Origin of the sequence: Longitalea luteola, assembly GCF_017356035.1 — a bacterium.
Taxonomy (GTDB): Bacteria; Bacteroidota; Bacteroidia; order Chitinophagales; family Chitinophagaceae; genus Niastella; species Niastella luteola.
In genome coordinates this window covers 115343-173013 of record NZ_JAFIQX010000009.1, presented here as the reverse complement: position 1 = coordinate 173013, position 57671 = coordinate 115343, and the positions used below count along the sequence as shown (strand labels likewise).

The 57671-nt window shown below is 47.0% G+C and carries 35 protein-coding genes (2 of these 35 running past the window's edge); 30 read left to right on the top strand and 5 right to left on the bottom strand.

What is annotated here, in order from left to right; translation table 11 throughout:
• The 10 genes from ppk1 to JUB15_RS28650 all read left to right on the top strand — a co-directional run.
• On the top strand, positions 1-1670 hold the 3' portion of the coding sequence (gene ppk1, locus JUB15_RS20500; protein ID WP_207514518.1) for a polyphosphate kinase 1. 382 nt of this gene lie to the left of the window's left edge; only the last 1670 of its 2052 coding nucleotides appear in the window; its start codon lies beyond the left edge, outside the window; it ends in the stop codon at positions 1668-1670.
• Between the two features lie 10 nt (positions 1671-1680).
• Positions 1681-2550, top strand: coding sequence for an SdiA-regulated domain-containing protein (locus JUB15_RS20495; protein WP_207514517.1), 870 nt, complete (start codon positions 1681-1683; stop codon positions 2548-2550).
• 12 nt (positions 2551-2562) lie between these two features.
• On the top strand, positions 2563-5100 hold the full coding sequence (locus tag JUB15_RS20490) for a BamA/TamA family outer membrane protein (protein ID WP_207514516.1): 2538 nt from the start codon (positions 2563-2565) through the stop codon (positions 5098-5100).
• A gap of 162 nt (positions 5101-5262) precedes the next feature.
• Complete coding sequence (locus JUB15_RS20485; protein WP_207514515.1) at positions 5263-7626, top strand: GAF domain-containing protein; 2364 nt, start codon at positions 5263-5265, stop codon at positions 7624-7626.
• A 192-nt stretch (positions 7627-7818) separates the two neighbouring features.
• Positions 7819-8841, top strand: coding sequence for a lipid A deacylase LpxR family protein (locus tag JUB15_RS20480; RefSeq protein WP_207514514.1), 1023 nt, complete (start codon positions 7819-7821; stop codon positions 8839-8841).
• 276 nt (positions 8842-9117) lie between these two features.
• A complete protein-coding gene (locus tag JUB15_RS20475) occupies positions 9118-10341 on the top strand; it encodes an ROK family protein (RefSeq protein ID WP_207514513.1) in 1224 nt (407 codons plus the stop codon).
• A 132-nt stretch (positions 10342-10473) separates the two neighbouring features.
• Entirely contained in the window at positions 10474-13806 is a 3333-nt protein-coding gene (locus JUB15_RS20470) for a SusC/RagA family TonB-linked outer membrane protein (RefSeq protein ID WP_242696444.1), read from the top strand.
• A gap of 25 nt (positions 13807-13831) precedes the next feature.
• A complete protein-coding gene (locus tag JUB15_RS20465; protein ID WP_207514512.1) occupies positions 13832-15397 on the top strand; it encodes a SusD/RagB family nutrient-binding outer membrane lipoprotein in 1566 nt (521 codons plus the stop codon).
• 242 nt (positions 15398-15639) lie between these two features.
• Complete coding sequence (locus JUB15_RS20460; protein WP_207514511.1) at positions 15640-17004, top strand: DNA recombination protein RmuC; 1365 nt, start codon at positions 15640-15642, stop codon at positions 17002-17004.
• The gene (locus JUB15_RS28650) at positions 16994-17125 is read left to right on the top strand and encodes a hypothetical protein (protein ID WP_255539657.1); all 132 of its coding nucleotides are present in this window, start codon (positions 16994-16996) and stop codon (positions 17123-17125) included. The genes JUB15_RS20460 and JUB15_RS28650 overlap by 11 nt, the downstream gene beginning before the upstream one ends.
• On the opposite strand, the gene JUB15_RS20455 is transcribed toward JUB15_RS28650, so the two are convergent.
• Positions 17112-17894, bottom strand: coding sequence for a DeoR/GlpR family DNA-binding transcription regulator (locus tag JUB15_RS20455; RefSeq protein ID WP_207514510.1), 783 nt, complete (start codon positions 17892-17894; stop codon positions 17112-17114). The genes JUB15_RS28650 and JUB15_RS20455 overlap by 14 nt on opposite strands.
• Before the next feature lie 457 nt (positions 17895-18351).
• Here JUB15_RS20455 and JUB15_RS20450 point away from each other — a divergent pair, with 457 nt between their 5' ends.
• From JUB15_RS20450 to JUB15_RS20435, 4 genes are all read left to right on the top strand, one after another.
• Positions 18352-18813, top strand: coding sequence for a RidA family protein (locus JUB15_RS20450; RefSeq protein ID WP_207514509.1), 462 nt, complete (start codon positions 18352-18354; stop codon positions 18811-18813).
• 54 nt (positions 18814-18867) lie between these two features.
• Positions 18868-19935 carry a dipeptidase gene (locus JUB15_RS20445; protein ID WP_207514508.1) on the top strand — a complete coding sequence of 356 codons (1068 nt, stop codon included), beginning with the start codon at positions 18868-18870 and terminating at the stop codon, positions 19933-19935.
• 531 nt (positions 19936-20466) lie between these two features.
• The gene (locus JUB15_RS20440; RefSeq protein ID WP_207514507.1) at positions 20467-21552 is read left to right on the top strand and encodes a glycosyltransferase; all 1086 of its coding nucleotides are present in this window, start codon (positions 20467-20469) and stop codon (positions 21550-21552) included.
• Between the two features lie 28 nt (positions 21553-21580).
• A complete protein-coding gene (locus JUB15_RS20435; RefSeq protein WP_207514506.1) occupies positions 21581-21991 on the top strand; it encodes a hypothetical protein in 411 nt (136 codons plus the stop codon).
• 3 nt (positions 21992-21994) lie between these two features.
• On the opposite strand, the gene JUB15_RS20430 is transcribed toward JUB15_RS20435, so the two are convergent.
• Positions 21995-22564 carry an RNA polymerase sigma factor gene (locus JUB15_RS20430; protein WP_207514505.1) on the bottom strand — a complete coding sequence of 190 codons (570 nt, stop codon included), beginning with the start codon at positions 22562-22564 and terminating at the stop codon, positions 21995-21997.
• A gap of 149 nt (positions 22565-22713) precedes the next feature.
• Here JUB15_RS20430 and JUB15_RS20425 point away from each other — a divergent pair, with 149 nt between their 5' ends.
• The 15 genes from JUB15_RS20425 (at position 22714) to JUB15_RS20355 (ending at position 53327) form a co-directional block, all read left to right on the top strand.
• Positions 22714-23709 (top strand): FecR family protein, encoded by a 996-nt coding sequence (locus JUB15_RS20425; RefSeq protein ID WP_207514504.1) that lies wholly within the window; start codon positions 22714-22716, stop codon positions 23707-23709.
• A 33-nt stretch (positions 23710-23742) separates the two neighbouring features.
• On the top strand, positions 23743-27438 hold the full coding sequence (locus JUB15_RS20420) for a SusC/RagA family TonB-linked outer membrane protein (RefSeq protein ID WP_207514503.1): 3696 nt from the start codon (positions 23743-23745) through the stop codon (positions 27436-27438).
• A 36-nt stretch (positions 27439-27474) separates the two neighbouring features.
• The gene (locus tag JUB15_RS20415; protein WP_207514502.1) at positions 27475-29058 is read left to right on the top strand and encodes a SusD/RagB family nutrient-binding outer membrane lipoprotein; all 1584 of its coding nucleotides are present in this window, start codon (positions 27475-27477) and stop codon (positions 29056-29058) included.
• Positions 29059-29258: 200 nt separating this feature from the next.
• Entirely contained in the window at positions 29259-30749 is a 1491-nt protein-coding gene (locus JUB15_RS20410; protein WP_207514501.1) for an alpha-L-fucosidase, read from the top strand.
• Between the two features lie 261 nt (positions 30750-31010).
• The gene (locus tag JUB15_RS20405; protein ID WP_207514500.1) at positions 31011-32474 is read left to right on the top strand and encodes an alpha-L-fucosidase; all 1464 of its coding nucleotides are present in this window, start codon (positions 31011-31013) and stop codon (positions 32472-32474) included.
• Between the two features lie 32 nt (positions 32475-32506).
• Complete coding sequence (locus tag JUB15_RS20400; protein ID WP_207514499.1) at positions 32507-34417, top strand: beta-galactosidase; 1911 nt, start codon at positions 32507-32509, stop codon at positions 34415-34417.
• Between the two features lie 32 nt (positions 34418-34449).
• On the top strand, positions 34450-36612 hold the full coding sequence (locus JUB15_RS20395) for a glycoside hydrolase family 3 N-terminal domain-containing protein (protein WP_207514498.1): 2163 nt from the start codon (positions 34450-34452) through the stop codon (positions 36610-36612).
• 103 nt (positions 36613-36715) lie between these two features.
• Positions 36716-39328 (top strand): glycoside hydrolase family 2 protein, encoded by a 2613-nt coding sequence (locus JUB15_RS20390; protein WP_207514497.1) that lies wholly within the window; start codon positions 36716-36718, stop codon positions 39326-39328.
• A gap of 277 nt (positions 39329-39605) precedes the next feature.
• On the top strand, positions 39606-41513 hold the full coding sequence (locus tag JUB15_RS20385; RefSeq protein ID WP_242696443.1) for an SUMF1/EgtB/PvdO family nonheme iron enzyme: 1908 nt from the start codon (positions 39606-39608) through the stop codon (positions 41511-41513).
• A 653-nt stretch (positions 41514-42166) separates the two neighbouring features.
• A complete protein-coding gene (locus JUB15_RS20380) occupies positions 42167-45247 on the top strand; it encodes a SusC/RagA family TonB-linked outer membrane protein (RefSeq protein ID WP_207514495.1) in 3081 nt (1026 codons plus the stop codon).
• Between the two features lie 33 nt (positions 45248-45280).
• Positions 45281-46897 (top strand): SusD/RagB family nutrient-binding outer membrane lipoprotein, encoded by a 1617-nt coding sequence (locus JUB15_RS20375; RefSeq protein ID WP_207514494.1) that lies wholly within the window; start codon positions 45281-45283, stop codon positions 46895-46897.
• 195 nt (positions 46898-47092) lie between these two features.
• Positions 47093-50452: a VCBS repeat-containing protein gene (locus JUB15_RS20370; protein ID WP_207514493.1), complete on the top strand. Its 3360-nt coding sequence runs from the start codon at positions 47093-47095 to the stop codon at positions 50450-50452.
• 1 nt (position 50453) lies between these two features.
• Positions 50454-51899, top strand: coding sequence for a vanadium-dependent haloperoxidase (locus JUB15_RS20365; protein ID WP_207514492.1), 1446 nt, complete (start codon positions 50454-50456; stop codon positions 51897-51899).
• Between the two features lie 73 nt (positions 51900-51972).
• Positions 51973-52848 (top strand): AraC family transcriptional regulator, encoded by an 876-nt coding sequence (locus JUB15_RS20360; protein WP_207514491.1) that lies wholly within the window; start codon positions 51973-51975, stop codon positions 52846-52848.
• Between the two features lie 71 nt (positions 52849-52919).
• Positions 52920-53327, top strand: coding sequence for a DinB family protein (locus tag JUB15_RS20355; protein ID WP_207514490.1), 408 nt, complete (start codon positions 52920-52922; stop codon positions 53325-53327).
• Between the two features lie 125 nt (positions 53328-53452).
• On the opposite strand, the gene JUB15_RS20350 is transcribed toward JUB15_RS20355, so the two are convergent.
• The 3 genes from JUB15_RS20350 to JUB15_RS20340 all read right to left on the bottom strand — a co-directional run bounded on the left by JUB15_RS20350 (position 53453) and on the right by JUB15_RS20340 (position 56673).
• Positions 53453-53635, bottom strand: coding sequence for a hypothetical protein (locus JUB15_RS20350; RefSeq protein ID WP_207514489.1), 183 nt, complete (start codon positions 53633-53635; stop codon positions 53453-53455).
• Between the two features lie 14 nt (positions 53636-53649).
• Positions 53650-55311, bottom strand: coding sequence for a sodium:solute symporter family protein (locus JUB15_RS20345; protein ID WP_207514488.1), 1662 nt, complete (start codon positions 55309-55311; stop codon positions 53650-53652).
• A 354-nt stretch (positions 55312-55665) separates the two neighbouring features.
• Positions 55666-56673 carry a LacI family DNA-binding transcriptional regulator gene (locus JUB15_RS20340; RefSeq protein WP_207514487.1) on the bottom strand — a complete coding sequence of 336 codons (1008 nt, stop codon included), beginning with the start codon at positions 56671-56673 and terminating at the stop codon, positions 55666-55668.
• Positions 56674-56850: 177 nt separating this feature from the next.
• Between JUB15_RS20340 and JUB15_RS20335 the strand changes: the two genes are divergently transcribed.
• Positions 56851-57671, top strand: the 5' portion of a protein-coding gene (locus JUB15_RS20335) for an inositol oxygenase family protein (protein ID WP_207514486.1). 67 nt of this gene lie beyond the right edge of the window; the window shows 821 of its 888 coding nt (coding positions 1-821); its start codon is at positions 56851-56853; the stop codon falls past the right edge of the window.

The window sequence follows — 57671 nt, the reverse complement described above, 5'->3', positions numbered from 1 at the left end:
ATTACTTCTACACCCAGGTAATGGCTTTTCTGCAGCCGGTGTATCTTTCCATCTCAGGTATCAAATTCTTTCCGGAGAATAATAAATTATACCTGCTCACGGTGATCGGGGGCGTGCGGGGATTCAATGAGCTGGTCGTTATCAATATTCCCTCCGATAACCTGCCCCGGTTTTATACGGTTAAAAGAGATAATGAACAGTACGTTGTTTTTCTGGATGATATTATTAAGGACAATCTTTCTGCCATTTTCAAACATAGCGTCATTAAGGGATGTTATAGTTTCAAAATAACCCGCGATGCGGAACTGGAAGTGGAAGACGACTATGAGGGCGATTTGGCTCGTAAAATTGAAGATCAGCTAACCAAGCGTGACTTTGGGCTGGCTACCCGCCTGTTGCATGAGCCCGGCCTCGAGGATGGCCACCTGCAATTACTCGTTATGGCATTGAAGCTGCAGCATGCCAGCATTATCCAGGGCGGCTGTTATCACAACCTGAAAGACCTGGGTTCTTTTCCCGTGAAAGAGGCGGCCATGAGCTATGAAAAATGGCCGGCGATTGCCGTGAAAGCCGGCGATGGGTCCTTGTCATTATTTGAAGAAGTTGAAAAGAAAGACATCATCCTGCATCCGCCTTACCATTCGTATGGTATGGTATTGCGGTTCTTTAATGAAGCGGCCGTTGACCCGGCCGTTACCGAAATATATGTGACACTGTATCGTATTGCCAGCGATTCAAGGATCGGCAATGCGCTGGTGAGCGCTGCGCACAATGGTAAAAAAGTGTCGGTACTGGTTGAATTAAAAGCCAGGTTCGATGAAGCTAATAATATCCGGTGGGCAAAGAAGATGAAGGCCGCCGGCGTTAAAATAATCTACAGTGCACCTTCGCTGAAGGTGCATGCGAAAATAGCCCTGGTAAAACGGAAGAAGGAAAAACGTATTTCCTATGTAGGCCTGCTGGCAACGGGTAACATGAACGAAACTACCGCCCGGTTTTACACCGACCATATCCTGTTTACCGGCCATCCTGAGATCCTGCGGGAAATGGAATTGTTGTTCATTTTCCTCGGGCACCGGAAGAAAGCAGGCAACCCCGGTCTTATCAATTTCAAACAGATCCTGGTGGCGCAGTTCAACCTGCAGCAGCGGTTCCTGCAACTGATCGACCGGGAAATAGCCAATGCCCGGGAGGGTAAAGAAGCGGTGATCACCATCAAAATGAATAACCTGGAAGAAAAGGTTTTGATCAACAAATTATACGAGGCGTCGCAGGCAGGTGTGAAGATCCGGATGATCGTACGAAGCATTTGTTGTTTGAAACCCGGTGTGCCCGGCTTAAGTGAAAATATCACCGTGAAGCGGATCGTTGACAGGTACCTGGAGCATGGGCGGATCTTTGTTTTTCACAATAACGGTGCTGCCGAATTATATATGGGCTCAGCCGACTGGATGAACAGGAACATTTACCGCCGCATTGAGGTTTGTTTCCCGGTATATGATGAAGCCATCAAAGAGCAGCTGCTGCAATTGTTGCAATTGCAGCTGGACGATAACGGACAGGCTGTAACCATTGATCAGCAGCTGAACAATGTGCCCTTACCAAAGGACGGAAAGGTAGTGTATTCTCAACAGGCTATTTATAATGTCTTAGCAGGCAAACAGGTATAAAACAACGGATATGTTTACGATAAAAATAGATCAGAGCTGGCTGGTCGTCCTGGGCCTTGCCCTTACCATCACGGCCTGCAAACCAAAACGAAAATTTGAAGGACCGCCAGGTTATAATGTAAATGCCCCAAAAAAATTTGTAATGCCGCCCAGCCTGCAGGAGATCTCGGGTATTGCTTTTTACCAGGGCAACAGTGATACCGTGTACGCCCAGGAAGATGAGAATGGCAAACTGTATTTCCTGCATCCGGGCGATAAAAAGTCATCCACCTTTAAATTTGCCAGGCACGGCGATTATGAAGATGTAGCTATTTGCAATAATAACGTCATCATGTTGCGCAGCAACGGCATCTTGTACACCTTTCCTTTTGCCGACATTCACCTGGTAGAAGAGAAAGGCAATGTAACAGAGTGGAAAGATTTGTTGCCCAAAGGAGAGTATGAGGGTATGTATGCCGACGAAGCCAGCAGGCGGGTATATATTATTTGCAAGGATTGTGCGGGTGAAAAAGGCGGTAAAATTGCAAAAGGATATATCTTGCAGTTGTCTAACGATGGAAAGCTAAGCCAACACGGTAGCTTTGCAGTAGATGTGAAGGAAATAGAAGAAGTGATGGGCGTCAATAAAATCAACTTTAAACCATCTGCCCTTGCGCTCAACCCGATCACCAAAGAATGGTACATTATATCATCAATAGGTAAGTTGCTGGTAGTAGCAGATAGCAACTGGAAAGTACAAGCCACCTATAATTTAAATCCAGCCCTGTATTATCAGCCCGAGGGAATTGCATTTGATAAAACCGGCAATCTGTATATATCCAATGAAGGCGGAGATCTGCACTCCGGAAATATTTTAAAAACCACCTGGACTGGAAAGTAAACCTGCGAGCCTATGCCAAAGCGAATTCTACCTATTGCGCTGCTTATTGTATTAACTGCCCCGGTTGCCAACGCGCAAACAGACAGTGCTGTCATAAAAGCGCATCCTGCTTATGATAGCGTAACGCCCATGCATCGAAGGCTGTTCGGTGAAAACTTCCGCAAGGAATGGGCCGCCCCGGTAAAGTTGCCGGTCATCAAATTATCAGAGCGGGGCCTTACTGTATTACAACGCGGTGGCGGCAAACAAACCCGTTCGCTGCGCCTGAAAGATGCCAGTGGCAGGGAATGGGTCTTACGCAGTATCGAAAAAAATCCCGAGATCATCTTGCCCGAACCATTGCGGGTAACATTTGCGGCCGACTGGTTCAAGGATGCCATGAGTGCCCAGCATCCTTACGCACCATTGATAATGCCCGTATTGGCAGAGGTGGCGCAGGTGCCCCATGCCAGCCCCGTTATTGGTTATGTGGCGCCGGATAAGAACCTGGGCGAATTTGAAAAGGAGTTCGCCAATACCATGTGTTTGCTGGAAGAAAGAGAGCCTTTTGGCGATTCTGACAATACGCCTAAAATGCTGCAGCGGCTGAATGAAGACAATGATAATGTGCTTGACACCGTTGGCTTTTTCAGGGCCCGGCTGCTCGATCTGTTTGTGGGCGACTGGGACCGGCATGAAGACCAGTGGCGTTGGATTGATGAGCAGGAAGGCAGCGGCAAAAGATATGTAGCGGTACCCCGCGATCGTGACCAGGTATTCCGCAGGAGTGAAGGCGTGTTTCCCAAGATAGCCATCCGCAAATGGATCGCTCCATTTTTAACGGGATTCGACGATGACATCAAACGCGTAAATTACGCTTTCTTCAATGGCCGCAAGCTTAATGCCCGCTTTCTTATACAGCTGGACCATGACCGCTGGATGGCATTGACCAATGACTTTGTAGCAAAGATGACAGATGAGGTGCTGGAGCAAGCGCTGCAGCGGCTGCCCCGGGAAGTATATGTAATGAAACACGATGAGCTGCTACAGAAAATGAAAGCGCGGCGGGCTAATATGGCCAGGGCCATGGAGCATTACTATTATTTTTTGAACCGGATCGTTGACATACAGGTATCAGACAAAAATGAACTGCTTGAAATAACCGATGGCCCCAATAACGGATTGAGGGTAGTGATCCATAAACTGTCGAAAAAGGGAAAGCAGGAAAATCAGCTGTTCGCCCGCACCTTTCTTCCCAAAGAAACCAAAGAACTGCGGATATTTATTGGCGATGGCAACGATAGTGTAGTGCTGAATAATTCCCATAAGAAGATAAAAGTTCGTATTGTAGGTGGAGATGGCGCAAAAGTGTATGACGTACAGGCGTCAGGAAAAAAAGTATGCGTGTATGAAAAAGAAACAGGCGCCACTTTTACCGGAAATACCCGCCGGTTGAAAAAGCATTTGTCGAACGATACGGCCAATACGGCTTTTGTACCCACCAATGCTTACGGTGTCGTACGGCCGGTGGTTGTTGCGGGGTTCAATCTGGATGATGGTATCCTGCTGGGAGGCGGTGTTAAAATAATCAGGCAGGGATTTAGAAAGCTGCCTTATGCCAGTATGCAACAGATAAGCCTGGCCCATTCGTTTTCAACCAGTGCTTTTCGCATCCGGTACAAAGGCGAGTGGTTACAGGCTGTTGGCAAAGCCGATATAACCATGCAGGCCGATATCTTTGCGCCCAACAACACCCGCAACTTTTTCGGCCGCGGTAATGAGACCGATTACATCAAGGTAGGCGATTTCAGAAGGTTCTATCGTACCCGTTATAATGTTTTCCAGGCCAATCCATCCCTGCGCTTTCATATAGGAAAAGGCACTACTTTGAGCGCTGGCCCGGCCATTCAGTATTACCAGTCAGACAGCCTTGAGAACGAAGGACGGTTTATCAACAATAAATCCCTGATCAATTCTTATGACAGTAACATGGTGCATGTAGATAAACTGCATGGAGGTGTAATATTTGGCCTGGTGGGCGACAAACGTAATAACATTCTTTTACCAACGGATGGACATTACTTCAGCCTGATGACGCATGCCTATGCCGGGTTGAATGATGAATCGGAATCATATGTACAGGTGATGCCGGAGATCGCCGTGTACAAGAACCTGAGCAAAAAAGGCGCGGTGGTTATCGCTGAACGTTTAGGCGGTGCTGTTACTTTCGGTAAATCAGCCTTTTATCAATCGGCTTTTTTGGGTGGACATGAAAACCTGTGGGGATACCGTCAGTTCCGTTTTGCCGGTGAACATATGTTATATAACAATCTGGAGATTCGTATAAAGCTTGGTAACTTTGTAAATTATATACTGCCCGGGCAGTATGGCGTTACCGGTTTCTATGATGTTGGCCGGGTATGGGAAAAGGATGAATCGTCCCGCATCTGGCACCAGGGAGTTGGGGGAGGCATTTACTTCGCACCTGCTCAAATGGCAGTGTTCCAATTCACGGCCGGCTACTCAAAAGAAGGCTGGTTCCCTTACGTTATCATGGGTTTCAGGTTTTAACAACGGCTGCTTTCATATGTTATTATAACCGGGTAACCGGTGCAGCGGGTGACAAACCTGCTGCTTTTCAGTTGTGGCATTCTATTGGCGATAAAGTGTAATTGGCCACACCTGTTTATTGCAAAAAAAGGTGGGGCACACCTTGTAACAAAGGCTCTGTGTATGCAAACGATGACGATCAATATTAATGAGAAGTTCAAGCTGGATCACGTGGATACAGCTTTTTCGCTGCGCCCGTTCATTAACTTTTTAAGGAAGACGCTAAAGAATGATTCGTCATTAAAAGACAAACTCACCGCATTTTTGCTGGAAAAGATGGAGCAGTTTCCGGAACTGGAAGGAGATGTGCCCATCGAGAATATAGACAAATACCGCGACATCCTGGAGCTGATATTTGTAAGCATGTCAAATGTTACCGAAGATGAAACCCGTTTGCCCTGGGCGCTGGGTATGCCCTTGAGGCCCCAGTTTGTGTATGGTACCAGCGCTTTCTATAATTTGATGGTCGATGGCAAACACAAGAGGCTGAAGAAAGCAGTAACGCAGGGCGATGACAAAATGATGCGCACCCGCAACCTGCGCATAGCGTATTCGTTTATTCTCGAACGCCTGTATAATTTTTCGCCATTTCATAAAAATGAGATCATTCATACGTTTGTCGATGAAGATACCGGCCTGCTGAGGCATTTAAAGATCAATATCGACACCCGGTTCATTGAAGTTACGCCTGTTGGCGAACTGCCCAGTTTTGCTGCCATTTCCAACCATGGCCACCTCGATGAAGAACATGGCTTCGAGAAGCTGGAAAAGGTTTTGCCGTTAAGCATGTTCAGATTCAGGGGTATGTCGGTAGTGACCATAACCGACGAAACCGCAAAATACGCTGTAGAAACCATCAAGAATACGATCGTTACACGTCACCATCTATCGGAAAATGACTGCTATTGTGATGTTACCAAATCATTGAAAACACTGGTGCAAAACAATGCGATCGATTTTAATGTAACGCCCCTGTTCCGCATTAATGATAAACTGGTGCTGCCGCATATGCACGAGATCAAAAGCGTGTTGATAAAAGAAGATTGTGAGAGTGAAGCAGCACACAGCGCATACCGATCGTTTGCAGAGGAGTATATCCTCAATCCCCGGCCGCTTATTTATAAAACGATATCCAGCAAGGAAGCGAAGTTATACCCGTTTTTATCTACCTGTACCAGGAGCGGCATACAGTCGTTCATGGTGCTGCCGCTTTTCACCAATAATAAGATCTCGGGCATCCTGGAAATATACACGAAGGTGCCGGGAATACTCGATGAAAAAATACTGGCCATGCTGGAACCGGCTTTCCCGGTGCTGGAGCAACTGGTGCAGGTTTCCATCGACGATTTCAATGCGGCCATTGACAATGTGATAAAAGAAAAGTTCACTTCGTTGCAACCTGCCGTACAATGGAAATTCAACGAAGCGGCCTGGCATTACGTGCAGGAGATCGAAAGTAAAGGCAAAGGAAAAATAGAAACGATCGGGTTTGAGAATGTATATCCGTTGTATGGCGCCATCGATATCCGCAATTCAACGGTTGAACGTAATAAGGCCCAGTTTGCCGACCTGCAAATGCAGTTTGCCATTCTGATGGAAACCCTGCAGGAGGTTAAAAAGCATTACAACCTGGCATTGACCGATGAAATGATCTATAAATGCCGGAAATGGAAAAATACGCTGGACGAGAACCTGACACCCCATGGCGAAGTAAAGCTGACCGATTTCCTGGAAAAAGAAGCGGTGTCATTTCTGAAACATTTCAAGCTCACGCATCCCGGATCGGCCGGTATTGTAGAGAAATATTTTGAGGCCATCGAGGAAACAAAAGGCGTGGTATGGACGAACAGGCGTCAACTGGAAGAGTCGATGCAAATGGTGAATACGGCCGTGAACAACTACCTGGATCTGATGAAGGATGAATTGCAGTTGTCGTATCCCTGCTATTTTGAACGCTTCCGCACCGATGGGGTAGAATATGATATTTACATCGGGCAGTCGATAGCGCCGGAAAAGCCGTTCGATATACTTTATTTAAAGAATTTGCGCCTTTGGCAGATCTCTTCCATGGCGGCCATTGCAAAGATCACCCATGATATGCTGCCCAGGCTGTCGAAACCGTTGGAAACCACGCAGCTTATATTCATACATAGCAGCACGATCGATATCAGCTTCCGCAATGATGAACGGCGGTTTGATGCAGAAGGCGGGTATAATATCAGGTACCAGGTCATTAAGAAACGGATCGATAAAGTGCATGTGGCCAACACCAATGAACGGCTCACCCAGCCCGGAAAAATTGCGCTGGTGTATTTTAACCGCCGTGATGCCGATGAATATATCACCCATATTCAATACCTGCAGGAACAGGGAATATTATTGAATGACCTGGAATATCTTGACCTCGAAGAATTACAGGGAGTGTCGGGGTTAAAGGCGCTGCGCGTTGGTATCAACCTCGAACATGATTACAATCAGGCTTCCTGATAAAACCGGTAGCAGGTAATAAAATTTTAATAGACAAATTCCCGCAATAATTTCGCCTTCGATATAAGAACTACTATCTTCAATGGATCAGGAGTTGTCATTAGCAGGCATGAAAAGCTTACCGGAACAATATGGGCCGGCGGGCAACGTGTAATTACCGGTTAACCAATAAACAGGGCAGTAAAAGCAAGTATGGAGCGGGGGCGATTCTTTTTCCTGGCATTGTTAGCAATCAGTTTAGCAGGCGCTGCCAGCGGGCAGCAAACCTATCGCTATATGCTGCGGTTGTATGAAGACAATGACCTGTTCAATGTGGTAGGCGGCATTACTGACCGCGGCTATACGAATGGCACCCGGCTCGACTATTTCTTCCTGAAACCAAACCCATCCCGTTTTTTTCTCAACCGCATTATGCCTAAGGCCGGCGACAGCAGCGTTAACACCAATGGCTTTAGCCTAATGCAGGTGATCATCACGCCAAAAAACATTTTAAAGAGAATACCTGATAGAAATGATTATCCCTATTCAGGAGCCCTGTTTGCAACGCATACGTTACATTCCACAAATGCCCATAACAAATACAACTGGCAAACGGTAATTATGGCCGGTGTAATGGGGCCGCCCTCGCTGGCAAGGCAAACCCAGCAATTCAGCCATCGCCTGGTGGGTTACTTAAGGCCACGCGGCTGGGATTACCAGTTAAAGGCCGACCTGTTGCTGAATGTACAGGTGGCAGCCGAAAAACAGCTGGTTTCTATAAATAAAAGCGTCGAGGTCATCGGCGGGGCACGAGGCTATGCGGGTACAGCGATGAACGGACTGAGTGTTTACTCCCTCATCCGGTTTGGAAAAATGGAACCTTATTTTAATGGGTATCTCACGCAGTTTGCCACACCGAAAGGAGGGCAGCGGCGTCAGCAGCTTTATTTTATAGTAAAGCCGGCTGTTGAATGGATGCTGACCAATGCATTGATCGATGGAGGTGTTTTGAACGGGCATCATACAATAATACCTGAAGTGCCTGACGATCCGAATGATGATCAGCCGCCCATGGGCGACAGGGTGCGTAACAAGGTGGTAGCTAAATGTGATTATGGCGTCGTGCTTTCGCTGGGCCGGCTTTGCCTGTCCTTTACCCAGTCTTCCGCAACGCCCATAGTGAAAGGAACGGGCCGGAAAGACATGGCCAATATTTCGATAGTGTTTGCCTGGTAAACCACGTATGCCGGCTGCCAGCCGGCGGATGATATAATATTAAAGCCATCGCCTTCAGGCAGGTGGCTTTACCATTTTTAGCCCCTGATTAGCCGATATTTCCATTGAAAAAAGCCGAATGCTTTTCATGAAACAAGACGAGTTTGGAATTTTTCTAATCTGATTTTCAATAACCTAGCGATAGTAACAGAAAAAAGTTAAATACTTTTCTAAATTAATTAAAAAGATATTTTAACTTACCGTTAAATTTGAGAAAAGAACCTGCTATTGTCGCACATGGAAAAAAACTTATTGTATAAAAGGAGGATCGTTAAACACCTTTATTTTGGCAATATGCTTTCATGTGCCGATTTGAGCGACAAGATCCATAAAAGCATTCCCCTCACCACGAAAATGCTGGGGAAGTTAATGGAGGAGGGCATGGTGACAGAGACAGGTTATGCCGCTTCAACCGGTGGCCGCCGGCCGGTGATGTATTCATTGAAGCAGGATGTAATATATGTAGTATCGGTGGCCATGGACCAGTTGGTTACCCAGATTGCCATCCTGGACATGCAGAACAGGAACGTCAGCGACATCGAGCTGTTTGAGCTGCCGCTGACTAAAAATCCGAACGCACCTGCAGCACTCGCTGAAAAAATAAATGAGATAATCACCCGGTCGGGGATCCCGAAACATAAGATTGCCGGGGTGGGTATTGGCATGCCTGGTTTTGTAAATGCCGTAAAAGGCATCAACTACACTTTTCTGGAAACAGAGGGCTATACCATCAGCCAGTACATTTCTGCCAAAGTTAAATTACCGGTGTTCATTGATAACGACTCGCGCCTGATCGCATTGGCCGAACTGAAGTTCGGCGCGGCCAGGAACAGGAAGAATGCGCTGGTGATCAACGTAGGCTGGGGGGTAGGGTTAGGAATGATCCTTGAAGGCGAGCTGTTCAGAGGGCATGATGGATTTGCCGGTGAGTTCAGCCATATACCGCTTTTCCTGAACAACAAATTATGCAGTTGCGGTAAAAGCGGTTGTCTTGAAACGGAAACCTCGCTGCTGATCGTGATCGAAAAAGCCAGCAATGGATTGAAAAGCGGAAAACTGTCGATGCTTAATGAAAAGGAGCTGGCGGCAGATCATCCGGAAAAAGCTTTTCAGAACATTGTAGCGGCGGCAGGCAAGGGCGACAAGTTTGCGGTTGAGATCTTATCCGAAGCCGGTTACAATATTGGAAGAGGGGTTGCCATCCTGATCCATCTATTGAATCCTGAAGCAGTGATCCTGAGCGGCCGTGGATCATCGGCTGGCAAAATATGGCAGGCGCCCATTCAGCAGGCATTGAATGAACATTGTATTCCCCGCTTATCCGTGAATACAGAAATTGAAGTATCGGCCCTGGGATTCAAAGCAGAGCTTACGGGCGCTGCGGCACTTGTTATGGAAAATTATGAAAAAGAAGAAACGAAAAGCTTGATCTATGAAAACAAACCTGATGTATATATCTAATCTCCTTCCTGCCTTATCTGTTTACCTTATTTGAAGACCGTTCTTGTAAAACCGGAAGCATTCCGCTTTTAATATCCAATATCTGCTACATAAGAATTACAAACTTTTTATTTGACAATCAAACAAACTGCTATGACGAAAGCAACAATCCGATTACTTATGATCGTGCTTGCTGGTATCTGGAGCCTTACAGGTACTGCGCAGGAAAAAAAGGTAGTAGCGGGCGTAGTGAAAGACAGCACCGGTAATGCATTACCGGGCGTATCTGTTTCAGAAAAAGGTACTTCCACTACTACTGTAACCGACCTCAATGGTTCTTTCAGGATCCAGGTTTCTACTAACAACCCGGTCCTTGTTTTTTCTTCCGTTGGATTTAACAAAAAAGAAGTTTCTGTAGGTGACCAGAGTTCGGTCACCGTTAGCCTTTCAGGCGAGATCACCAGCCTCGAAGGCGTGGTAGTAACTGCGTTGGGTATTAAAAAAGATCAGCGCAAATTAGGTTACGCTTCTACCCAGGTAATGGGTAAAGACATTGTACAGTCGGCACCTACCAACTTTGCCTCAGCATTATATGGTAAGGCGCCCGGTGTGGCTATTACCACCAACCCCGGCGGAGCCACCAGTGCCGTAGGTATTCAGATCAGGGGTTTGAGCTCTATCAACGGCCAGGGACAGCCACTGCTGGTTGTAGACGGTGTGGTAACCCGTAACGGCGGTGCTAACAATGAAGGCTTCTGGAACGGTAACCAGCGCCTGAATGGTAATGGTTTGCTCGACATCAACCCCGAGAATATTGAAAGCATCAACATTTTAAAAGGTGCAGCCGCTTCTGCCCTGTATGGTTCCGACGCCAACTTTGGTGTTATCGTTATTACCACCAAAAATGGTAAAGGCCGCAAAGGTTTAGGTGTTGATCTGAACCTGAGCGCCAATATGGAGCAGGTATCAGTAACACCCGATCTGCAAAGCGAGTTCGGTCCGGGTTACGACCGCGCAACCAATATGTCATCATTTGGCGCCGGCGACGATGGCTGGATCAGAACAAAAGTGAATGGTCAGGACGTAAAATATCCGATTTTCAGAGCATGGGCCCAGTTCGGTCCGAAAGTAGACGGCAGCGACGTTTACTGGTGGGATGGCCAGATGCGCACCTATAAATCTCAACCTAATAACTGGAAGGAGTTTTACCGCACGGGTCATAGCGAGGTGGCCAATATAGCGCTTAACAACTCTAATGATAAAATGAGCTACCGTTTTTCGTATACCCGAAATGATTACAAGGGTATACAGATCGGCGGTAAACAGGAAAAGAACACGTTTAATTTCAACTCCACTTACAAGATCACGCCAAAATTGTCATTGGACCTGGTGGCCAACTATATCAATGAAAAAGTGCATAACAGGCCCCGCCAGTTGTACTATGTAACCAATAACTATGGCGGCTTCTTCAGCCCGATTGATTATATGGATGTATACTTTAACAAGTATAAGACCAGCAGGGGATATAAGTGGGTTGACTGGAACTCAAACAACGACCTCGAAGAGCGTTTAAGATATAACATCCGGGCGAAAGACTTCCTCGACTTTTTATGGAACCAGCTGGCCAATAATTTCGACGAAACCACCAACCGTTTCATCGTATCGGCAACCGCCAGCTATAACATCGCAAAAGGTTTGAATTTCCGTGGCCGTTATGGAACGGATTATACCGGCTATTTTGCTGAAACAAAAGAGCGTACCACGCAACCCGTTGCCTATGGTACCACCGGCCGCTATGCTACCAATACGAACAGACTGGTATTTAATTATGGCGACGTATTGTTATCATATGACCGCCAGATAATACCTGACCTGAAAGCCACTGTATCGGTGGGTTACCAGGCACGCCGCGAAGAATATCGCTATAATGAAGCTTCTACAAGAGATGGTTTAACCCAGGATACCTGGTTCAGCCTGAGTGCTTCCAGCAGCGACCCAACCGGTAAGGTTACTACCACCAGACTGGTAAAAGATGGTGCATTCGGTATTTTGAACCTGGAATTCAAAGATTTCCTGTTCCTGGAAGGAACGCTGAGAAGAGAGCGCAGTTCATCACTGTTGCCGGGTAAGAACACGTTCTACTATCCTGGTGTAAGTGGTGCATTTGAACTGAGCAATGCATTTCAGTTACCGGTTGAAATTACCTACAGTAAGTTAAGAGCATCATGGGGTGTTGTGGGTAATCCGCCCGGCGCCTATGTAGGCAATATGATCTATTATTCAAATCCTCCCGGTAACGTTGAGGGCGTTCCCATCCTGTATCCGCAAACCTCCAATTTTGGTAACAGGGAGTTGAAGAATGAAACGAAGAATGAAATTGAGTTTGGCTGGGAGAACAGGTTCCTGAACAACCGCGCCGGTTTTGATATCACTTATTACAACAGTAAAATAAAAGACCAGATCATTTCGCTGACATTACCAGCAACGGTAGGTGCTACCAGCCAGTATGTGAATGTAGGCACCATGCGTAATTATGGCGTTGAATTAGGTATCTATGGTACACCTGTGAAAATAAAAGATTTTGCATGGGATACCCGCCTGAACCTGGCATTTAACCGTAACGAGGTTGTTTCGCTGATGCCAGGCCTTGAAAGACTGCAATCAGCCAGTATCGACAACAATGCCTTGCTCGTGATCTCCAGGCCCGGTCAGGCTGCCGGCGACCTCTTCGCTTATGCAAGAAAACGCGATGCGAATGGCAATTTGATTGTTAATGCCGACGGTTATTATGATGTGAACTACGATGAGCAGGTAAAAGTAGGTAACCTGCAACCCAAAGCTGTAGGTGGTTTCATCAACAACTTCACGTACAAAAATTTCAACCTGAATGTGGTAGTTGACTTCCGTTTTGGTGGTCAGATCGTTTCGCAGGCTAACCTGTTCGGAAAAGGCGCCGGTATGTTCAAGAGCACGCTGTTCGGCCGTGATACAGAACATGGTGGTCTGTCGTATTATACTAATGCCAGCGGCGACAATATCCAGGTGGCCAACAATGTGGCTACAGGTCCTGGTGGTGAAAAAGTTTACCATGACGGTATTATCCTGAAAGGGGTTACCGAAGATGGTAAAGAGAACACCAAAATAATTGACGCGCCGAACTATTACATCAATTCTTATTACTGGGGTTCAGGACCAGGCGCGGGTAATTATTCCAGCTATTCCGATGCGGTGTTTGATAACGATTTTATCAAAATGCGTGAGGTAACCCTGGCTTATAACCTGCCTAAAAAAGTGGCCGGCTTCATAAAGGCGCAGAACATGACTTTATCTGTGTACGGAAGAAACCTGTTTTATTTCCACAAAACACTGCCTAACTATGATCCGGAAGAAGGCGTTGGTACCGACTGGCTTTCTCAGGGTACAACAGCAGGGCAGGGTACTGCAGCTACGCGTTCAATCGGCGGCAGTCTGAGGGTTACATTCTAAACACATTAGTTAAACATCGACAATTATGAAAAAACTTATTATAGCTCCGTTTTTTATAATCGCGGCAGGTTTACTGGGAACGGGTTGTAAAAAATCTGAAATTGAAAGCAATTATTATGATCCCAATGGCTCTGTGACTGCCACAGTTCCGAGTTTATATTCAGGATTATTGTTCAATGAAAGAGTAATGCCTAAATATTGGGGCCTGTACACCTTACAGATCCCGGTTATAGGTACGTACAGCCAGACCAATGGATATAACCTGGCTAATAAAGTATACGAACAACCGGTGAACTACACCAAAGATCGCTGGGATTATTTTTATACCAATACCATTGCGCGGTACCGTGAGATCGAGAAATATTATGGCAACCTTACATCAGATGCCGATAAAGCAGGTTACCTGATGTTTATGGAAACCGCCCGGATCTTTGTGTACGACCAAACGGCACAAATGGTGGATATGTGGGGTGATATCCCCTTCTCAACAGCCGGTCAGTTGAATACAACCGGAAATATCATCCTGGCGTCTTATGATAAAGGAGAAGAGATCTATACCAAGATCCTGACCGATCTGAAGCGTATTTCCGATTACCTGTCTACGTTAACGCCGGATCCATATTATCAGAATCAATTGAATTCCGTTGATTACATGAACAAGGGTTCGCTGATCAAATGGCGGAAATATTGCAATTCCCTGATCCTGCGTTTGGCCATGCGTATCTCTTATAAGAATGAAGCTACTGCCAAAGCAATGATCCAGGAGATCCTGGGCAATGCAACGAAATACCCGGTAATAAATAATTATACTGAAAGTATCACCATTACCCCTTCGAGCACTACCAGTAAGCTTACCGCTGAAAAGGACATAAGAGAAGGTTTTGCTGTGAATCCTTTTGCGCCCGGTAAAATGGTGAATGACATTATGGATCCGGCCGATGATCCGCGCCTGCCTATTTACTTTTCAACCAACAAGAATGGTGAATACCGTGGTGTTCCTAATACCTGGAACGCTACCCGCGTGCAGGATTCTGTAAGGAGCAACTATTTCTCCCGTTGGGATTCAACCACCTTCAGCGAGAACAATGTATTCCCCGGTATTGTATTCACTGCTGCTGAAGCCTATTTCCTGAAGGCAGAGGCGTATGAAAGATGGGGTGGTGGAACAGCTAAAACAGCTTATGATGAAGGTGTTAAACAATCCGTTCTGTTTTATTGGAGTGTAAATAACAGCAGTAAGGTGAAGGGCGACGCTACTTATGGCAGGAAAGAAGACAGGCCTACTGACCTGGCGATTGCCACATACCTGTTACACCCGTTGGTAGCATACGGTACAAATAACCTCGAAAAGATCGCTACGCAGAAATGGATAGATTTCGGTGTTATCCAGGCGCACCAGGCATGGGCCGAATACCGCCGTACCAAATTCCCTGTATTGAATTTCCCGAACGATGTGTCATCTGTGTTGGCACCGCAGCCTCCTAACCGGTTCTTGTATCCCGGTACAGAGAGCACGCTGAATGCAGCCAACTATGCAGCGGTGAAATCGATGGATAATATAAGCACGAAAGTGTTCTGGGATGTAAAATAGTTAATATTAAGTGTTGAGAGTTATAGCCCCGGTATTCATATCGGGGCTTTTTTATTCCGAAGCCGGAGGCCCGAGATCAGAAGTCGGATGATTTTCAACATTCCGGTTCTCCGACGAAGATTATCAGGCTGCTGAGTTCAACCGGGTCGTATGGATAAATGTATTTTCTGACTTCCTGCCTCTGACTTCTGAATTCGTTTTTTCTGCCCAATTGCTTAAATTGACCCATCAATACCGTTGACATGGAAACTGTTTTAATTATCCTATTGGTGGGTGTTTTACTGGTAAGTTTCATAACGATGATCTTTGCCTGGAAAGGCGCAGCGTCGCGAAACAATACCGACTGGCTGGCGGTGAAGTACAAGCTGGAAAATATGGCGGCGGAGCTTACCCGTATTGAAGCGGCAGTAAAACAGGAGATGGTGACCAACCGGCAGGAATCGGGCGACAATACCCAACGGATACGCGCTGAGCTGGCTGCATCCATCAAAAATTTTGGCGAGCTCATTCACCAGACCATGGCCAATGCCAGTACGGTGCAAAAAGATAATTTCCTTGCCTTATTGAATAAACAAAGCGAACAGAACAATGCAACATCTGCCCGGCTCGACCAGATGCGGGAAACGCTGGAAAAGAAAATGGCCGACCTGCAAACCGGCAACGAACGCAAGCTCGATGAAATGCGCGCAACCGTTGATGAGAAATTGCAAAAAACACTGGAAGCCCGCCTGGGCGAATCATTTAAACTGGTGAGCGAACGGCTTGAAGCCGTGCATAAGGGACTGGGTGATATGCAGCAGCTGGCTACCGGTGTGGGCGATCTGAAACGGGTGCTTACCAATGTAAAAGCAAGAGGCGTACTTGGTGAATACCAGTTGGAAAGCATCCTGGAACAGGTTCTCACCATTGATCAATACGGGCGGAATGTTAAAACAAAAGAAGGTTCCAATGCGCTGGTCGAATTCGCCATAAAATTGCCGGGCCGCGGCGATAAGGAAAAATCCGTATGGCTGCCCGTTGATTCTAAATTTCCCAAAGAAGATTTTGAAGCGCTGATGGATGCATACGATCAGGCATTGCCTGACCTGATCGAGGAATACCGCAAAAGTTTTGTGAAAGGCATCCGGAAATGCGCCCTGGATATCAGCAGTAAATATGTAGATCCCCCCAATACAACAGATTTCGCTATCCTGTTCCTGCCATTCGAAAGTTTGTATGCTGAAGTATTGCGTACGCCGGGTTTGTTCGAATCCATTCAACGCGAGTATAAGATCGTTATAACAGGCCCTACCACTTTATCGGCTTTGCTTAACAGTTTGCAGATGGGTTTCAGAACGCTGGCGATTGAAAAACGGTCGGGCGAAGTATGGCAATTGCTGGGAGCGGTAAAAACAGAGTTTGGCAATTTTGGTGGCATCTTGGAGAAAACGCAAAAGAAATTGCAGGAGGCCAGTAATGTAATTGAACAGGCTGGCGTGCGGTCGAGGGCTATTGAAAAGAAATTGCGTGCCGTTCAGGAGTTGCCGCGCGAAGATGCCGCTGCATTGATCGGAAAAACCGATCCGCTGAAGCTGGATGAGAGGGAAGAAAATGAACATGAAGAATAGGGATCAGTTACCACTTGCCGGTTGCCAGTTACCGGAGATACAGCTGCATGTTGGGGTTGCAGGACAGTTGAGCCCCGGCAACAGGAACGTGGTAACCGGTAACAGTATTATAAAAGCGTAAGATTTTTGGCTTTGTAAGCCTGCAGCTCATTGCTGTCGGGCGGAAGCTCTGTAATTAAATAATCGATCTCATTCACATCGGCAATTTTCATTTGCATGGCCGAATTCATTTTTTCAGAAATGGTAAGCACGGCTACTTTTTCAGCTGCATTGATCATCGCTTTCTTAACCTGGATGGTTTCCCAGTCAGAATCGGTAAGCCCACTGTTGGCATCGATGGCATTGATACCTAAAATGCAAAGATCTGCTTTGATATTGCTAAGGTATTGAAACACTTCGCCGCTTACTGTCATTTGACTGTAGGTAGAAATTTGTCCACCGATCATGATGGTCTTGATCATCGGTTTATCAAGCAGTTCAACAGCGGTAAGTACGTTAACGGTAATAAAAGTAGCTTTTAAGGTAGTGGGTATTTTTTTAATGAACTCCCTGATGGTGGTGCCCCCGCCGATCAGTACGATCATATCGTCTTTCAACAGCTGCAGGGTTTTCTCGGCAATGATCTCTTTGTTTTGTTGCGAGTAAGTTTGTGATTCATGACCTATATGGTAGGCAGCCGACATCACGCCTCCTTTAATCCGGATAACCTGTCCTTCCTCGGCCAGTTCGTTTACATCCCGGCGAATGGTATCTTCCGAGACATCGATCAGCTTTACCAGGTCGGTGAACATTAAACGCGTATGGATATTCACTTGTTTGGCGATCAGTTTTTTTCTTTCCTTTTTCTGTAAGGCAATCGGCGCCGGTGTGTTTGGGTTGTTATTTGCCATAAAGGTGTTGAAACGTTATTTGGATCAGGTTCCCTTTCCAATGGACAAAATTCAATATTTAGTGCGAAAAGCCCATGCAATATTTTCATTATGGTATAAAGCGAAACAAAACTTTATCCTGGGCCTTGTAGTTTACCACAGGATGTAATGCCCTTGATATTGCAAATAATTCGCAATCCATGAGGTGTGTCCTGTATGGCTCAAAAACCACGGAATTGCAGGTGAGTAATTGGTTTACAGGAACAAATGGCCTGTTCTTATGACAGTGTATTTGCGCCACGAGAAGTGTAATTGCAAATAATTCGCAAAAAGAACTTTAAGTTTGGTAATTTGAGGCAGATTTCACACTAATAAGCCTGGCCGGGTGATGGAATGATCCCAGCTGTAACCGCAACGGCCGGCGCTGAATTCTAAAGTTATACCGTACGTTAAAAAAGTAAATATCAAATCAAACGAAATGAACGCTGAAGAAAGATTCAACCGACTTGGACTGAGGTTACCACCCGCCCCTGCACCCCTGGGCGTATACAAGCCTTACCTGATCGATGGAAAATACTTGTATTTATCGGGGCATGGGCCTGTTCGGGAAGATAAGACGCTGATCATTGGCCGTATTGGCCGTGAGCTGGATCTTGAAGAAGGAAAGCTGGCTGCCCGGCAGGTTGGCCTTACTATGTTGTCAACCATCTGCACCCATATAGGCAGTTTAAATAAAATAAAACGGGTGATCAAAATCTTGGGAATGGTTAATTGTACGCCCGACTTTGAACGGCATCCTTATGTAATCAACGGTTGCAGTGAATTATTTGCAGCCGTATGGGGTGAGGAGAATGGTGTAGGTGTTCGCAGCGCCGTTGGCTTCGGTTCTCTCCCAGATAATATCCCGGTAGAAATAGAAGCTATGTTCGAATTGGTTTGACAGGAATAAAATGGAAAGCTTAAAAAAAATCCCCTTTCCCAGGGGAGTGAGTATATGTTTACGATAGACGCACACCTTGATCTGAGCATGAACGCCATGGAGTGGAACCGCGACCTGCGGCAGCCCGTTATGGAGATCCGTAAACGCGAAGCGGGACTAACTGATAAACCAGATCGAGCCAAAGGGACGGTGGCTTTGCCTGAATTAAGGCAGGGCAATATCGGGTTGGTAGTGGCCACACAGATCGCGCGTTTTGTGACGCCGGATAGTCCCCTGCCCGGCTGGCATTCGCCTGAGCAGGCCTGGGCGCAAACACAGGGGCAACTGGCCTGGTACAAAGCCATGGAAGCCGCCGGCGAAATGGTGATGATAAAAACAAAAAGCGAACTTGAGCACCATGTGGCCCTCTGGCTTGATGGAACGCCGAATGACAATAAACCCATTGGTTATATTTTAAGCCTGGAAGGGGCCGACTCCCTGGTTACCCTCAAACAGCTGGAAACTGCTTATGAATATGGGCTCCGCGCTGTTGGTCCGGCTCATTATGGACCGGGCCGTTACGCCAACGGAACGGATGCCACGGGAAAACTGCAGGCGGCGGGCAGGGAATTGCTGCGGGAAATGGGGCGCCTCAATATGATCCTTGATGCCACGCATCTGTGTGACGATGCTTTTTGGGATGCGCTGGAGGTTTTTACCGGACCGGTTTGGGCAAGCCATAATAATTGCCGGGCGCTGGTAAATCATAACCGCCAGTTCAGTGATGAAATGATCAGAGCGCTGATCGAAAGAGGCGCCGTGATCGGCGGGGCTTTGGATGCCTGGATGATGGTACCCAACTGGATACGCCAGCGATCAACCCCCGAAGGCATGGCCTGCAACCTGGACAAAATGATCGACCACCTCGATCATATTTGTCAACTGGCGGGCAACGCCCTGCATGTGGGCATCGGATCTGACCTGGATGGCGCTTTTGGCAAAGAACAATCACCTTATGACCTGGAAACCATCGCCGATCTGCAAAAGATCCCGGTCCTGCTGGCCAAACGGGGATACACACGCGCAGATATCGAGGGCGTCATGTATGGCAACTGGCTGCGCTTCCTTCGGGAGGTTTGGTAAGGGCGCAAACCATTAATGTTTAATGATCAAATATCAGTACGGGAGTATCATTAAACAAATGTGAATAATACAGCCAAATTAGCTTTCATTTAAATGTAGAAATATAAGGCCGGTATACATATTTACCGCTTATCATCTGGTAAATATGAATTCGGGATAAAAATAATAACCGCCTGGTTATAAATGATTTATTGCAAATTTTTGCGGTTGTGTGCCTTTTAAGGAAAGTTTTATGAACAATAGGCACAAAAATGGCTTATAGCAGCATGGCTGCCATTGCAGCGATCACAACACTGAACATCTATACCCTCCCCTTCAATCAGGGCCCTGGAAAGCCTTACACTGGTTTGTAGCAGCTTCCATGTTTAATTCAACAGCATTTGTGCATACGCGCTGGGTGGTATGTAACAGTAGAATTATTGTTATGAACCCAACGGCAAAAAGCAATGCGGCCGTACTATTAATAATTTTAAAAAAACACCATGGGCAAACTATACATTATAGTATTTAATTGATTTATAGAACATTTATATGAAGATCGTACATGTAGTGGAGCCTTTTGCTTCTGGAATAGCGGCGTTTGTTCAATCGATCGTACAAAACCTGCGTGACGATTATCATATCGTCATTCATGGCGAACGGGAGTATGTAATGAGTTCTTCGGAAATAATAAAGTATTTTCCGGATGATAATGTACAGTTTATCCGATGGCGTTCAGCTCAACGGAATATCAGCCTGGTAAAGGACACAGCCGCCCTGCTGGAGTTATGCCAGTTGTTGCGGAACCTGAAAGAGCGCCAAATGGTGGATGCCGTGCACCTGCATTCGTCAAAAAGTGGTTTCCTTGGCCGCCTGGCCTGCCGCCTTATGAATATCTCCAATGTGATCTATACCCCCAACGGGGCGCCCTTCCTGTTAAGTAATTTCAATGCTATTAATGTACTGTATAAACTGTTCGAAAAGCTGGGATCGTCTTTTGGCGGTAAAGTGGTCTGCAGTTCACAGTCAGAACGCGAGGCCTATCGAAGATTAGGCATCAAGGCGTTAAGTATTAATAACGGCATTGCTGTGAATGAAAGCCACAGTAGCGACGATCTGCCGCTTCCATCGGCCAAATTCCGCATAATTACCAGCGCCCGCATTGTACCGCAAAAGAATCCGGCTTTGTTCAATGCCATAGCTACCTATTTTAAGGATTTTGATCAGTTCGAGTTTATATGGGTGGGCGACGGCGAAGAACGGCACAGGCTCACCTCGCCCAATATAACCATAACAGGCTGGCTTAAGCAGCGGGAAGTACTGCAGCTGCTCAATGGCGCCAACTTGTATTTATCAACCTCCCAATACGAAGGTCTTTCATTTTCGGTGCTGGAAGCATTGTCGCTTCGCAAAACGGTTTTGTTGAGGGACTGCGTTGGCAACAGGGACCTGGTGAAAAAAGGGCTGAACGGGGACCTGTTCACCAATGCCCAGGAAGCGATCGTTAAAATATTTCAGTATTATAATAATCCGGCTATGTTACGGGTCATGGGAGAGTATTCCGGCTGGCTTTGTCATAAAGAATTTAATGTAGATGCAACGTGTTCGCTGTATCGGAGTCTCTATGAAAGGGTATAAAAGTGATAAGCATAAATATAAAACCATTATGGAAATTTCTGTAAACGGGCTGAAAGGCTTAAATGAAGTGGCAAAAGGATTAGCTAATGGACATGCTATTACCGATCCATCGTATAAACACATTAACGACAAGCTGGAAGTGATCACCCAGTATCTGTTGCAGGAAATTGAGAACAAACAGCACACCATTGCAGAGCAACGGCATGAAATTGAACGATTAAAGCAGGAGATCAATCAAAGATCGGGCATGGTTGCAGACCTTGAAAAGCAATTAAGCCAGTGCGCTGAGCATACCGAAGGACACCGCCAGCTCATAAATAAATTATTGAACGATATAGGACACCTTCAAAAAGATGTTGACTGGTATAAAAGAACCTTCGAAAAAAGAAGTATTTGGGGCGTATTAAAAGACAAACTCTTTAAAAAGAAATCGCCATAATCATTAAAAGAGCAGGAAACAGAGCAGGGCCGCGGTTGTCAGCAGCTTTTTTAATGATTTTATAGACTGATACAGCAGGTTGCGGGCCGCCTGGTAATTAATATTCATTATTTCACTTACTTCTTCATAATTCAGTTCCTGATAGAACTTCAGGTAGATGATCTCCTTTTGCCGGTTCGACAGCTGGGCGAGGGCCTGCAGTACCCTGGCTGTTTTTTCGGCATCCTGCTCCCTGCCTACCAGCAGGGTTTCATGGCTTAATTCAAACAATGCATCACTGTGATTTTCATTGAACGGACCCGTGGTCTTTCTTTGGTGGGCCCGGTACAGCTTGTATTTAAGTGATTTGAACAGGTAAGCTTTTACCGATTGAACCTGCGTCTGGCTCTTGTTCTGCCATAATTCAGTGAATAGCTCCTGGATGCAGTCCTCCAGCACATCGCTGCTGCTGGTAAGCTTACTGCCATATTGAACCAGTGGTTCGTAGTAGCGGCGGAACAATAAAGCGAACGAATCGTGATCGCCTTTTTGATAGGCTTCCCATAATGCTATATCAGGCTGGTTGGATGTCAATGTATTATATAGCTACGCTAGTTTTGTGAGTATGAAACAGAAACAAATGTGAATTTAGGATATGTTTTATTTGAAAATCACAAAAAAGCGGAAAAATATGATTACAAAAAATGATTTTGCCGTACTAAATTTAGAGCGAAACCTATAATATGGATGTATCGTACAATACTGTTGAAGAATTACTGAGTGATGAGCGTTTTTTGGCGTGGTATTTTAGAACCGACCCACAGGCTGTAGAACAATGGAACAGCCGTATAGCCAACGACCCTGTGCAAAAAAAGCTGGTTGAGGAAGCTGTTCAGTTGCTTCAGGCCATTACCGTAAAAGAGCCCTCCGTTAATGAACAACGGATGCAATGGGCCGAACAAAGAATATTAAAAGCCACCGGCATGGCCGGCGAAGATGAGGCTGCGGGCCGGGTGGTTTCCATGAGGCGCCGCCGGATAAAATGGTGGGCCGCTGCTGCAATTATTTTCTTAACTTCAATGGTAATTTGGCAATATAGCCGCACACCCGGCAAACTCTCAATACAAACCGCCTATGGGGAAACCCGGCAGCAAGTATTACCCGACGGATCAGAGGTAATGCTGAATGCGAATACCACCCTTGACTACACGAAGTGGACGCCCGGAAAGGACCGCGAAGTGTGGGTAAACGGCGAAGCCTTTTTCCATGTAAAGAAAACAGCTCAAAAAGACAGGTTTATTGTACATACCGGCCATTTTGATGTGGTGGTAACCGGAACCCGGTTCAATGTAATTAACCGGAATAATAAAAGCAATGTCCTGCTGAAAGAAGGCAGCGTTATTGTTCAGCACAATGAACATAAAGTGACCATGCAACCGGGTGATTATGTTGAGTTCAATAACAGCGGTATTCAAAAGAAACTTATTAACAATGCGCCCGTGCTGGCGTGGACCGAGCACAAGTTGATATTTGAGAACACTCCTATGAAAGAGGTGGCTTCACTGGTAACCGAACTGTATGGAATAAAAGTTACCCTGGCCGATGAAGCAGTAGCTGCTTCATCAATTTCTGGCATCATGCCCAATGATAACCTCGATGTTTTTTTACAATCATTGGAAACCTTACCTGAATATGATGTGGTAAAATCGGAAAAAGAAATTCTGATCAGAAAGAAATAAAGACCAGGCAGGTTTATGTTTTAAAATCTGCGTATGAGGAAAAAAGGCTCGGAGAGATTTCTCCGGGGAGGTTTTTTCACGGTTGCCTTAATGATTGTTTGCTATGTTGATGGGCAGCCACCCCGGCAATCTTTACATGCAGGCGTTTCAACCCCGGCAAAGGATACTACTATTGCCCGCCAGCCTCTATTTGCCATCCTCAAACAATTGAATGAATCAAAAGGCATCTTCTTTTTATTCTCCAACAAAGCTTATGGTGATGTGCCCGTACGACCGGTGGTCAATAAGAACCGGCCTGTAGAGCAGATCCTCGATGACATGCTGCAATTCACCGGCCTGCATTACAAAAAGATAAATGATAAAACTTTCGTCATCATTGCTGCCGCCGGGCTTCCCAAACCGGTAGATGTTGCCGGCCCATCAGCTACAAAAAATACAGGAACCGAAAGAAAGCGCTCACTGGTTAAAGGGCGGGTCACCAGCACCGATGGAAAGCCTTTGGCCAATGTTAGTGTTTGGGTAAAGGGCACCAGCCGCGGCACCACTACCAATGCCGATGGTGAGTTTGACCTCGAGGGCACAAAAGGGGAAGTGTTGGAACTTAGCAGCGTTGGCTATGAGAAAAAAGAAATACACCTGCATAATTCCGGCGCCATCATTCACCTGAATGCGCAACTGGCCGTGGTAGACAATCTGATGAATGAAGTGGTGGTAACTGCGCTGGGTGTAAATAAAGATTCACGTTCACTGGGCTATTCGTTAAGCACCGTGAATGCAGAAGACCTCACTTCCTCAGGTAATACCAATTTCGCATCTGCATTATATGGCCGTTCGCCCGGGGTGTTGATCAATACAGCGCCGGGCGGCGCTACCAGCGCCGTTCAGGTGCAGATACGCGGGGTGAACTCACTCAACTTCAACGCCCAGCCATTGTATGTAGTAGATGGTATCATCATTCGCAATGCCAATGAAAAAGGCATTGCAGGCCTCAATAATGGCGGCTATTGGGTAGACCCGCGCATTCGTGGCAATGGCATTCTCGATATTAACCCGGCCGATATTGACAACCTTTCCATATTAAAAGGCGCCAGCGCAACCGCCCTGTATGGGTCGGAAGCCGCAGCCGGAGTGGTAGTGATCACTACCAAAAAAGGAACGCCTAAAAAACGACTGGGTATTTCTGTCAATTATACCAATACCATAGAGAAAGCAGCTTTTTTACCAAAATACCAGCAGCTGTATGGCCCCGGCGCCGACAGAGCCACCAATCTGTCGGAAGGCGCTACCGAGGAAGGCTGGATCCCGGTTGATACAGATGGCAATGGAATAAACGACGATCTGCGGCCAAACTTTGCCGCCTATGCGCAGTTCGGCCCAAAATTCGATAACCGCAATGTGCCCTGGTGGGATGGACAAATGCGCCCTTATACCGCACATGACAAAAATTACCGGCAACTATACCGGACCGGTTTTAATTCCATTTTCAATACGTCGGTAGCCAACCAGACCGATAAGCTGGCTTACCGTTTATCTTTTACGCGAAACGATTATAAAGGCATACAGCAGGGCGGCGATCTGCAGCGAAATACGGTTCACTTCAACAGCAACATAAAGGTCACCGATAAATTTCATGTGGATGTAATTGCCAATTATTTCAACAGCAAAGTACATAACAGGCCTTACCAGTTGACGAGGATCATTGCCGCCTACGCCGGTTTTTTCAGCCGGGCAGAAGATATGGGTGTTGTGTTTGACAGGTACAAAACCAGTAAAGGTTACAAATGGGTGCCTTTTAACCAGGCCCAACGGGATCCGGCCGAAGCACTGCGTTATAATGTGAAGAATGAAATGCTTGATTTTTTATGGATGCAGCTGCGGAACAGCGAAGATGAATACCAGGACCGTTTCCTGAACAGCGTGACCCTGCATTATGAATTGAACAAACACCTGAAGTTCAGGGCCAGGCTGGGCACTGATTTTACCAGTTTGAAAACCGAGACCCGGCAGTATAATGAATATCCCACCGCTTTCAATGCTGCAAATAGCAGTACGGGTCAGTATAAGATAGCCAATGGCAGGTATGCTATCTTATATGGCGATGGATTGGTTACCTGGTCAGATAAGTTGAACAACAACTGGAGCCTTTCCATAACAGGCGGGTTTCAATCGCGTAAAGAAACGTATAACGATCAGTCATCAGAAACAACCGATGGCCTGCTGGAAGAGAACTGGTTCAGTTTAGAGAATTCTTTTCGCCCGGTGACGACAATAACCGACAGAAGCGCCATCCTGAAATATGCTTTCCTGGGCTTTTTTAACCTCGCTTATAAGAATTACCTGTTTTTTGAAGGCACCGCCCGCCAGGAATATTCTTCTACATTGCCCCCGGGTAAAAACAACTATTTCTATCCATCGCTGAACACTGGTTTTATATTCACCGAATTGATCGACCTGCCCGCGTGGATGTCGTTCGGCAAGCTGCGTGCCTCAGCAGGTATTGTTGGCAATGCACCTCCGGCCTACACGTCGCCTGTAACCTATACTCAAAGAACACTTTCAACCAATACGGGTCCCGTAGCCGCATTGAATTCGCAAATGAATGCCGGCAATAATGATATTCGTCCGGAAAACAAATATGAGCTGGAAGTAGGTATAGAGACGATGTGGTTGAGGGGCAGGCTGGGCTTCGATCTTACCTGGTATAATAGCCGCACGGCAGATCAGATCGTGCAATTGAGCATTCCCGCCAGTTCCGGCGCCATTACCAAACTGGTAAATGCCGGGGAGTTGCGCAGCAATGGCCTGGAAATGCGGTTACATGCCATTCCGGTAGCCATCAATAAATTAAAATGGATGAGCCAGTTGAATGCATCGCTGTCGCGATCGAAAGTGAGCAGACTATCATCCGGGGTGAACAATATTGTATTTTATGAAGCCGAGCAAAACGCCATCAGGATAGTGGCGGAAGAAAATGAAACGGTGGGCAACATATATGTGTATCCACGATTGAAGGACGATGCCGGTAATTATGTGATAGGTTCAAACGGCTTATACCTGATCGACAATAACCGCTATGAAAAAGTGGGTAATGTAATGCCCCGGGTAACCGGCGGTTTTTTCAACTCCATTAACTGGAAAAATCTTTCATTCGATTGTGCCATCGATTACCGCATCGGGGGTAAGATGGTTTCGCCGCCGCTGAAGTACAACACCGGCGCCGGCATGTATAAAAGCACGCTGCAGTACCGGGATGCCGAACATGGCGGCTTGCCTTATTATATCAACCAGGCAGGTGAAAAGATATTATTACCCGATCATCAGGCCCCAGCGCCCAATGGCAGCAAAGTATACCATGATGGCGTGATATTGCCTGGTGTTACCGTTGCCGGAAAAGAGAATACCCAGCTCGTTGATGCAGCCTATTATTATATGAACACATTTATCTGGGGTGCTTCGGCGGTAAATGAAAGTGCAGTGATAGATAACAGTTATATAAAACTGCGGGAAGTGGTACTGGGTTATACCTTGCCTTTGAAATTAACCGGCAAGTTGCATTTTAACACTATCCGTTTTTCGCTCATCGGCAGGAACCTGTTGTATTTCTATCGCACACTGAAGAACATCGATCCTGAAGCAACCATTGGTTCCAACTGGATCAGGCAAAGTGTGGATGAAGGTTCCATGGCGGCAACGCGGAGTTTTGGATTTTCTGTAAACCTCGATTTTTGACGAATTATGGCCAGAAGGGTTCTATATATAATTACATTGTTACTGTTACTGATGGTAACAGCAGGCAGCTGCCGCAAAAAGCTGGCAGACCTGTATTATGACCCTGACCAAACGATACAGCCATCGATGGAAAAGTTCTTTACTGAAATGTTGCACAATGACCGGGTGCGCCCCTCTTACTGGAACATCAGGACTTTCGTCGTGCTGCATACCGGTATTTACACGCAATCGGTAGGTTATTTAAACACCACTACGGTTTACCAGCAAAACGCCGGTTACACGCAGGACAGATGGAATGATTTTTACCGGCCGGGTAACGCCACAGAAGGCGGCAACGGCGGTATATTGGCTCATTACCGGTTAATAGAATCATTGTATGAATCCATTCAGGATGAGCAGCGGAAAAAAGAATCTGCCCTGTTCTATATGGCGGCCAGAGTAGTGATGTTGGATCAGGCTTCGCAAATGGTTGATCTGTGGGGTGATATTCCCTTTAGCCAGGCAGGCAGTGTAAACAATTCAGGCAGGCTCGTGGAGGCGAAGTTCGACAATGCAGCAACAGTGTACGACGTTATTCTTGAGGGACTCAAAAATGCAGCGCTGTATTTTTCCGATGCCCAGGTATCATCCACGGCCCATGCCGCATTCAGCAAGCAGGATATCCTGTTGAACGGTCAGTTTGACAAATGGCAGCGGTATGCCAATTCCATCCGCCTTCGTTTGCTCATGCGATTGTCTTTTGTAAATGAAGAAAAGGCCAGGAATGAAGTGCTTACCATACTCAACAATCCGACTATATTTCCGCTGATCGATGGCGCTCTGAACTATATGCCGGTACAGACCGACGTACTATTACAGCCGCTTACCACTTATGCCGATGACCTGCACCTCGCGCTCTCGGAAGTGTTCAATTATTCGGCGCCCGATTACATGTTGAATACGGTAATGAAACCCAGTAATGACCCGCGTATTCCGGTCCTGTTCGATAAATATGGCCGAACAGAGGGCGATCAGTTCATTCCCAATGCCGATTATAATGGTTTACCGGTAAGTTTTAATGCCGAGCAACAACAGGTGAACCTGGGCCGCTACGCCATTCTCGATTCCGCTACCTTCCTGTTCAACAGCAAATTACCCGGCATCGTGATCACGGCGCCGGAAGTGAATTTTTTAAAGGCGGAAGCCTGGGAAAGATGGGGTGGGGGCGATGCCGCAGCTGCTTATGAAAAGGCCATCCGCCAGTCAGTTACCTTTTATTACTATTTAAACAGCCTGAACAGCGTCACCCGCACGCCTTTACCGTTGCCGGTTCCTGGTGTCATAGATGATTTTTTACAAACAGATCACATAAAATATACGGGCACTGCCAATGAGAAACTGGCGAAGATCTGGCTGCAGAAATGGCTGCATCTCGGTTTTTTGCAATCGGTGGAGAGTTGGGCCGAATGCCGCAGGACAAAGTACCCGGTTTTACAATTTTATCCATCTACTTTACCCGGGTACGAATTGCCGCCTTCCAGGCTGGTGTACCCCTCGAGTGAAATCTCATATAATACAAACTATGCATCCGTAAAAGATAAAGATGTGAGAACAGGTAAGCTATTTTGGGACGTTAAATAAGTTTTAATGTCCAGGACTTTTTAAAATCCGGCATGTATCGTTGAAATTTCTTGGTCAGTACTTAGTTTTGGCCTCCCGTTTTTTAATTCAGTATCCGGTATCAGCACTTTTCATTTTTTGTATAGCCATCTTAACAAGTAACGCTGTCATCTTCCGGTGGGGAAGCAGATTATTCATTTAAAAAAAACAGCATCCAGCTTATGATCATTAGCAGTACTTCCCGTTTGCATGCTGTAAAGCATTGGGTATTGCATGGCACAGTTTGTTTTGCCCTTGCCACTTTATTGAACACCACGACCGTTTTGGCACAGGAGCAGGGTGTTCATCCGCAATCATCGAAATACGAATGGCCTACAGATCCGGCAGTAAAGGAAAAGCTGGAGACCTGGCGCGATCAGAAATTTGGAATGATCATCCACTGGGGCCTGTATGCAGTTCCCGGCATGATCGAGTCCTGGGCATTGTGTTCAGAAGATTGGGTTAGCCGCGACACTACCAGCGATTATGGCGATTTCAAAAAATGGTATTGGGGCCTCAGCAAAGATTTCAACCCCGTTCAATTCAACCCTGACCAATGGGCGCAGGCGGCGAAAGATGCCGGCATGCGTTACCTCGTATTTACCACCAAACACCACGATGGCTTTTGTATGTTCGATACAAAAGAAACTGATTTCAAGATCACGGCCGGTCCATTCGCCAACAATCCAAAAGCCAATGTGGCCAAATATGTGTTTGATGCTTTTCGCAGGCAGGGGTTTATGATCGGTGCGTATTTTTCAAAGCCTGACTGGCATTGCCCCTATTACTGGTGGCCTATGTATGCAACGCCCGATCGCAATAATAATTACGACATCCGCAAACATCCCTGGCGTTGGAATAAATTCAAGGAGTATACGTATAACCAGATCCGTGAGCTGATGCACGACTACGGGTCAATGGACATCCTGTGGCTCGATGGAGGCTGGGTGCGTCCGCTGGAGACCGTGACAGAAGAAGTGAAGGCATGGGGCGCAGCCATACCTGCGTGGAGCCAGGACATTGATATGCCTGCTATTGCTACCATGGCCCGCAAAGCGCAACCCGGTCTGCTGATCGTGGACAGGACTGTGCATGGTCCTTATGAGAATTACCAAACGCCTGAACAACGCGTGCCGGATAAACAGCTCGAGCATCCGTGGGAAAGCTGCATTACCCTCGGTGATAACTGGGGCTATGTGCCTGGCGACAAATTAAAATCTGCCGGCAAGGTCATTCATCAATTGATTGAAGTAGTAGCCAAAGGGGGCAGTCTTTTATTAGGTGTTGGTCCGAAACCTGATGGCACGCTGGATGCGCCTGCAGTACAGCGGCTGACCGAGATCGGCAACTGGCTGAAAGCAAATGGTGCTGCCATTTATAACACCCGGCCTATTCAGGGCTATCAAAGTGGTAAAGTGTATTTCACCCAATCGAAGAATACCAGGTCAGTGTATGCATTGGCGCTGTTGGATGAGAACAGTACAGTGCCGGCAACCATTGAATGGGATATTAATATTCCTGCCAAAGGTTCAAAATTGAAGTTATTGACGACTGGCGCTAATGTGAAGTATGTAGTCAGCGGCGAGAAGGTAAAAGTGACAATACCGTCAAACGTACAAAAATTAAAAGGTACGCCGGCGCTGACATTTGAGTTTGTGGTAGCAGGGGATTAACGCAAAACGCTGAACCTGCCTGCCGGCAGGCAGGCGCTGAACGCAAAACACAAAACGCTGCTAGACGCGGAATGCAGTAATCAGAGCGAAAAGAACAGCCCGCGTAGGAGACGGCATTCTTAATATGCGGAAACCAGCATTTAGCATTAAGCCTTGAGCCTTGAGCCTTGAGCTTTGAGCTTTGAGCCTTGAGCCTTCAGCCTTGAGCCTTCAGCCTGATTATAGAAGTTTAATTAATCGAATTATACAATCATAGCGAGTATGAAATTCAGAACAGGAGTTATTATAACAGCAGCAGCGGCACTGGTATCCATAGCTTTCTTACCACCCCATGTTCGCCCGGTTGATCCGCCGGCGGCTGTTGGTCCGGTGCCTACGCCGGCGCAGCTGGCCTGGCACAGGATGGAAACGAATGCATTTGTACACTTTACGATCAATACGTTTACTGACCGGGAATGGGGCATGGGTAACGAGAGTCCGAAATTGTTCAACCCGAAAGGAACTGATGCCATGCAATGGGCGCGGGTATTGAAAGAAACCGGGTTCAAGCAAATGATCCTTACCTGCAAACACCACGATGGATTTTGTTTATGGCCAACCAAATACACTGAACATTCCATTAAGAACAGTCCGTATAAAAACGGCAAAGGCGACATTGTAAAAGAAGCGGCCGATGCCTGCCGGAAATACGGCTTGAAGTTCGGCGTGTACCTTTCGCCCTGGGATCGCAACCGCGCCGACTATGGTACCCCCGAATATATTACGTATTACAGGAACCAGTTAAAAGAACTGTTCACCAATTACGGCCCCATCACTGAAATGTGGTTCGATGGCGCGAATGGAGGTGACGGCTATTATGGCGGCGCCAATGAAAAGCGCAGGATCGACGGAAGGACCTATTACGACTGGCCAACGACTTTGGACCTTGTACGCCAGATGCAACCCAACGTTATTTTCTTCAGTGATGCCGGCCCCGGCGTACGTTGGGTGGGTAATGAACGCGGTGTAGCAGGAGAAACCAACTGGAACACCATCACACCCGATACATTGTATGCCGGCAAAGCCGGTATTGAAGAATTGTTGAATACCGGATCGGAAGACGGTACCCATTGGATCCCGGCAGAAGTGGATGTATCTATCAGGCCGGGCTGGTTCTATCACAAAAAAGAAGATTCACTGGTTAAAACCCCTGAGCAGCTGTTTGATATTTATCTTACTTCTGTTGGCCGCGGTTCGGTATTATTGCTGAACATACCGCCCGATCAGCGCGGCCTTTTCCATGAAAAGGATATCAAATCATTATATGGTTTCCGGAACATCCTTAACCGCGAGCTGGGTAAGAATAAAGCGCAGGGCGCTGCTGCAACTGCCAGCAACTACCGTGGAAAAGAGGCGGCCTATGCGGCTGGCAATGCGGTGGACAATGATCCGGAATCCTACTGGGCAACAGACGATGAAGTAACCATGGCTTCACTGGAAATAAACACCGGCAAACTGCAAACGATCAAATATGTTATGTTGCAGGAATACATCAAACTGGGCCAACGGGTAAAATCATTTACCATAGAAGTTTGGAATAACGATGCCTGGCAACAGGTGGCCGCCGGCACTACCATCGGATACAAACGCATTTTGAAGCTGGCGCCGGTAAAAGCCGGTAAAGTACGCATCAATATCACGGCTTCAAAAGCCTGTCCGGTAATTTCCAATGTAGCTATTTATTAATACGAATTATAAAAACAATAGAAGGACATAGTATGAGATATTTCCGGCGTCGGTATGTGGTTAACATAGAGAAGCAACTGCTAACTGGCTTACTGTGTTTGTTGTTAGCAGCCAATACTACCGCGCAAAAAAATGCCACTGCGCAAAAGATACATACGTTTGAAGTTAAGAACGGCCAGTTCCTGTACGATAACCAGCCGGTGCAGATCCATTCGGGTGAAATGCATTATGCCCGTATTCCGGCGCCTTACTGGCGGCATCGGCTGAAGATGATGAAGGCAATGGGCCTGAATACAGTAGCCACTTATGTGTTCTGGAATTTTCACAATCCGGCCCCCGGGGTTTGGGATTTCAGCACCGGGAACCACAACATCAGTGAATTTTTGCGGATTGCCAAGGAAGAAGGATTGTTTGTGATCCTGCGTCCTGGTCCTTATGCATGTGCCGAATGGGAGTTCGGCGGATACCCCTGGTGGTTATTGAAGGATACGAACCTGGTGATCAGGGCATACAATAAACCGTTTTTGGATTCCTGCAAAGTATACATCAACCAACTGGCAGCACAGGTAAAGAATTACCTGGTGAGCAGGGGCGGACCCATCATTATGGTACAGGTGGAAAATGAATTCGGTTCCTATGTGTCGCAACGAAAAGATATTCCGCTGGCAGAGCACCGGAAATATAATGAAGCCATACACCAGCAGTTGATCAGTGCCGGGCTTACCGGTCCGTTTTTTACATCTGATGGTAGCTGGCTGTTTGAAGGCGGCTCAATACCCGGCGTGCTGCCCACTGCCAATGGGGAAGACAATGTTGAGAACCTGAAAAAAGTAGTGAACAAATATCATAATAATGAAGGCCCTTATATGGTGGCGGAATTTTATCCCGGCTGGCTGCACCACTGGGCCGAGCCTTTCCCCAATATTCCGGTGCAGCAAGTTACCGGGCAACTGGAAAAATACCTGAAGAACGGGGTTCATTTCAATTTTTACATGGTGCATGGCGGCACCAATTTTGGTTTTAGTTCCGGCGCCAATTACAACAACGATCATGATATACAACCTGATCTTACCAGTTATGATTATGATGCACCCATCACAGAAGCAGGCTGGGCATCGCCGAAATACCTGGCCGTTCGTGAGCTGATGAAGCAGTACGTAAAATATCCGGTACCGGAAATTCCCGCCAAAATTCCGGTGATCACGCTGCCGGCCATTCAACTCAATAAATCGATGGACCTGTTCGACTGGAAAAAAACCGTTGAACCGGTAACAGCAGATACGCCGTTAACTTTTGAAGCCCTGAACCAGGGACATGGCTATGTTTTGTACAGCAAACGGTTCACGCAGCCTATTCAAGGTACGCTGCAGCTGAAAGGGCTGCGGGACTTTGCCGTTGTTTATGTAGATGGGAAGAAAGTGGCTGTACTGAACCGCATTGATAAACAATATACGGCTAACGTGGATATTCCTTTCAACGGCACGCTGGATATTTTGGTAGAGAATATGGGCCGCATTAATTACGGAAGTGAGATCGTGCATAACAATAAAGGCATTATTTCACCGGTGCTGATCAATGATATGGAGATCACCGGTGGCTGGAATATGTACAAACTGCCATTTACGCAAAAACCGGTGTTGGATGCCGGAAAACAAAAGGACGGGAGGGCAGCGCTGTACAGTGGTACGTTTACGGTAACCACGCCCGGCGATATGTTCCTCGATATGCAAAAATGGGGTAAGGGAATTGTGTTTGTTAACGGTATTAACCTCGGCCGCTACTGGCAGGTAGGACCCCAGCAAACCTTATACTTACCAGGCTGCTGGCTTAAAAAAGGCATTAATGAGATCGTGGTGTTTGAACAGTTGAACGATCATATCATTCCGGTGATAGCTACAACTTCAAAGCCTGTTTTAACCGAGTTGAAGCTCGATACTAAATAAGCAAAGGCATAACTAACAATTTTAACTACATCATGAATAAAAATATTCTGCTTTCATTAAGTTGCTGCATTGCAATGACGGTACAGGCTCAAAACAGTACGGCATTGTTTCGCAACGCCGCACAACCCATGGATGCCCGGGTGAACGATCTGTTGCATCAGCTGACGCTTCCTGAAAAAGTTTCATTGCTGGGATATCGCAGTCAGGAAGTACAACGGCTGGGCATACCTGCTTATAACTGGTGGAATGAAGCGCTGCACGGTGTTGCCCGGGCAGGAGTGGCAACCGTGTTCCCGCAGGCCATTGGTATGGCAGCAACTTTTAACGATGACCTGTTATACCAGGCGGCCACGGTTATTTCTACGGAAGCCCGCGCCAAATACAATCTGTCAACCGGCAAGGGCAACCGTTTACAATATATGGGACTTACTTTCTGGTCGCCCAACATCAATATCTTCCGCGATCCGCGATGGGGCAGGGGACAGGAGACCTATGGAGAGGATCCGTTTTTAACGGCGCGTATGGGAAGGGCATTTGTGAAAGGGCTGCAGGGCAATGACAGCCGTTATTTGAAAACCTCGGCCTGTGCCAAACATTTTGCCGTGCACAGCGGCCCCGAAAAAGGCAGGCATACCTTCAATGCCGTGGTCGACGAAAAGGATCTGCGGGAAACCTATCTCTATGCTTTTAAAGCATTGGTAGATGCCGGGGTGGAATCAGTGATGTGTGGCTACAATCGAGTGAATGATCAGCCTTGTTGCACCGGTAATATTTTATTGCAGGACATCCTGCGTAAGGAATGGAAGTTCAAAGGACATGTGGTAACAGATTGCGGTGCGCTCGATGACATTTTTCTGCGGCATAAGGTAATGCCTTCAGGTGTTGAAGTAGCTGCCGCCGCCATCAAAGCAGGCGTGAACCTCGATTGCTCCAACATTTTACAACGGGATGTGATGAAAGCCATCGAACAAAAACTGCTCACCGAAAAAGAAGTGGACAGTGCGCTGGCTGGTATTTTACGCACCCAGTTCAAACTGGGTTTTTTTGATGCGGCTACTGCAAATCCTTATGCCGGTTATGGCGCTGACAGCGTTGCCAATGCGGCGCATGCGGCCCTGGCGCGTACGATGGCCCAACAAAGTATGGTGCTGTTAAAGAACGACAACCAGTTACTGCCCATCAGTAAAGAAAAATATCCGCAGATCATGGTGCTGGGCACCAACTCCGCTTCAATGGACGCATTGCTGGGCAACTACCACGGCGTCAGCAACCGGGCGGTAAGTTTCCTGGAGGGCATCACCAATGCGGTGGATGCGGGCACGCGCGTCGAATATGATCTCGGAAGCGACTACACCGATACCACTCGCTTTGGCGGCATCTGGGCTGCTGGCAATGCCGATATAACCGTAGCCGTGATCGGTTTAACCCCGGTATATGAAGGCGAGGAAGGCGACGCATTCCTTGCAGCACAGGGTGGCGACAAACCCGACATGAGTTTGCCGGCGGCGCATATCGCGTTCATGAAGGCGTTGCGTAAATCGAATAAGAAACCCATCATTGCCGTTGTGACCGCAGGCAGCGCGGTTGACATTTCGGCCATGGAACCCTATGCAGACGCCATCATACTGGCCTGGTATCCGGGTGAACAGGGTGGCAATGCACTGGCAGATATCCTGTTTGGCCGCGTATCACCCGCTGGCCGCTTACCGGTAACTTTTTACCAGTCTTTTGCCGATGTGCCGGCATACGACAATTACGCCATGAAGGGCAGAACCTACCGTTACTTCAATGGCAAGGTGCAATATCCGTTCGGGTATGGGTTGAGCTATACTTCCTTTGCGTATGAATGGCAAAAGATGCCGGCCAATATCCGCACGGTGAAAGACAGCGTTACCTTTTCTATAAAAGTAAAGAATACCGGTAGCAGGGATGGCGATGAAGTAGTGCAGGTATATGTTGAATATCCACCGGTTGACCGCATGCCGTTGAAAGAACTGAAAGCTTACAAACGGGTACATGTAAAAGCAGGTGGTGAGGAAATGGTACAATTGAGCATACCCGCTGCAGAGCTGCAAAAATGGGATCTGGCCAGCCGTAGCTGGAAATTGTATCCGGGCAACTATACGATATTCGCTGGTAGCAATTCGGCTGACAAGAAAATTGTTGCCAGTGTAAAAGCGGGCGGCAAGAAGTAAATTATTTTATGAACTGGCAGTGGCAGGTGTGCCACACTTCCAAAGTGTGGCACACCTCGTTAAACAATAATTGACGATTCACGATATAATAAAGAAACGAGCAATGAAGAATTTAATTTGGTTACTCTTAATGGCCGCAGAGGTAGCCATCGGTCAAAACCGGTACGAATTGAACAGCGGCTGGTTATGTGCGCCCATCGGATCGGTAAAAGTAAATGGTGAGAAACTATCTGCACCAGCCTATCCGGTGAAAGGATGGATGCCGGCCACCGTGCCCGGCACTGTGTTAACCACTTTGTTGAACAACAAGAAAGTGCCGGATCCTTTTTATGGTATGAACAATGAAAAGATCCCCGACATTTATACCACCGGTCGTGATCATTATACTTACTGGTTTGTAAAAGACTTTTCAGAAAAAGCGCCGCAGGGCAGTGAACAGGTATGGTTACAATTGAGGGGCGTGAATTACAGTTGCGACCTGTTCCTGAATGGAAAAAAACTTAACAACGCCCGGCACTACGGCATGTTCTTACGCCAGTCGTACAATATTACCCGCCTGTTGAACGCGAATGGCAATAACCGGCTGGCAGTCATTGTATATCCCATCGATCCTGTAGGTAATCCCAATGGCGGACAAGGCGGCGATGGTACCATTGCGCGCAATGTATCGCATCAATATGTAGCGGGGTGGGACTGGATCCAACCCATCCGCGACCGCAACACTGGTATCTGGGATAAAGTATATATTGAAAGAACCGGATCGGTGAATATCAAAAACCCGCATGTGGTTACCCAGGTGCCTGGCATTCGTTCGCCCAATGGTGCGCAACAGCCTGCACAAATAATAGCAAGCGCCGAACTGGAAAATCCTACCGATGCAAGGAAAGAAGGGGTATTGCAATACCAGCTGGACGGCCAAACCGTAAAGCAGCAGGTATCAATAGAACCGGGAGCGGTGAAGGAAGTAAAGCTGCCGGTGTTCCAGCTTAACGATCCGAAGTTGTGGTGGCCCAGTGGTTATGGCCCCCAAAATTTATATACGATCCGTTTTCAATTCCTCGAGAACGGACAAACCGTTACCGATGAAGAGCAGGTCACTACCGGCGTTCGGGAAATTCAAACATCCTGGAATGCCACCACGCGAAGCAAACAAATCGCGGTAAACGGACAGAAGATTTTTATCAAAGGTGGTAACTGGATCATTTCCGACGCAATGCTGCGCTTTACTGATCAACGCTACGATGCAGAAGTGCGCTATCATCGCGATATGAACCTGAACCTCATCAGGGTGTGGGGCGGCGCATTGTTGGAAAGGCCGGAGTTTTTCAACGCCTGTGATAAATATGGATTGCTGGTGATGCAGGATTTCTGGATGTCGGGCGATTGCAATGGCCGCTGGGTTGATCCCATGAAATCGGAAGATCAATGGACGCGCCGAAAATACCCCAACGATCATGCGCTGTTCTTGCGATCAGCAGCCGACCAGGTGAAAATGGTGCGCAACCATCCGTCGCTGGCCATCTGGTGCGGCGGCAATGAGATCACACCGCCCCAGGATATCCTGGTGCCATTAAAGGATTCTATCTTACCGGCACTGGATGGAACCCGCTGGTTCGTTGATTATTCCAACAGCGATGAAATGTCTTATAACGCCCTTGGTGGTAATGGCGATGGACCCTATGGCATCCAGGACCCACTCACGTTTTGGGAGCACCGCACGTATCCATTCAACTCTGAAGTGGGTTCGGTAGGCGTAGGAGATTATGCATCATTGCAGCGGTTCATCCCCGGCAAGAATATGCAAATGCCGCAATATGCGTTGAAGCAGGTTGATTCGGTTTGGGAGTATCACAAATATATTGGGTATAACCAATACCTCGATCCCTACGGTGCACCAAAAGATATTTTTGATTTTACCCGGAAAGCACAGCTGGTGAATTATGACCAGTACCGGGCGCTGGCCGAGGGATTCAGTAACCGCATGTGGGATTGGTACACCGGGTTTATCATCTGGAAAACCCAAAACCCGTGGACGGCTTTACGCGGACAGATGTATGATTATTACCTAGATCCCAACGCCTGTTTGTTTGGCTTGCGTTCGGGCAGCGAACCGGTGCATGTGATGTACAATCCTGCCGATGGCATGGTAACCATCGTGAACAACAGCTTTTCGGTACAAAGAGATCTGATGCTGTCGGTGCGTTTTTATGAAATGTCAGGCAAAGACAGTTTCGTAACGCAGGTGTTTACGTATGTAGAACCATCGTCGGTAAAACGGATCTTATCAGTAAAAGAACTGAAAGATAAGCTGGCAAAACACATGGGCGTTTTCCTTTCACTACAGTTACTGGATGAGAACAAAAAAGTGGTGAGTGATAATTTTTACTGGTTGCCCGATGAATCCGGAACGTATTCCGGATTGCAAACGCTTGCCCATGCCGCACTGAAAGTAAAAGCAAAGCGCATTGAAAAAGGAAAAGTGGAAGTGACCCTGAACAACGCAGAAAGCAGCCCCGTTGCCTTCTTTAACCGCATTACGCTGCTCGACGCCAAAAAGAAAGAGCGGTTATTGCCGGTATATTACAGCGACAATTATTTTTCTGTAATGCCGGGCGGCGAAAAAAAGATTATGGTGGAATGTGATACGGCGGCAGACAAGCTGCTGATAGCAGTAGAAGGCTGGAACGTATCGCCCCTGGAAGTAACCGTCCAATAACGATTTCTGATTTCTGATTTTGGGATTTTGGGATTTCAAAATGGCTTATCCTTCCGAAAAATTGCGAGATCCTAAAATCCCGAAATCCCGAAATCCCGAGATCTCGAAATCTCGAGATCCCGAAATCCAGAAATTCTCCGGTATTGTTTATTTTACAGATCATTCTTCAAAAACGTCATATATAAATAATATGTCTGGTCGGTGGTCTGTACTTCTTAGTTTGTTCTTTATAAGTGCCGGTTTGCCGGGCTTTGCCCAGCAAAAAAATTCGATTGGAATGCAGCTGGTTGAGATTCGGCCGGGAACTTTTGAAATGGGATCGAACCGCGGAAAAGAAGATGCCGACGAAAGTCCCGTGCACCCGGTCACCATCACTGCCGCATTTAAAATGTCGGCCACGGAAGTTACCAACAAACAGTATGAAGCATTTGATCCGGCCCATAAAAACCTGCGCGGCAAGAACGGGTTCTCGCTGAAAGACGATGAAGCCGTCGTATTTGTGAGTTATGAAGAAGCTGTCGCTTTTTGCGCCTGGTTATCGCGCAGGGAAGGGAAGCCGTATCGGCTGCCTACGGAAGCAGAATGGGAATATGCCTGCCGTGCCGGTACCACCACCGATTATAACACCGGCAATGAACTGCCGGCCGCCTATCAAAAATTACAACATACCAACCGCACGCCGGTACCGGTTTCCCTGCAGGTGGCACAAACCCCTCCCAATGCCTGGGGACTGTATGACATGCATGGCAATGTAGAAGAATGGTGCAGCGACTGGTATGGCCCCTATCTGCCAGGCGCGCAAAAGGATCCGGTGGGCAGGCAAACCGGCATGAGCCGCGTTACCCGCGGCGGCAGTCATAATACTCCGGTGCGTTTCCTGCGTTCGGCTAACCGGCAGGGTATGTTACCCGAAGATAAACACTGGTTAACCGGTTTCCGCGTAGTGCAGGGCCACATGCCCAAGTCGAGGCCGATTGCTGCTGAACCGCTGCCCGCCAATAGTTTGCAGGTATCGCAACAAAAATATGCCTGGAAAAAAGAAACGCAGCCGCTGTTTGAAGCACCCATTGCTTATGTAATAAAACCCGACAGCAGCCTGGGTATTCCATTTTACAAACACAATCATTGTCCGGCAATAACCTGGTGTCCCAATGGCGATCTGTTAGCAGCCTGGTTCAGCACCAATGCCGAGAGCGGACGGGAAATGGTCATACTGGCCAGCCGGTTACGCGCCGGTCAAAAAAACTGGGATACAGCCTCGCTGTTTTTTGCGGTACCTGACAGAAATACAACCGGGACTTCTTTACTGTATGATGAGAAAGGAACGCTGTATCACATCAATGGACTGGAAGCAGCCGGCGACTGGCAGAACCTGGCCATGGTTATGCGCACCAGCAGGAATAACGGTGCCAGCTGGTCGAAACCGGTATTGATTGCACCCGAACATGCAAAACGTCACCAGGTGATCGCCGGTTCTTTCATTACACGGGAGGGATGGCTGGTGCAGTTGTGCGATGCAGACCCCAGTTCCCGGGGTGGCACTGCCATGTTTATCAGCAAAGACAAAGGAGACCATTGGACTACGCCGTATACATTGCCCGCTACTCCGCTGTATCAAAATGGCGCCACTGGCGGCTTGATCGCAGGTATCCATGCAGGTATGGTACAGTTAAAAGATGGCCGTTTGCTGGCGTTGGGCCGCAATGATAATATTAAATCAGACAGCCTGGGCGACAGAATGCCCATGAGCATTTCAAACGATGGCGGCGCCAGCTGGCAATATGCGCCATCCATGTTCCCGCCCATCAACAGTGGACAACGGCTGGTGTTACGCCGCTTGAATGAAGGGCCACTGTTATTGGTATCCTTCACCCACAGTCCGGGAAAATCAAACGTAGAAGGTATGGATTTTACCGGGCCCAATGGTGAAGTGTATAAAGGTTACGGACTGTATGCTGCCCTTTCTTATGATGAAGGAAAGACCTGGCCGGTGAAAAAGCTGCTTACCGATGGTAAGATGCGGCAACTGAATGGCGGCGCGTGGACCGGCCTCTTCACGATGGATAGCACCCATGCAGAACCCAAAGGATACCTCGCTGCAACACAAACACCCGATAACGTCATCCACCTGCTCAGCAGCAATCTCTACTACCGGTTTACACTGGCCTGGTTGCAGTTGCCATGAAGGCAAAAGGCAAAAGGCTGAAGGCTGAAGGCAAAAGGCAAAAGGCTGAAGGCAAAAGGCAAAAAAAAGTCAGGCGGCGCAGGATCGGTTATTAATCCAAAATTGCGCGAGCCACTCACCACTCACCATTCGTCATTGACCATTGACCATTCACCATTGACCAGTCACCTCCCAATTCACGATCGACCACTCACCCCTCCTTCGCTATCGCTTTAAACGGGCAAGCATAGATCCCTCACTATTGACCCATCACCACTCACCACGGTAACAATATAATGTGTTGAAAAAAATAGTGACTGTAATCATATTTTTCAAACTTTTTTCATTCCGCTGCATCATATTACTGAAAATGATTGCCTCATAAAAAAGAGTTGTTAATTCTTTATTACAAAATCTGACCGGCTTACACTTATACTATGCAACCATGTGTTATTAATTATGCATGGTTGGGGATCAAGCGAGCGCCACATCTCATTCTGTTGACAACCAAAAACTAAATTATCACTTCACCGTCCCTTAATTGAAAGGGTTTTAACGCCAATAGGAAGTTTTCAAAATGATTGCAGTCTGTAAAAAGACGGCCAGCCTTGCTATGTCATTTTGTTAGCAATCTTCTTTTGGGAGTTATTTAATCATCATAAAACCAATTGCTAATGAGACATGTTCACCTGCTAATTGCATTTATTCTGCTGCATTCGGCAGTACTGGCCCAGACCCGACAGCTCTCAGGGTCTGTTAAAGACAAGGCCGGTGCTGGCATTCCCGCTGTAACGATCAAAGTACAGGGACAAAACAATCAAACCGTAACTGATATTAACGGTGCATTTAGTTTGCAGGTACCAACTGGCAATATTCGACTCGTAGCAACTTCGGTAGGCTACGGTGAACAAACCATTGATGTAGCTGAAAACCAGGCTAACATATCAATTACCATGGAAGAAGGAACAGCACAGCAACTCGGCGAAGTTGTAGTGACAGCGTTAGGTATATCAAAGGAAGCCAGGAAAGTGGGATATTCTGTGTCGACCGTTGTAGGCGACCAGCTGAATGTAGCCCGCGAAACCAATGTGGCCAATTCACTAAGTGGCCGAGTGGCCGGGTTGAAAGTGACCGGAACGAATAGCGGTCCCGGTGGTACTGTAAAACTATTATTACGTGGTTTGCCAAGTATGAATAATCCCGGCTCGCCGCTGTTTGTTATCAACGGCGTGCCCATGGATAATACCCAAAGAGGTGCTGCCGGTGAGTGGGGCGGCTCCGACAATGGTGATGGCATTGGTAACATCAATCCGGATGATATCGAGACCATGACCGTATTGAAAGGGCAGGCGGCTTCTGCTCTCTACGGTTCAAGAGCTACCAATGGCGTTATCCTCATTACTACCAAATCGGGCAAGCGCGGTGATTTTTCTGTCGACTACAATTTGAACATCATGGTAGACAAGGCCATTGATTTTACTGAATTCCAGTATGAATACGGACAGGGAATAGGTGGTCAGAAACCGGCAACAGTGGCTGCAGCCCAGGCATCTGGCAGATTCAGCTGGGGCGAACGCCTCGATGGCTCGCAGGTCATTCAGTTCGATGGCAATACGTATCCTTACGTTGCCCAGAAAGATAATATCGAGAACTTTTACCGGGCAGGACCTTCCTTTACCAATACTATTGCCGTTTCAAGAGGCGGCGAAAATGGTTCATTCCGGTTGTCGCTTTCGAACCTCAGTAACGAGGCCATCATAAGGAACAGTGGGCTCGACAGAAAGACGGCGAACCTGAACATTGACCAGAACATCACCGACAAGCTATCGGTAAAAATGATGGCAAATTATATTGATGAAAAATCAAAGAACCGGCCGCAATTGAGCGATGCTCCCATGAATGCCAATAACGGCCAGTTCCTGGCCACCAATATCGATCAGGAGATCTTAAAGCCGGGTTATGATCCTGCAACCGGTTATGAGACACAGTTCAGCGACGATGAATATGTAACCAATCCATGGTTTGTGGTGAACCAGTATGTAAATAACCTCGGCCGTAAACGATTCATTACATCAACTGCAGTCAGGTACGACTTCATGAAAGGCCTCTATGCACAGGCACGTCTTGGTTATGATGTAACGCACGACCGGCTGTTTAGAGTGGAACCATGGGGAACTGCCTATACAACCAACAGGGCGGGTAATTTGCAGGATCTGGCGCAAACAGAACGTTTTGAGTTGAATGTAGATGGTTTGGTAGGTTTGAATCAAAAGATCACCGAAGACCTTAGCTTTGATGCGGCTATTGGCGCCAACCTGCGTAAGAACCAGGAAGAGAGAATAAAGATCGGAGGTGGTCCGTTCATCCTGCCGTATCAATACAGCTGGAACAATGTGCAGAATTTTAACCGCGATTATACTTTCTATAAGACCCAGGTGAATTCTGCTTACTATACCGTTGATTTTACTTATAAAAATTTCCTTACACTGGGTACTACCGGCCGGTACGATGCTTATTCAACATTACCGGATGATAACAATACCATTTTCGTTCCGTCGGTATCAGGAAGCCTGATCTTTTCTGAATTAGCCAACATCAACAATCTTGATTTTGGCAAACTAAGGGCATCTTATGCTGTTACCAGCAATGAATTAACCAGGGCTTATCAAACGCAGGTGTATTATTCATTGGGCAACAATTTCAATGGTGTGCCTGTTGGCCAGTTCAACACTTCGCTGCCAAGCGGTTTGTTAAAACCATTTACCGTAGCTGAATTTGAGGTGGGTACAGAAATAAGAATGCTCGGCAACCGGTTGAATGTTGATGTGGCTTACTTCACCAAGAAGACCCGGAATGAGATCATGAACGCTACCTTCAGCATCGCTACCGGTTATACCAGCGGTTACATTCCAAACGGCCAAACGCAGAACAAAGGATTGGAGGTGATGATCAACGCTGTGCCGGTTAGATCGAAAGACTTCAGCTGGACAGCCACCTTAAATTTCACGCACATTAATAACAAGGTGCTGAGGACCGATGCGGCGGGTAACAACGTTAACCTGGGGCAGAACCGCGGTACATTAGGTAATGCCATTACGGCCTATGTACAGGGATTTTCCGGTCCGCAGATCCTGGCATATGATTATCTACGCGACGCCAAAGGCGACATCGTGGTGGATGCATCCGGTTATCCGCTCCGGGGCGACAGCCTGCTGGCCTGGGGCAGCGTATTGCCAAAAGTGTATGGCGGCTTGAATAATGAGTTTAACTTCAAAGGTATTTCGCTTTCATTTCTCATCGATTACAATTTTGGAAATAAGATATTAAGCGGCACCAGCTATTATGCCATTTTACGCGGCTTGCATAAAATGACCCTCGAAGGGCGCAATGGTATTAAAGTAGGGGTAACGGAAAACGGTGATCCCAATCCGGTAACAGCAGACGCCCAGGGCTATTACCGCGCTTTGGCGCAACAGGTTACTTCCGTTCACGTGCTCGATGGCGACTTCATCAAATTACGCCAGGTACAATTAAGTTATACCGTTCCAACAAATATTGTAAGCAAATGGCCTTTGTTCAGATCGGCGCAAATTTCATTGGTTGCCCGCAACCTGTGGACCATCATGCGGAACAGCGAAAACATCGATCCTGAATCACAGTTCGGTTCCAATGTTAATTACTATGGTATCGAAGGTACCAGTCTGCCTTCCACCCGCACCTATGGTTTGAACCTGAACCTGAAATTCAAAAAATAATCACCAGGCTATTTAAACATTAAAATGTTTCAGATGAAAAAAATATCTCTATATATAAGTTTGGTGGCGTTTGCGCTGGCCACGGGATGTACAAAAGACTTTGAATCGATAAATACGGATCCTACACAATCGGCCCCGGCCAATTTTAATTCCGATTATTTTTTAACGGGCAGTCAGTGGAATTACATCAATGGCATTACCGGGTATAACGGCGCTATATTGTTCCAGAGTGGCTGGGCGCAGATACTCTCATCTACGTCTTCCGGTGCCGCCAGCTATTACAGTAACATGGATAAATATGTGCCATCGGGTAATACCAACGACTATGCGGGCCGCGGTTTCGATCTTATGTATAAGAGTGCCCGGCTGTCGCAGGAAATCATAAAGAACTATGGCGATGATGAGGATAAAGTAAACGTAGTGAGCGCGGCCACTGTTATGAAAGTACTGGCCATGCATTATGCTACAGACTTATATGGCGATATCCCTTATTCGCAGGCGTTTCAGGCTGCAACAAATGTTACCCAGCCCGCATATGACAAACAACAGGATGTATACAATTCCCTGTTGACCGACCTCGATGCAGCGTTAACTATGTTCGATGCCTCAAAACCGGAACCTGCCGCCGATCTTTTCCCCTACGCCGGTGATGTAGCTAAGTGGAAAAAATTCGGTTATTCGTTGATGCTGCGCATCGCCATGCGCCTGGTAAAAGCAGATCCGGCCAAAGCACAGCAATATGCCGAAAAAGCAGCAGCCGGCGGTACTTTGTCGGCTGTTTCGGAAGATGCGTGGATCAAAGGAGACAATCCCGCCGGTTACCGCAGTGAAAATTCCCGTGCATTGATAACGCCGGCTGACTTTTACAGTGTGCGATGGAGTAAAACCCTGATCGATTTTCTGAAATCGACCAATGATCCCCGGCTAAGCGCCATTGCAGAAGTGCCTCCACCGGGACTGTCTGGTAACAACGATGTCACAAAAACGGGCGACAATGCCGCCGCTAACCAGTTAGGTCAACCGCATGGCTATGACCTGAATGGTGGGCCAACAGATATCCGGAACGCACCTGGTTATCCGGGTGGAACCGGCACTGGCGGCGATTTCACGCCTATTGGAAAATATTCCCGTCCACGCCTGGTTGTTTACACGGATCTTAATAGTCCACAGTTCGTATTGACCTATGCTGAATCGGAATTATTACTCGCCGAGGCAAAAGTAAGAGGCTGGAATGTGGGCGCCATTACAGCTGCCCAGCATTATGCCAATGGTGTATCGGCCGGTATTCAATCGGTAGGTACGTTTCACAGCAGTGCAGTGATCCCTGCGGCCACCGCGGATGCGTATGCAACGGCTAATCCGCTGAACACTTCATCCATGGCAGCTTCCTTAAAGCAGATCAACGAACAATACTGGGCAACTACGGGCATCCTCTTCAATTTTGTAGAAGCCTGGAACAACTGGAGAAGGTCGGGTTATCCCATGCTAACTCCGGTTAATTATCCCGGTAATTTCTCGGGCGGCGCGATTCCCCGCAGACAATTATATCCGACAACAGAACCGACTGCCAACCCTGAAAACTACAGGGTGGGTGTCAGCAATCTTTCTGCCGGTGATAACTGGAATTCAAAAATGTGGTGGGACAAATGATTAATGTGATAATTTGATAATGTGATAATTCGATAATGAAAAACAAATCATAAGAAAGAATGCAAAAAACTAAATAATAAAAGCCATAAGATAGCCAATCAATATACAAGTATTAAAAAAGCAAACAGGTGTGGGGTTGAATGCCCCGCACCTTTCACCTTGAATGAAACCATATTTAATCTCTATGCCTGTTTTATGATACGGATCGCCATCACCATCATTACCCTGCTTCATTGCACTGCACTGGTGCCTGCTGTAGCGCAGGCACCCTTGTTTGAATTTTTAACGCCCAGGCAGACCAATATCAAATTTGAGAACCGCATCAGCGAAACAGAGAACCTGAATGTGCTGGCGTACGAATACTTTTATAATGGTGGCGGTGTGGCAGTGGGTGATATCAACAACGATGGCCTGGAAGATATTTTCCTCGTAGCAAATATGAACGAGAACAAACTGTACCTGAACACCGGTAATTTACAATTTAAAGATATCACCAAAGAAGCCGGCAAAGAGCTCGCAGGGCGCCCTAATAGCTGGAAGACCGGGGCTACCATGGCCGATGTAAACGGCGATGGCTGGCTGGATATTTATGTATGTTATTCCGGCAAAGTGCCTGACGATATCCGCCGCAACCAGTTATTCATAAACCAGGGCAACAGCACCTTTAAAGAAGAAGCAGCCGCCTATGGCGTCAATGATAAAAGCTTCAGCACCCAGGCCGCATTCTTTGATTATGATAATGATGGTGACCTCGATCTTTTCCTGTTAAACCATAGCACAAAAAAGATCGATAATATGGAGCTGGCCCGTTACCGCGATGAAGTGGATGAGCTGGCTGGTAACAAACTCTACGAAAACCAGCTGAACCGTTTTGTTGATGTTTCAAAAAAAGCAGGCATCCGGCAAAATCCTTTGACGTTTGGACTGGGCATTGCCATTTCCGATATCAATAAAGACGGCTGGCAGGATGTATACGTTACCAATGACTACAACGAACCGGATTACATGTATATGAACAATGGCAACGGAACATTTACCAATGAAGCCGATAAAAGCCTGCGTTACCTCTCGCAATTTTCAATGGGTGTGGATATCGCCGATTTTAATAATGATGCCTTACCTGATATCATTACCCTCGATATGCTGCCCGAAGATAACCGGCGGCAGAAATTACTGCAGTTACAGGAGAACTATGAATCTTTTTCCCTGATGGTGAACCAGGGACTAAATCCGCAGTATATGCGCAATATGCTGCATTTGAATAATGGAAGCCTCCGCCCAATGCCCTCCGGAGGAGGAGGTGTAAGTTCCTCCTCCCCCACCGGGGGAGGCCGGGAAGGGGCCCTCACCTTTAGCGAGATCGGTCAACTGGCCGGCGTATCGAATACGGACTGGAGCTGGTGCCCGCTGCTGGCCGATTATGATAACGATGGTTTCAAAGACCTGTTTGTTACAAACGGTTACCTGCGCGACTATACCAACAAGGATTTTTTGCGCTACTGGGGCGATTACAAGGTTAAAAAAGCGATGGATCGGGAACCTGTATTGCTGATGGATCTTATACGCGTTATGCCCTCAACTACGCTACCCAATTATATTTTTCGAAACAATGGTAATTGCACCTTTACCAACCAGCAGAAACCATGGGGAATGGATAGATCGGCCATCTCATCAGGGGCGGTATATGCAGACCTGGATAACGATGGTGACCTCGAACTTGTGATAAATAATATCAATGAGCATGCGTTTGTGTACAAGAATACTGCGAGAGAAATCACAAAGGCCGGCTATCTATCCCTTACCCTGCATTACAAAAAACCAAACTGGTTTTCCCTTGGCGCCAAAGTATGGGTGTACCAGCAGAAAACGGTTCAATATGCAGAAGTGAATCCGGCCCGCGGTTATCTTTCCTGCGTACCGGCCCGCCTGCATTTTGGTGTAGGCAATGCCACTGCTGTCGATTCTATAAAAATAGAATGGCCCGACCGTTCTGTGCAGCTGCTGGCCAATGTGTCAACGAACACGGCACACACGGTAACCTGGGAACAGGGCACTCCGGTTATGGAAGAGAAGCCCGTGTATGCCAAAACCATCTTCACGCCCGCTGACAAATTATTTAGCTACAAACATACCGACCTGAGCGAAAATGATTTTAAACGGCAGTTATTGATGATGTTCATGTATTCGAAGGCAGGGCCTGTGATCGCAAAGGGAGATGTGAATAAAGACGGGCGCGAAGACCTTTTTATAAGTGGCGACAAAAACAAACCGGGAAAACTATATTTACAAAATGCAAAAGGACTGTTTTATGAAGAGCCGAATTTCTCTGTTGGGGATGAAACTAATTCCACCATTGCAGCGGCCGCATTTGTAGATGCAGATGGCGATGGCGACCAGGACCTGTATGTTGCCAAAGGTGGTTATGCGTTATATGAATCCGGCAGCAGTTCATTGCAGGACGAATTATATGTAAATGATGGCCGGGGCCAATTTAAAGCAGTAACCGGCGCTTTGCCCAATTTAAGCGCCAACAGCAAATCGTGTGTGCGGCCATGTGATTTTGATGGCGATGGCGATCAGGATCTGTTCGTTGGCGGCAGGGTGATCCCCGGCTATTATCCCTTAGCGCCGGCATCCTATCTGCTTGTCAATGACGGCCATGGAAAATATACAGCTGCCGCTGTACCATTTGCACAAATTGGCATGGTTACCGATGCTCAGTGGGTCGACCTTGACAAAGACGGCCGTAAAGACCTCGTGCTGTGTGGTGAGTTTATGCCAGTAACTGTTTTTATGAATACGGCTGCCGGTTTTGTTGACAAGACCAGCACATACTTCGATGCGCCGGCTAATGGCTTCTGGTTCTCCCTGCAGATTGCAGATGTTGACAATGACGGTTATGACGATATTATTGCCGGTAACCTCGGATTGAATACCTGCATAAAGGTTTCGGCCAAAGAACCCGGTGAATTGTATTATGCCGATTTTGACAGCAATGGTTCTGTTGATCCCTTCTTTAATTTTTATATCCAGGGAGTGAGTTACCCGTTTGTAAGCCGCGACGAACTGAACGAGCAGATCTATCCCATGCGAAAGCGTTTTACTTCTTATGCTGCTTACTCGCAGGCCACCATTCACGATATTTTTACCAAAGAGGAACTGGCAAAGGCAGGCCGGTTACAGGTCACTGAAACCCGCACACTTGCCTTTTTGAACAGGAATGGAAAGTTCGTTCCCACCGAATTACCGATGCAGGCGCAGTTCTCGGCAGTGACAAAGATCATTGCAGACGACTTTGATGGGGATGGAAAAAAAGACCTGTTGTTGCTGGGTAACCGTTCCGACAACCGGTTAAAGATCGGCTGTATCGATGCCAGCTATGGCTGCCTGCTTACGGGGGACGGCAAAGGTGGTTTTGCATACGTGCCTCAACCGAATTCAGGCCTTTGCCTCAAAGGCGATGTAAAAGCCGCTGTGGATCTAAAAGTCAATAATACGAGGTATATAGTAGCAGGGATCTGTAATGATGCCATGCAGTTTTATAAAGTAGAGTAATATGAAGCCTATCGCAGTTTGTTTGTTTTATTTGTCACACCGGCGTTTGGAAACAGGCGCCGGTTTATTTCATTGTTTCAGGCGCGTCGTTTTTTATGGGCTGGCATTGTTCATCGTGATCTTATCGCAACAGCAGATGGCTGACGCGCAAACCACAGCCAGTAAAACAAGGGTATTACATAAAGAGGAAGCTGCATTCACCCGTTACCTGCAGCCTGCAGTGTTTTCATTATCAAAGATCATGATGCACGATGTGGTGAATCCACCGGCAGCAGCGCGCTATTATGCCTATTGTATGTTGGGCGCTTATGAAATTATATCGCAGCACGACACCACGCTGACCTCACTTAACAAATTCCTGAATGAATACAAGCGGCCGGTAATAACCACCCGGCCGAAACACTATGATGCGCGCCTTGCGGCCATTTACTGCATCCTCGAAACAGGCAGGTTGTTGTTGCCCTCGGGTTACCTGTTGCAGGAAGAAGAGGAGCAGTTCATAACCGAACAGCGAAAAGCAAAACTGCCGCGGGCTGTCATTGACAGCTCAATAAAAGTGGCCAATTCCATAGCTGCCCATATTGTCGATTATACGAGGGCAGACCGCTATGGGAAACTAAGTGCGCAATTACGTTATACCCCCGTGAAGGGAGATGCCTACTGGTATCCTACACCACCGGCTTATATGGAAGCGGTAGAGCCTAACTGGAAAACAGTGCGCCCGCTGATGATCGATTCATGTAACCAGTTCCTGCCTATGCCACCGGTTGCATTCAGCAAAGACAGCAACAGCGCTTTTTACCGGTTGGCCCGGGAGGTTTATGAAGCATCATTAAAACCTACGCAGGAACAATTGCATATAGCATCGTTTTGGGATTGCAATCCGTTTGCCGTAGCCACCTCCGGTCATATGGCCATCGGTTTTAAAAAGATCAGTCCGGGCGGACACTGGATGAATATTGCCGCCATTGCAGCCCGGAAAGCACGGTTGAATTTTGCGGCCGCCATTACCGTACAGATGCTAACAGGCATTGCCATCATGGATGCATTTATCTGTTGCTGGGATGAAAAGTTCCGCTCGAACCGCATCCGGCCGGAAACCTATATCAACCGTTACATCAATAAAAGATGGGAACCTTTACTGCAAACACCGCCTTTCCCCGAATACCCGAGCGGACACAGCGTGATCTCTACGACGGCGGCTGAAGTGCTTACCTATTTAATGGGTGATAATTTTATGTTCACCGATAACTCAGAAGAAATTTTTGAAATACCCGCCCGCAGTTTCAACTCTTTTCGGGAAGCAGCAGCTGAAGCAGCCATTTCCCGCCTGTATGGCGGCATTCATTTCCGCGACGCCATTGTTAACGGACAACAACAGGGAAAAGAACTGGGTACTTTTATCGTAGACAAAATGAAGGCAACAGGTATAAAACCGGTGAATTAGCGTTATTATGACCTTTATGGGATTGTCATTGGCCAAACGCATAATGCGGGCAGAAAAAACGTAATTTTAGCAGATGGATGCCGATATTCATACATTATATGAGTCTGATTTTTACCGCATCATGGATTTCAGGTGCAGGTGTACAGACTGCCGAACCTCCAAACCGGAATACAATCTTACATTCTGCATCAGCTTTGTGCGCAAGGGTAATTTCCTGTTCAATGTGTTCCGCCAGTCGTTAGATTCCTATAATGGCTGTGTGCTGGTGACAAAACCCGGTTATGAACGCACCGTTACCCATACTCATACAGTGCCCGACGAATGCACCATCTTTGAATTTAAAAAGGATTTCTTTTCCGAATTGCTGGAACATTATGGCGGTATCCCTTTCTTCAAGGATAACGACTGGGACTCAACGCTGATTAAGACCAGTGCCGAAACAGAATTTTTGCACTTTCAGATAATCCGGCTTATTCTCAGCCGTGCGGGCAGCAAACTGCAGCTGGATAATATGGTAATGGAAGTGATTGAAAAAGTATTGCAGAACATTACAGCTTACAAACCTGATCATCGCATCAATGCCCGGTTGAAGCAGAATCATCTGATCACCATAGAGCTGGCTAAAGAATATCTCACCCATCATTTTACCGACGATATTTCTTTGATGCAGATAGCTGCCCATTGCTTCGTGAGTCCATTTCATTTCAGCCGCCTGTTTAAGACATTTACGGGCGAATCGCCGCATCAATACCTGCTTACCATCCGGTTGAAAAATGCCGAGCTCTTATTACGTAATACATCCCAGCCGGTAGCTGATATTGCCTTTGCTTCGGGATTTAACAGCATTGAACATTTCACGGCTGCCTTCAAACAGAAATATAATGCGCCGCCTACTGTTTACCGGCAGCAATATGATAAGGTGCTATCAAAACCGACAATTTTGGGTTGATGATCTTAATTAGCAAGATTCCTTAAGTCCGCCGCAGAATGGCTGTATAGCTTTGCTGAAAATACAGCATCATGAAAGAACAACTATTAGCAACTGTTGAAAACTCAAAGAATTACACATTACAGGTAGCCAATGCCATGCCCGATAAAGGCTATCAGTTCAAGCCGGCAGGCGCCGGCTGGAATTTCGGCGAATTGTTACACCATATTGCCTATGGCATACAGTGGTGGCAGGATAACTATATTACCGGGAAGAAAACCAACTGGGATCCACCCGTGGCAACGGTTAACAAGCAGGAAATAATTACCTATCTTACCCAAGCGTACGATACCCTGCAAAAAACGATTAATCAACAGCCGCTTACCGAAGATGCAGGTAAAGGCGTGCATGCGACCATTGACCACATTACGCATCATAGGGGACAGGCCGTTCTCTATTTACGAACCAACGGTATTGAACCACCGGAGTACCTGTATTAAGTCACAAGTTTCAGGTTGCAGGTTACAGGTTGCAGGTTACGAACTTACACGGTTTCGCGAATTATGTATGCCGCTTAAAAGTGTGTATTTCCTTATAACCTGTAACTTGAAACCTGTAACCTGCTTTATTGTTTCCTTCCTTTTATAAACATCATGGCAAGCCCGAATATCAGGAAGCCACCACCGGTGTAGGTATTCAATTCACTGGCACTGTTGTTTCCGAGTAATACACTGAGCAATAAAATAAGCGATATCATGGTAAAGAATAGGCCTATGACAAACTGCAGATCGTTTAATTTTTTCAACATGGAAGCAAGCTTTATTAAAAGAAAATAATGTTCAACAAAATGGTGACCGCCAGCAGCAACAAGCCCAGGGGTATTATGCGCAAATACCATTTTTGTTGATGGTATTTCGGTTTCTCTGTTAACGAATATACTAAACCTTTCAGTTCCTCATCCGGTTTGGGTTTGGTAACCAGGCTTACCGCAATGGTGGTGAAGAAATTTACGATCCAGGAAATGGCTGCTACAATGAACGCCTGGCCCATACCGCTTTTGATGGTATATAGTTCGGCGATCCAGCCGCCTTTTCCCTCAGCCACCGTTACCCCATGCGTAACAGCCGCGGCGAGCGTGCCCGCAACAAGTCCCCAGAAAGCGCCATGCCCTGTGGTTCTTTTCCAGAACATCCCTAACAGAAAAGTGGCGAACAAGGGGCCATTCACAAATCCGAATACCAGTTGCAGGAAGTCGTTGATATTATTAAAGCTTTTGGCAATGTAGGCCGTGGCAATGGAAATAAGGATGCCTATCACCGTGATACCCTTGCCAACCAGCAGGTAATGCCGGTCGCTTTTATTCTTTACAAAATAGGATTGATAAATATCGAATGTAAATACCGAGTTGAATGCCGTAACGTTACCGGCCATACCACTCATGAAGGAAGCGATGAGGGCCGTAATGCCAACGCCCAGTATGCCGGTAGGGTAGTAATGGGCAATGAGGGATGGCAGGGTCATGGTATAATCCAGCTCACCGTTAGCCGTTGCAGGAATGGTATATCCTTTCGATTGCAGGGCGGGCTGCATTAAGGTGATGGCAATTAATCCGGGCAGCACCACGATCAGCGGCATTAACATTTTGGGGATCGCTGCAATGATGGGTGTACGTTGTGCGTCGCCCATATTGCGGGCGATCATGGCGCGTTGCACCACCAGGAAATCGGTGCACCAGTAACCGAAAGACATCACGAAGCCCAACCCGAAGATCAACGACATAAAATGCAGTCCCATCGGGTTGTCATTGGCATTGCCCATATATTTCCAGGCATGGGTCATTTCAGGTTGTAACAATGCTTTAATGTTGCTCCAGCCGCCTGCATCATGCAGTGATATGATAACCAGTGGCGACAGTCCCAGAACGATCAGGAAGAACTGCAATACTTCATTGTACACCGCGCTGGTAAGTCCGCCCAGAAAAGTATAGACCATGACGATGCCGGCCGATATCCAGATGGAAATATCAAAATTCCAATGCAGGATCGTTTCCATGAGTTTCGCCAGTGCATATAATGAAATGCCGGAGGAGAACACGGTCATAACGGCAAAGGAAATGGCATTGAGGCCGCGTGTCTTTTCGTCGAAGCGGAGCGACAGGTATTCTGGTACACTGCGCGCACGGCTTCCATAATAAAAAGGCATCATAAAAACACCGAGGAATACCATGGCGAAGATGGCGCCCACCCAATAGAAGTGTACGGTCATGATACCGTATTTGGCGCCGGAGGCTACCATCCCGATCACTTCCTGTGCACCGAGATTGGCAGAGATAAAAGCAAGACTGGTGATCCAAAGGGGAATGCTTCGGTTACTGGTGAGAAAATCGTTACTTGATTTTATTTTCTTTTTTATAAGGAACCCAACACCAATAACAAAAATGAAATATACCAGAATGATCAGGTAATCGGCAAGTTGTAGGCGCATGTGCAATCGTTGAGGGTGTGATAGTTTCTATGCACAATATATTTCTTTCATTTCATTATTATGACTACAATCATAATTAAGATGAAAAAGTTACGAATACGGTTGCGAGGGAAAATGTGCCGGTTACCGGTTCCCGGTTACCAGCATACAGGGTCTTTCCAATAAGTCAGGGTTATTGGTTTCAGAGCTTGCCCGCTTAGCGGGTTGCCTGTTTCAGGCTACAAGGCAAAGTCAGGATGCAATGATTATAGTTAGACGAGGAAGAAGTCGGAGGCCTGAAATAATGGCCCGGTAACCGGTAACTGGTAAACAGCAGCTGTCACCCTGTAACCTGCAACTTGTAACCTGTAACGCTTACTTTGTTGACTCCCGTTCAATTAACATGGAAGGAATGATCATTCGTTCCTTTCTCAAATCAAAAGAGCTTTTCTCAATACCTTTAAAAAGCAGCGTAGCCGCGGCTTTGCCGATCTCAAAAGCCGGTTGGGTGATCGTCGTGAGCGGCGGATTCAAAATAGGGGCGGTATCCAATGTAGCGAATGCAATAACTTTTACCTCGTTCGGAATATTGATCTTCAGTTCATGGCAGGTCAGGTACACCGGCGTAACGATCTTTTCAACAGAAGCGATCAGTCCGTCGGGCCGGTTCGGTTGTTGCAGTAACAATTTTATTTGATCATACATGCCATCATTATCAGTGCAATAAACGATCTGCCTGTCTTCTTCGGGTACGCCCGCCTGCTGAACTGCTGCCTTAAAACCTTCCAGCCGGTTCAAACAGATGGGCAGGCTTTGCGAAATAGAAAGAAATGCCGGCCGGCGGCAGCCTTTCTGCAACAAATGTTTCGCAGCCATGAGGCCACAGTCAAAATCGTTGGTAGTTACGCGCGCCGTTTCAATAGCTTCCTGTTCGCGGTCGAAAAAAACTACGGGAATATTCCGGGTCTGCAACTTATTAATATGTTCAGCCGAATTGGTTTCACTGGAAATGGAGATCAACACGCCATCCACCCGGCCGCTTTGACAATCTTCTAGAATGTTCTTTTCATTGGCATATTTCTCGTGTGAAAGATAGATAAGTACATGATACCCTTTTGATTCAGCAATAGATTGAATGCCATTGATAGCGAGGGAAAAAAAATTATCAGCCACTTCGGGCAGCACTACTGCAATGGTCTTACTCTTCTTACGCCGCAGGCTGCTGGCATAGGGGTTAGGAATGTAATTCAATTGCGTAGCCAGTTCCATCACCTTTTTTTTGGTTTCATCACTGATCTCATAACTGTCGCGCAGGGCTTTTGAAATGGTAGAAACCGACAGCTGCAACTGATCTGCTAAAACCTTTATGTTTACTTTGCTCATTGGTGGATTGACCCCTTAAATATTTGTATTACAGACTATTTTATGCCGCAAATTGCTGCATTGTTTCGCAACCGTTTTCGTAAATAAAGTTAATTGATGGCTAACAATCTTTAGCAAAAAATTAGAACTTAGTTTCGGAAACCAACAAACATCTGTCTTAATTTAAAAACGATTGCAATGGCAGCTCCTGGTAAATTCTCCGCGAAAGAAATCAATCCCCTGGGAAGTTTGGATGAGTGGGAAGATGATGTACTGCAACGCTATCCTGACCCTGATACCATCGCCAAGGAAAAATCAAAAGAAGAATATCGCAATTACGACGATCCCGCCAGGGACACAGTTCGTGAGTTCTACCGTTTGAACCATACATACCAGACCTATGCCTTTGTACAGGAAAAAAGAAAAGATTTCTTACAGTTCAACCGCAAGGAGATGACGGTTTGGGATGCATTCAATTTCCTGAACCAGCTGGTTGATGATTCCGACCCCGATACTGACCTCGACCAGTTCCAGCACCTGTTACAGGCTTCAGAAGCCATTCGTGCCGACGGCCATCCCGACTGGATGGTGTTAACCGGTCTAATGCACGATATGGGTAAAGTGCTTTGCCTGTTCGGTGAGCCACAATGGGCAGTTGTAGGTGATACCTTCCCTGTTGGCTGCGCTTATTCAGATAAAGTTGTATATCCTGAATTTTTTAAGCTGAATGCTGATTACACCGATCCTGTTTTCAGCACTAAATTAGGGGTGTATACGCAAAACTGCGGCTTGCGCAATGTAAGCATGTCGTGGGGCCACGATGAGTATGTATACCAGATGCTGAAGGACTATTTGCCGGAGCCTGGATTGTATATGTTACGATACCACTCATTTTATGCCTGGCATCGCGAAGGTGCTTATGACCACTTGTTAGACGATCATGATCGTGAAATGTTGAAATGGGTCAAATTATTCAATCCTTATGACCTCTATTCAAAATGTCCCACACCACCAGATTG

Bases quoted from the DNA above. Each gene is read 5' to 3' on its own strand.
- JUB15_RS20495 (WP_207514517.1), top strand. From the start codon at position 1,681: ATGTTTACGATAAAAATAGATCAGAGCTGGCTGGTCGTCCTGGGCCTT.
- JUB15_RS20490 (WP_207514516.1), top strand. From the start codon at position 2,563: ATGCCAAAGCGAATTCTACCTATTGCGCTGCTTATTGTATTAACTGCC.
- JUB15_RS20485 (WP_207514515.1), top strand. From the start codon at position 5,263: ATGCAAACGATGACGATCAATATTAATGAGAAGTTCAAGCTGGATCAC.
- JUB15_RS20480 (WP_207514514.1), top strand. From the start codon at position 7,819: ATGGAGCGGGGGCGATTCTTTTTCCTGGCATTGTTAGCAATCAGTTTA.
- JUB15_RS20475 (WP_207514513.1), top strand. From the start codon at position 9,118: ATGGAAAAAAACTTATTGTATAAAAGGAGGATCGTTAAACACCTTTAT.
- JUB15_RS20470 (WP_242696444.1), top strand. From the start codon at position 10,474: ATGACGAAAGCAACAATCCGATTACTTATGATCGTGCTTGCTGGTATC.
- JUB15_RS20465 (WP_207514512.1), top strand. From the start codon at position 13,832: ATGAAAAAACTTATTATAGCTCCGTTTTTTATAATCGCGGCAGGTTTA.
- JUB15_RS20460 (WP_207514511.1), top strand. From the start codon at position 15,640: ATGGAAACTGTTTTAATTATCCTATTGGTGGGTGTTTTACTGGTAAGT.
- JUB15_RS28650 (WP_255539657.1), top strand. From the start codon at position 16,994: ATGAAGAATAGGGATCAGTTACCACTTGCCGGTTGCCAGTTACCGGAG.
- JUB15_RS20455 (WP_207514510.1), bottom strand. From the start codon at position 17,894: ATGGCAAATAACAACCCAAACACACCGGCGCCGATTGCCTTACAGAAA.
- JUB15_RS20450 (WP_207514509.1), top strand. From the start codon at position 18,352: ATGAACGCTGAAGAAAGATTCAACCGACTTGGACTGAGGTTACCACCC.
- JUB15_RS20445 (WP_207514508.1), top strand. From the start codon at position 18,868: ATGTTTACGATAGACGCACACCTTGATCTGAGCATGAACGCCATGGAG.
- JUB15_RS20440 (WP_207514507.1), top strand. From the start codon at position 20,467: ATGAAGATCGTACATGTAGTGGAGCCTTTTGCTTCTGGAATAGCGGCG.
- JUB15_RS20435 (WP_207514506.1), top strand. From the start codon at position 21,581: ATGGAAATTTCTGTAAACGGGCTGAAAGGCTTAAATGAAGTGGCAAAA.
- JUB15_RS20425 (WP_207514504.1), top strand. From the start codon at position 22,714: ATGGATGTATCGTACAATACTGTTGAAGAATTACTGAGTGATGAGCGT.
- JUB15_RS20420 (WP_207514503.1), top strand. From the start codon at position 23,743: ATGAGGAAAAAAGGCTCGGAGAGATTTCTCCGGGGAGGTTTTTTCACG.
- JUB15_RS20410 (WP_207514501.1), top strand. From the start codon at position 29,259: ATGATCATTAGCAGTACTTCCCGTTTGCATGCTGTAAAGCATTGGGTA.
- JUB15_RS20405 (WP_207514500.1), top strand. From the start codon at position 31,011: ATGAAATTCAGAACAGGAGTTATTATAACAGCAGCAGCGGCACTGGTA.
- JUB15_RS20400 (WP_207514499.1), top strand. From the start codon at position 32,507: ATGAGATATTTCCGGCGTCGGTATGTGGTTAACATAGAGAAGCAACTG.
- JUB15_RS20395 (WP_207514498.1), top strand. From the start codon at position 34,450: ATGAATAAAAATATTCTGCTTTCATTAAGTTGCTGCATTGCAATGACG.
- JUB15_RS20390 (WP_207514497.1), top strand. From the start codon at position 36,716: ATGAAGAATTTAATTTGGTTACTCTTAATGGCCGCAGAGGTAGCCATC.
- JUB15_RS20385 (WP_242696443.1), top strand. From the start codon at position 39,606: ATGCAGCTGGTTGAGATTCGGCCGGGAACTTTTGAAATGGGATCGAAC.
- JUB15_RS20380 (WP_207514495.1), top strand. From the start codon at position 42,167: ATGAGACATGTTCACCTGCTAATTGCATTTATTCTGCTGCATTCGGCA.
- JUB15_RS20375 (WP_207514494.1), top strand. From the start codon at position 45,281: ATGAAAAAAATATCTCTATATATAAGTTTGGTGGCGTTTGCGCTGGCC.
- JUB15_RS20370 (WP_207514493.1), top strand. From the start codon at position 47,093: ATGATACGGATCGCCATCACCATCATTACCCTGCTTCATTGCACTGCA.
- JUB15_RS20365 (WP_207514492.1), top strand. From the start codon at position 50,454: ATGAAGCCTATCGCAGTTTGTTTGTTTTATTTGTCACACCGGCGTTTG.
- JUB15_RS20360 (WP_207514491.1), top strand. From the start codon at position 51,973: ATGGATGCCGATATTCATACATTATATGAGTCTGATTTTTACCGCATC.
- JUB15_RS20355 (WP_207514490.1), top strand. From the start codon at position 52,920: ATGAAAGAACAACTATTAGCAACTGTTGAAAACTCAAAGAATTACACA.
- JUB15_RS20350 (WP_207514489.1), bottom strand. From the start codon at position 53,635: ATGTTGAAAAAATTAAACGATCTGCAGTTTGTCATAGGCCTATTCTTT.
- JUB15_RS20345 (WP_207514488.1), bottom strand. From the start codon at position 55,311: ATGCGCCTACAACTTGCCGATTACCTGATCATTCTGGTATATTTCATT.
- JUB15_RS20340 (WP_207514487.1), bottom strand. From the start codon at position 56,673: ATGAGCAAAGTAAACATAAAGGTTTTAGCAGATCAGTTGCAGCTGTCG.